Below are 57,042 nucleotides of genomic sequence, written 5' to 3'. Positions count from 1 at the left end.
CGCTGTACCGGGACTCGACCGGGTCGCCCTGGTCGACATCGGACTCGAACTGTGGCGCTCCCGGCCGGCGCTCGGTCACGTTCTTCAGCGCGGCAGCGCCACCACATAGGCCGCGGGCTCCCGGTCCGCCGCCGCCATCAGCGCCGTACGCACCACGACCGCCTGCTGCTCGGGCGCGTCCCGCAGCTTGCGGGGCGTGATGTGGACGACCGTGATGCCGAGGCGTTCGAGGACGTCCCGCTTGTGGGCGTACTCCGACCGCAGGGCGTCCTCGTCGTGCCGGGGCGCGCGCGTGTCCAGCTCGACAGCCACGGCCTGATCGGGCCAGTACGCGTCGACGCCGCCGAGGTGGGGGCCGCCGGGCAGCCGCAGATCCACGTTCCACAGCGGCTCGGGCAGGCCGCTTGCGCGCACCAGCGCGTAGAGCCGGCCCTCGGCCAGCGCCCGGCCCTCGGCGAGCAGCAAGTCGACGGCGTCCATGACGTGGGGCTGGTCGAGCAGCCGGGCGTCGCTCAACTCCCTGACGACCGCGGCTGGTTCGCAGCCGCCGCGGACGGCCTCCGTCAGCAGCAGCCGGACCCGCTGGGGGGCGTCGGTCAGCCCGGCGACGGCGTCGGCGAGGGCGCGCGCCACCGGGGCGACCGGCACGCCGCCGGCCTCCTCCGCGATCGGCAGCACCTGCCCGCGCACCAGCCGGACGCACCCGGTGGACCGCAGACGCCGCGTACGGGGCACGAGCACGTCGATCACGTCGAGCGTGCTCAGCGGGGGAACGCCGGAGAACCCGTGCAGCGCGAGCGCGGCGAGCCCGGTGACCATCGCCTGGCCGTACGGCGCCGAGTCATTCCGCTGGGCGGGGACCGCGGGCCGCCCGGCGTACAGGAGCGCGGCGCGCAGCCGTTCCTCGCCGGTCACCGGCCCGGACCGCAGGAGGTACACCCCGGGCAACAGCACCTGCCAGGGCCCACCGGCCCTGCACTGCTGCGCGGCCCGCCCCGGCGTGACACCGCGTGCGCGCAACTCGGCGCCGGACACGACGAGCTCGGGGATGTGGTGGGGGTGGAGGGGGAGAGGGAGGGGAGTGTCGCACTGTTCCATGCGGAGGGAATGCCCGGGGGTGAGCGGGTCCCTAACCCCTGTTACACGCTCGTCGGAATTTCGGGACAAGACCGCACTAAAGTACGCGCGTTCGAGTGCCGATGGGGGTGCCGGTGGGGGGCCGCTGCGCGGGGCTGTTCCCCACCCCCTTCCCGTAACCGGGGGCTCCGCCCCCGGACCCCCGCGCCTCAATCGCCGGCGGGGCTGGATTTCGCTGCGCGAAATCAGCCCGTCCGGCGTTTGAGGCGGGTAGGGGGAACAGCCCCGCGCAGCGCATCCCGCCCCCCTACGACCCGTCCCGCTCCTGCGCGCGCAGCGCCCTCGCCAGGTCGTCGCGGGCCTCCAGGACCAGTCGGCGCAGCGCCGGCGCCGCCGACTCGTGCGCGGCGAGCCACTCGTCCGTCGCCGCCAGCGTGCCCGGCGAGTCCTGGAGCGACGGGTACAGGCCCCGCACCACGTCCATCCCGATCTGGATCGACCGCTCCGACCAGACCCGCTCGATCGCCTCGAAGTACTTCGAGGCGTACGGCGCCACCAGGTCACGCTGCGAGGGCTGGGCGAAGCCCGCGATCGTCGCCTCCACCAGCGCGTTGGACAGCCGGTCCGACTCCACCACCGCGGCCCACGCCTGGGCCTTCACCGCAGCGGACGGCCGCGCCGCCAGGCAGCGCACCTCGTGCCGCTTGCCCGACGCCGTGTCGTCGCGCGCGAGCTCCGCCGCGATCACCGACTCGTCCGCCCGGCCGTGCGCGGCCAGCGGCCCCAGGAACGCCCAGCGCAGCTCCTGGTCCACGTCCAGACCGTCGATCTTCTCCGTGCCGTCCAGCAGACCGGACAGCAGCCGGAAGTCCTCGTCCCGCGCCGCCACCGACGCGAAGAACCGCGCCCACGTCAGCTGGTGCTCCGTGCCCGGCTCCGCGCGCCGCAGCTCACCCAGCGCGCCCTCGGCCAGCAGCCGGGAGCCCTCCTCGCGCCACGCGGGGGCCGCGTAGTGCACCAGGGCCGCACGGGTCCACGCGTGCAGCATCTGCAGTACGCCGATGTCCGACTCCCGCCCGGCGAACCGCAGCACCAGGTCCACGAAGTCCCGCGCCGGCATCAGCGCGTCACGCGTCATGTTCCACAGCGCCGACCAGGCGAGCGCCCGGGCCAGGGGGTCCTCGATGTCGCCCAGGTGCGCCCGCAGCGTCGCCAGCGAGTCCTCGTCGAAGCGGACCTTGCAGTACGTCAGGTCCTCGTCGTTGACGAGGACCAGCTCTGGCCGCTCCGTGCCCGCGAGTTCGGACACCACCGTGCGCGCCCCGACAACGTCCACGCCGGCGCTCGCGTACCGCACGAGCTTCCCGTCCTCGGTCCGGTACAGCCCGACCACCACGCGGTGGGGCCGGAGCGTGTCGCCGTCCTGGGCGATCGCGAGCTCGGTGATCCGGCCGTCCTCGCCGTACAGGACCTCCGGCGTCAGCGAGTCGACCCCGGACGTCTCCAGCCAGGCGCGCGACCACTCCTTCATGTCCCGTCCGGAGGTCTCCTCCAGCACGGACAGCAGATCGTCGAGGCGCGTGTTCCCGTACGCGTGTCGCTTGAAGTAGCGCCGCGCCCCCTCCAGGAACGCCTCCCGCCCCACGTACGCCACCAGCTGCTTGAGCACCGAGGCGCCCTTGGCGTACGTGATGCCGTCGAAGTTGAGCTTGGCGTCCTCCAGGTCACGGATGTCGGCCGTGATCGGGTGGGTCGACGGCAGCTGGTCCGCGCGGTAGGCCCACGCCTTGCGGTTGTTGGCGAAGGTGACCCAGCCGTTGGTGAAGCGGGTCGCCTCCACCATGGAGAACGAGCCCATGAAGTCGGCGAACGACTCCTTGAGCCACAGGTCGTCCCACCAGCGCATGGTGACCAGGTCGCCGAACCACATGTGCGCCATCTCGTGCAGGATCACGTTCGCCCGGCGCTCGTACGACGCCTGCGTCACCTTGCCGCGGAAGACGAACTCCTCGCGGAAGGTCACACAGCCGGGGTTCTCCATGGCGCCCAGGTTGTACTCGGGCACGAACGCCTGGTCGTACTTCCCGAACGGGTACGGGTAGTCGAAGTGGTCGTGGAAGAAGTCGAGACCCTGCTTGGTGACGAGGAAGATGGCGTCGGCGTCGAAGTGCCTGGCCAGAGCCTTGCGGCACATCGCGCCCAGCGGGATCCGCAGCACCGTGCCTGCCCCGGCGCCTTCGGCCCGGGAGGTGCCCCCGGGGATCTCCCGCTCGTACACATCCGTCTCGCAGTGGTACGGGCCGGCGACGACCGCCGTGATGTACGTCGAGATCGGCCGCGTCTCGGCGAAGTGCCACACTCCGTCCTCGGCGCGGGCCCCCTCCCCGTTGCTCCACACGGTCCAGCCCTCGGGCGCGGTCACCTCGAAACGGAACGGCGCCTTGAGGTCGGGCTGTTCGAAGTTCGCGAAGACACGGCGCGCGTCGGCCGGCTCGTACTGCGTGTAGAGGTAGACCTCGCCGTCCTCCGGGTCGACGAAGCGGTGCAGGCCCTCGCCGGTGCGGCTGTAGGCGCACTGCGCGTCCACGACGAGCACGTTCTCGGCGGCCAGGGAGTCGAGCGCGATCCGGGAGCCGTCGAAGGCGGCGGCGGGGTCCAGTTCGCGGCCGTTGAGTGTGATGCTGCTCACGGACGGGGCGATCAGGTCCACGAAGGTCGGCGCACCCGGCTCGGCGGCACGGAAGCGGATCGTCGTCACCGAGCGGAACGTGCGCGGCCCGGCCCCCTCCTCGGCGTCCCCGACCGCGGACCGTACGTCGAGGGCGACTTCGTACCCGTCGACGGTCAGCAGCTCGGCCCGGGTGCGGGCCTCGTCGCGGGACAGATTCTCACCGGGCACGGGCACTCCTTCGTGTCTCGTTCGAACAGGAGCGATCCTCCCATGTGCTCCTGGCAGCCGGTACGGGGGAATCCCCCGCGGGCGGGTCGCGTTGCCCCTAGGCAGGCACGGCGCCGCACCTTCACGAGGAGTGACATGTCCGACAACGGCAAGACGCCAGTCGACTTCTGGTTCGATCCCCTGTGCCCCTGGGCCTGGATGACCTCCCGCTGGATGCTGGAGGTCGAGAAGGTCCGCGACGTCGAGGTCCGCTGGCATGTGATGAGCCTCGCCGTGCTGAACGAGAACAAGCTGGACGAGCTCCCGGAGGAGTACCGGGAGATGCTCGCCACCAAGGCATGGGGCCCGGTGCGGGTCGTCGTCGCCGCCGCGCAGGAGCACGGCGAGGAGGTGCTCGGCAAGCTGTACACCGCGCTCGGCACCCGCTTCCACAACAAGGGAGAGGGGCCGACCACGGCGGCCGTCCGCGAGGCGCTGGAGGACGTCGGCCTGCCCGTCTCGCTCGCCGAGTACGCCGACAAGGACACGTACGACGCCGAGCTGCGCGCCTCCCACGACGAGGGGATCAGCAAGGTCGGCCAGGAGGTCGGCACACCGGTCATCGCGGTCCCTGGCGCCGACGGCGAGCAGATCGCCTTCTTCGGCCCGGTCGTCACCCCCGCCCCCAAGGGCGAGGAGGCGGCGAAGCTGTGGGACGGCACGCTGCTCGTGGCGTCGATCCCGGGCTTCTACGAGATCAAGCGCACCCGCACGCAGGGGCCGATCTTCGACTGAGACCGGACACCGGAGGACGGCCCCCGCGCGTCACGTCCTCGCGGGGGCCGTCCTCCTTCCGCCTGTCCGGTGAGGGGCGGCCGTGATCAGCCCCGGGTCCTAGGACCCGGCGGTGAACTCCTCGCGCGCGGCGACCGCGAGGTCCGGGAAGTCGGTGACGACGGCGTCGACGCCGAGCCCGTAGTGCAGGGCGTACTCGGCGAACGCGTCGCCGAAGCCGTTCGGGTCCGTCCCCCGCCGCAGCTGCGCGGGCAGGAACTGGTTCTCCGCGCGGAACGTGTACGCGCCGACGCGCAGCCCGGCCGCGTGCGCGTCCGCCAGCAGCGTCGACGGCGCGACGACGGACGACTTGTCCGGGCCGATCCAGTCGGCGTATCCGGCGATCTCGCGCAGCCCCTCGGGCGTCATCATCTGCGCGTAGGTTTTGTCGTGCCCGAACGGGCCGCCCCGGGTGCCGAGCGCCTGCCACAGCGGGACGCGCAGCTCTGCCTCGGCGACACGCAGCAGGCTGGACGGTTCGAAGGACTGGACGACGCACTCGCGCCCGTCCAGCCGGTTGCGCCGCACCAGGCGCACCAGCTCCTCCTCCAGCGGCAGCCCGACGGAGCGGAAGTAGCTCGGGTGCTTGGTCTCCGGGAACACGGCGATCGTGCGGCCGTGCTCCTTGGACAGGGCGCGGGCGAGGTCGACGACCTCCTGGAACGTCATGACGGTCTCCCGGCCGTCGAAGACGGTGTTGCGGTTGCGCACCAGCGGCAGCCGCTCGACCGCCCGCAGTGTCTTGAGCTCGGCGAGCGTGAAGTCCTCGGTGAACCAGCCGGTCACCGCGCGCCCGTCGACGGTCTTCGTGGTGCGGCGGTCCGCGAACTCGGGGTGCTGTGCGACGTCCGTCGTCCCCGATATCTCGTTCTCGTGCCGCACGACGAGCACATGGTCCCTGGTCGGTACCAGATCGGGCTCGATCCAGTCGGCTCCGGCCCGGACGGCCGCGGTGTACGAGGCGGCGGTGTGCTCGGGACGCCAGCCCGCGGAGCCGCGGTGGCCGATGACGAGCGGGCCCTTCGGCCGCTTCTCCGTCTGCGTCGCAGCGGCGGGCGTGGCGGCGAAGGCGGTGGCGGCGGCCGCCCCGGCGGCGAACAGTACCGAACGGCGTCCTGGAGTTGCGGACATACGGGTCTCCCTGTGAGAACTGCTCGGGCACGAGTGGGGGGCGCTGTGCACACGCTGGTCACACGAGGTTGCGGCGGGGCGGCGGCGAGGTGGCCCCCTGATGGCCGGTCAGGTCCGGCGGGCACGGGCCCGGGCCGCCGCCAGCCGGTCCAGGTGCTCCTCGTACGCCTTGGCGTAGTACGCGGCCCGTTCCGCATCCGGCGCGACCACGGACGTCGGGGCCGTCCAGGACGCCACGTCCAGCTCCACGCCGTGCCGTGCCGCCGAGGCCAGGACCGCGCCCCTCGCGCCCACCTCACCCTCCACGATGCGCAGTTCGCGTCCGAGGGCGTCCGCGAACAGGCGCATCCACGCGGGGGAGCGGGTGCCGCCGCCGCAGATCGCGAGCGTGCCGGTCAGCCCGGCGGCGTCCAGACAGTGACGGGCGGCGAAGGCGATCCCCTCGCAGGTGGCGCGGATCAGATCGGCCTTCGTCGACTCCAGGCTGACACCGGACAGTTCGGCGCGCAGCCGGGGCTCGACGAAGGGCGCGCGCTCACCGGAGGGCGCGAAGTAGGGCAGGACGTGCACCCCGTGCGCGCCGGGCGGGGTGGCGGCCAGCAGGGCGTCCACCTCGGTGTGGCGCACGCCGGTGGTGGCGAGCACCCAGTCGAGAGCGGCCGTGCCCACCATCGCCGGCATGGCGCGCAGGAAGTCGCCGGGCCGGTCGGTCGAGATGTACAGGCCGGCGGGCTCGCCGGCGAGGTCGACGTCGCGGGTGGCGACGAGCGACGCCAGACAGGTGCCGACGATCAGCAGACCGTCGCCGGGCGCCGTGACGCCCGCCCCGAGGGCGCACGCCGGGAGGTCGTAGGGACCGTTGGCGATGGGGGTCCCGGAGGGCAGCATGCCGGTGGCGAGGGGGTCGGCGACCGGCGGGAGCAGGCCGCTGCGGTGCGACAGCCCGAGCGCGTCGACGACGTCCGGCGCGTAACTGCGGGTGTGCGGGTCGAGGAAGGGCATCGACGCGTCCGACACGTCGGTCGCCCGCAGCCCGGTCAGCCGCTGGAAGACCATGTCCTTGCAGTACAGGGCGGTGGCCGCGGCGTCCAGCGACTGCGGCTCGTGCTGCTCCAGCCAGGCCAGCACCGGGCCTGGGCAGCCGGGGAACATGGCGCTGCCCGTGCGCCGGAACACCGACTCGAAGACGCCCGAGGCCAGCCATTCGCCGACCAGCTCGTGGGCTCGGCCGTCCATCCAGGAAATGGCGGGCCGCACGGGCCGGCCGCTCTCGTCGACCAGCCACACGCCGTCGCCCTGCCCGGTGAGCCCGACGAGGGCCACCTCCTCGCCCTGGGCCCTCAGCGCGCCGAGGACGTCGACGACCGCGTCGTACACCTCGTCCATGTCCTGTTCGACATGGCCGCCGCGGATGTCCAGGGCCACCGGGCGTGACTCGACGGCCAGCGCCGCCCCGCTCGCGTCGAAGGCAGCGGCCTTCACCACGGACGTGCCCACATCGATGCCGATGAACATCGCCATTGCCGCAGCCTCCTCGGCTCGGGTGTCAGGTCAGTGCGTGAGCGAGCGGTTCACCGCGGACGTGGCGCGCCACCTCCGCCGCCGCGATCGCCGCCGCCTTGTGCGCCACGGCCCGGCTCGCTCCGCCCAGATGCGGGGTGAGCACCAGGTTCGGGGTGGTGAGCAGCCGTGATCCCGGCGCGGGCGGCTCCTGTTCGTAGGTGTCCAGCGCGGCCGCGGCGATATGGCCGCGCTCCAGCGCGTCGCACAGCGCCTCCGTGTCGAGGAGGCCGCCGCGGGCCGCGTTCACCAGGACCGAGCCCTGCGGCATCAGCGCCAGTTCCCGGGCGCCGATCAGGTGCCGGGTCTCGGGCGTGAGCCGGGCGTGCAGCGTCACCACGCGCGAGCGGGTGAGCAACGCGTCCAGCGACGAGGCGCGCATCCCGTGCACGTCGCCGCGCACGTACGGGTCGTACACCTCCACCTCGGCGCCGAAGGCGCACAGCACCCGGGCGACGCGGCTGCCCACCGCGCCGTAGCCGACCAGACCCACCGGGGTGTCCTCCAGCTCGGGACCGCACCGCTCGTACGTGTAGTACGAGGCGTCCCAGCGGCCCTCGCGGGCGAGGGAGTCGTGGGCCTCGGGGATGCGGCGCAGCGCGGAGATCATCAGCCCGATCGTGAACTCGGCCGTGGCCGCCGCGTTGCGGCCCGGTGCGAAGCAGACGCGCACCCCGCGGGCGCGCGCGGCCTCGGCGTTCACGTTCACCGGCCCGCCGCGGCAGACGGCGATCAGACGCAGGGCGGGCGCCGCGGCGAGCACCCGCTCGGTGAACGGCGCCATCTGGGTCACGCAGACCTCGACGCCGTCGAGCGCCTCGATCAGGGCGTCCTCGGCGTCGCTCGCCTCGTCGACCTCGCCCACCTTGCCGAACGGCTCCAGCGGCCAGGGCAGGGCCAGTTCCGTCAGTTCGAAGGGATGGCCCTCGAGGTCGTGGCGCAGCGCCGCCGTGATGAGGGCGTTGCGTACGAACAGGTCACCGGCGGCCAGGATCTTCATCGCAGGGTGTCTCCCGTATCGGCGTCGAAGACATGGGTGAGCTCGGCGTCGGCGGCGACGTGGACGGTCGCGCCGCGTTCCGGGCGCACATCGGGTGCGGTCTGCACGACCAGCGGGCGGTCCACGCCCTCCAGGGCGAGCGTGGCGATCCCCGCCTCCAGGAGCGGTTCATGGGCGCTGACGGTGGCCCGTACGCCGACGTCCGTCAGCCTCAGGTCCTCCGGCCGCACGCCGAGCACCACCCGGCGGCCCGGCGGGAGCGGCCGGGGCAGCGGCACGCGCACGGTGGGGGACAGCCGCAGCAGGCCGCCGTCCTCGACGGTGCCCGGGAGCAGGTTCATCGCGGGCTCGCCCACGAAGTCGGCGACGAAGAGGTTCGCGGGCGCGTCGTAGATCTCGTGCGGGGTGCCGAGCTGCTGGATCACCCCGTCCTTCATCACCGCGATCCGGTCTGCCAACGACAGCGCCTCCTCCTGGTCGTGTGTGACCAGGATCGTGGTGTGGCCCAGATCCCGCTGGATCCGCTTGAGCTCACGGCGCGTCGTGTCGCGCTGGGCCGCGTCCAGGTGGGACAGGGGCTCGTCCAGCAGCAGGACGTCGGGCTCGCGGATGAGGGCCCGGGCGAGCGCGACCCGCTGCTTCTGGCCGCTGGAGAGCCCGGCGGGACGGGCACCGAGCAGCCCCGAGATCCCGATGCGCTCGGCCATCTCCGCGACCCGCCGCGCGATCTCGGCCCGGCCGGCGCTGCGCCGGGCCGCCAGCCCGAAGGCCAGGTTCTCGGCGACCGTGAGCGGCGGGTAGAGCGCGTAGTTCTCGAAGGCGACACCGATGTTGCGGCGCTGGGCGGGCAGGCCCACCACGGAGGTGCCGTCGACGAGGATGTCGCCGCCCGTCACCTGCTCCAGCCCCGCGATCATCCGCAGCGTCGTGGACTTCCCGCAGCCGGACGGGCCGAGCAGCCCGAGCAGCTCGCCGGACTCCAGCCGCAGATCGATCCCGCGGACCGCCTCCACGGCCGGCCGCCCCCGGGCGGCGTACGTCTTGCGCAGCTCGCGCAGGGCCAGTTCGGTCACCCGCTCACCTCCCGTTCAGTCACCGGCGGCCTCGCAGACCTGGTAGGCGACCTTGTGCTCGTCCAGTTCGCGCAGCGCCTCGGCCGGCGCCCCGTCGTCGACGAGCACCAGGTCGAATCGGGAGAGCGGGGCGAGGCGGTGCAGTGCCACCCGCCCCAGCTTGGAGTGGTCGAGAAGCAGGACGTTGCGGGCCGCCGAGTCGAGCATCGCCCGCTTCACGGACACGATGTGCTGCTCCTGGTGGTAGGCGAAGCCCCCGGAGGCGGCCGACGTGGAGGTGAAGCAGATGTCGACCTGGAGCGACTGGACGGCCTCCACGCACGACACGCCCAGGAACGAGGAGTGCAGCGGGTCGTAGTCGCCGCCGAGCGCCATCAGGTGGATGCCGCGCTCGGCCGACAGCAGGGTCAGGGCCTCGAGGAAGTTGGTGACGACCGTCAGCGGGGTGATCGGGGAGAGCCGGCGGGCGATCTCCAGTGTGGAGGTGGAGTCGTCGAGCATGACGGCCATGCCCGGTTCGATCAGGGTCAGCGCGTGGGCCGCGACGGCCGCCTTCTCACGGCGCATGGTCTTGAGCCGGTAGGCGACGTTCGACTCGAACACCCCCGAGGGCTGGGCGGTCACCCCGCCGCGGAACTTGCGCACGATGCCCTGCCTCTCCAGCTCGTCGAGGTCGCGGTGGATGGTCATCAGACTGACGTCGAACCTCTCGGCGAGTTCGGCCGCCGTCCCTTCGCCCTGGGCGAGGACGTACTCGGCTATCGCCGCCTGGCGGAGTGCGGGGCCGCGCTGCGCTGGGGTGCTCATGAGGTGTTTCCTTCGATCCTTCGTCCTGGTCCCTGCGGCCCGTCGGCCTCGAACAGCAGCAGGGTCTCAGGCCGGGCGGTCAGCCGGACGGGATCGTCGGGACGCAAGCAGGCGGCCTCGGCGCGCGGCACGACGAGCGAGACGTGCCGGCTGCCGACGCGGACGGTCACCTCGACGGACCGGCCCAGTGTCTCGGTGACGTAGACCGTCCCGGTCAGCACGCAGCCCGCGCCGCCGCCGAGGGTGAGGTCACGCGGCCGCACGCCGAGCTGCACCGGGGTGCCGGGCGCGGCGGCCACCCGGGGAGCCCGCTCACAGTCGCCCTCCAGCAGCCGGAACGTGCCGTCCTCGCCCGCGGTCCCCGGCAGCAGGTTGATCCGCGGCCGCCCGAACGACCGTGCCACGAACGTGTCGTACGGCCGGTGCCACAGCTCCTCGCGGGTGCCCGTCTGCACGATGCGACCGTCCCGGATCACCCCGATCCGGTCGCCCAGCGCGAGCGCCTCCACCGAGTCGTGCGTGACGTACAGCGTGGTTGTGCGCCGGACCGCGCCGATGGCCTTGAGCTCGGCGCGCATCGCCTGGCGCAGCTTGGCGTCCAGGTGGGACAACGGCTCGTCGAGCAGGAACGCCCGCGCCGGCCGCACCAGCACCCGTCCGAGCGCCACCCGCTGGCGCTGCCCGTTGGACAGCTCGCCCACGGGCCGCTCCAGCAGGGCCTCGATGCCGAGCAGGCCGGCGATCTCACCGATCCGCTCGCGCGCCTGGTGTGCGGGGAGGCGGTGGCGCGGCGAGCGGAGCGGGGAGGCGAGATTGTCATATGCCGAGCGGTGTGGATAGAGGGCGTACGACTCGAAACACATGGCGACCCCCCGGTCGTACGGCTCCACTCCCGTCATGTCCTCGCCGTCGAGTTCGATCGTGCCCGCGGTGGGCTCCTCCAGGCCCGCGATCGTCTTGAGGGTGGTCGTCTTGCCCGCCCCGGACGGCCCGAGCAGACAGAAGAACTCGCCCTCGGCCACCTCCAGTTCGATCCCGTCGAGCGCGGTCGTCCGCCCGAACGTCTTGGTGACGCCCCTCAGCGCGATGGCGGCCGTCATGACTTCACCGCCCCGAAGGACAGGCCGCGCACCAGGTACCGCTGGATCGTCAGGGCCAGCAGCAGGGGCGGGACGACGGAGACGAGGGCCGCGGCCGCGGTCAGGTTGTACTTGGGCCGGTCGCCGCCGAGGAAGGACAGCGCGCCCACCGTCACGGTCTGCGCGTCGGAGGAGGTGAGGATGAGCGGGAAGACGAAGTTGTTCCAGGCGAAGATGAACGCGAGCAGCGACACGGCCGCGACGCCGGGCTTCACCAGCGGCAGCGCCACCGTGAGATACGCCTGCTTGCGGGAGTAGCCGTCCAGCAGCGCCGCCTGCTCCAGCTCCGGCGACAGGTCGGAGAAGTACGAGCGCATGATCCACACGATCAGCGGCAGGGTGACGAGCTGGAGCACCCACACCATGCCGAGATACGTGTCGAAGAGCCCGAGCTGCTGGTAGAGCACGAACAGCGGGATGATCACGGTCAGTTCGGGGGCGAAGCGGAACGACAGCAGCGTGAACATGAGGTTCTCGGAGCCCTTGAAGCGCCAGCGGGCGGCGGCGTAGGCGGCGGGCAGTCCGATCGCCAGCGACAGCAGGACCGCGCCCAGCGACACGACCAGGCTGTTGAGGAAGAAGCGTACGAAGGGCACGCCCTGGTCGTCGCCCGCGCCCAGGACCGTGCGGTACGAGTCGAGCGTCGGCGTGAAGGAGAAGTACGTGCTGAACAGCTGCTCGGCCGGCTTCAGCGACAGGATCGCCATCCAGGCGACCGGGAACAGCGCGAAGAGGAAGTAGAGGACCAGCGCGCCGTCCGCCGCGACGGCGATCACCCGGCGTTTCACGGTCCCCGGGCCGGTGGTCCCCTTGCCGGTGGTCATCGGGGCACCTCCGCGGCGCGGTTGTTGATACGGCCGAGATAGCGCACGAGCACCATGGCGGCCAGGTAGACCACGGCCCACAGCACGATCGTGTAGCTGATGCCGAACGAGTAGCGCTGGAAGCGGATGGCCTCCAGATAGGCACGGATCTGCAGCACCACGGTCGAGTCGCCCGGTCCGCCCTCGGTGAGCGCGTAGATGATGTCGAAGACCTTCAGCGAGTCCATGAACCGGAAGATCACCGCGACCAGGACGTACGGCCACAGCATCGGCAGGGTCAGCTTGCGGAAGGTGAACCACCAGTTCGCCCCGTCCACGGCGGCCGCCTCGAACGGCGAACTCGGCAGCGAGCGCAGTCCCGCCAGGGCCAGGATCGCCACGAACGGCGTGTACACCCAGGCGTCCACGGCGATCGAGGTGAGCAGCGCGCCGGTGGGCGTGTCCGTCCACTGCACGCCGCCGAGCCCGAACGGCTTCAGCAGGTGGTTGACGACGCCCACGGACGGCTGGAGCATCAGCTTCCACATGATCGCCGCGATCACGGGCGCGATCATCAGCGGCAGGATCAGGATCTTCTCCAGGACCCGGCCCACCAGGGTGGAGCGGTGCAGCAGCAGGGCGACGCCGACCCCGAGCACGGTCTCGACGGCCGCGGCCCCCACCGCGTACAGCAGGGTGACCCGCGCCGAGTCCCAGAACGCGGGCTGGGTGAAGATGCGCCGGTAGTTCTCCAGGCCCACGACATCGGGCACGGGCTTGCTCGCGGCGAAGTCGAACAGCGTGTAGTACAGGCCCAGTCCGAAGGGGTAGAGGATGCCGCCGGTCAGCAGCAGGGCGGGCACGATCAGCAGATAGGGACGCAGCGAGCGGCGCCAGGGGGGCACGCCGCGCGCCGCTCGCCCCGCGTCCTCGCGTGGTGAGGCCGCCCCGTGGTCGGTCTCCGTCTGCGAGGTCACCCTCAGCCCACCTTGGAGGCCAGGTCGCCCGCGAGGCCGTTCAGGACGGACGAGGCGTTCCTGCCGCCGTAGATCTCCTGGAGGGCCGCCGCCCAGCTCGTCGTGGCGTCGAAGAACTGCTCCTGCGGGGTGAACTGGATCTTCGTCTGGTCGACGACGGCCTCGAAGGTATCGATGAAGCCGGGGATCGCCTTCATCTTGTCCTTGTACGCCGCGTCCTGGCTGACCGACTGCCGCACCGGGTCGATGTGGTTGTACCGCACCGCGCTCTTGAGCAGGTGCTCCTTGCCGGTGGCCCACTGGAGGAACAGCCAGGCGGGCAGCTTGTTCCTCGACTTGGCGTTCATCCCGAGAGACCAGATCCACATGTTGGTGGCCAGTGAGCCGCCGGGGCCCTTGGGGCCGGGGTGGAAGGCGATCTTCCCGGAGGCGGGCGACGCGCCCTCGACCGCCTGGAAGTACGCGGCCGTGTCGGCGTCGAAGAGCATCCCCGCCTTCTTCGCACCGAGGTCGCTGGAGCACTGGTACCAGGTGTACGAGGTCCAGGACGGCGGGCCGCCCTTCTTCACCATGTCGGCCCAGTCGCGGGTGAAGGCGATCGCCTCGGGCGAGTTCATCGCGGGCTTCACCGTGCCGCCCTCGACGGTGAAGTCCTTGAGACCGTTGCGGGCGTACATCGTCATGAAGCCCGGGTGGATGGTGGCCCAACTGCGCGAGCCGCGCACCGCGACCCCGTACATCCCGTCGAAGCCGGCGCCCGGCGCCTTGCGCTTGATGGTCCCGGCCAGTTCGCGCAGTTCGTCGAAGGACTCGGCGGGCTTCAGGCCGAGCTTGTCGAACACCTCGGTGTTGTAGGCGACGACGTTCGTCTCCCAGCCCCACGGCAGCGCGTACTGCCCGCCCTGGCCGAGCGGGGCGCCGGGCTTCAGCGACCACTGGTCGGCCTGGAGCAGGTTGGGGAAGAAGTCGGCCTGGTCCCATTCGGCACCCGTGGCGGCCGCGTTGCGCATCCAGGGGCCGAGGTCCTCCAGCCAGCCCGGCGGGCCGTACTGCCACACCATGTAGGCGCCGAGCATGAACACGTCGTACGAGGCGCGGCCGCTGGACAGGTCGACGGTGAGCTTGTCGAAGTAGTTGTCCTCGGGGAAGACGTCGTACTCGACCTTGATGCCGGTCTTCTCGGTGAACGACTTCAGGTCCGCGATCAGCGCGTCCGTGTACGGGTGCTTGTTCAGCAGCGCCTTGACCGTCCTGCCGTCCGCCCGCTTCCAGTCGAAGGAGCCGGTGACGTCGTCGGCCGCCGAGCCCCCGCCCTCCTTCGCGCCGTCGCCGAAGCCCGAGCCGCAGGCGGTGAGCAGCGGGGCCGCGGACGCCGCCGCCGTGAGGGCGAGGAATCGCCGCCGGTCGTATCCGCGCATGTCCATCCCGACCTCCGCTGTGTCCTTGGGGGCTCGCCCCCGGCCCCGCGGGGGGCCACGGTTCTCACACGTTCAGCCGACTGGTTAACAGAGCTTGGAACAGGGCCAGTTGGGCGTCAATCCCTCGCGCGAGGGAAATTCTCGGTGCACAGTGAGAAGTTCACAGAAGGAGCCGGTATGTGGATGGGAATCGATCTCGGCACGCAGGGCGCCCGCGCGGTGCTCGCCACCGACGACGGCGACGTCATCGGCAGCGGCTCGGCCCCGCTGACCGGCAGACGCGACGGCGTGCGCCACGAGCAGTCGCCCGAGGACTGGTGGACCGCCGTGTGCGCCGCCGTCCGCCAGGCGCTGCGCGGCCGGCCGGGCCCCCGCGCGCTGGCCGTCTGCTCCACGTCCGGGACCGTGCTGCTCGCCGACGCGGCGGGGGTCCCGCTGACGCCGGCGCTGATGTACGACGACGGCCGCGCGCCGGGACGCGGCCCCGGCCGGGCGCTGTGGCTGCTGGAGGAGTACGGCCGCGGGGGCGGCGCGCGCGTGATGCACCAGGCCGATCTGATCGTCGCCCGGCTGGCCGGCCGGCCGCTGCCCACGGACTCCAGCCACGCGCTCAAGACCGGCTACGACCCCGAGAGCGGCGCCTTCGGCGAACAGAGCCTTCCGGACGGGATGTTGCCGGACGTGGTGCTGCCCGGCAGCGGCCTCGGCCAGGTGTGCCGGACGGCGCAGGAGGCAACAGGCATCCCCGAGGGCACTCTGATCGTGGCCGGCATGACCGACGGCTGCGCCGCGCAGATCGCCTCCGGCTCGCTGACCACCGGCTCCTGGAACTCGGTGCTCGGGACCACCCTCGTCCTCAAGGGAGTCGCCGCCGAACCTCTCCACGACCCCGCCGGGGTCGTCTACAACCACCTGTCGGCGGACGGCAGCTGGCTTCCGGGCGGCGCCTCCGGCGTCGGCGGCGGGGCCCTGCGCGCCGCGTTCCCGGGCGCGGACCCGGGGGCGCTCGACCGCCGGGCGCAGCGCTACGACCCGGCCGGGGCGATCGCGTACCCCCTCGCGTCCCGCGGCGAGCGCTTCCCCTTCCTCGCCCCCGACGCCACCGCCTTCCTCCTCGGCACCCCGGCCTCCGACGCCGACCACTGGGCCGCACTCCTGCAGGGCGTGGGCCTGGCCGAGCGGCTGTGCCTGGACTACCTCGACCATCTCGGCGCCCCGCTGCACGGACCGCTCACCTTCACCGGCGGCGCGGTGCGCAGCGACCACTGGAACCAGCTGCGCGCGGACATCCTCGGCCGCGAGGTCCGCATCCCGCGCGCCGCGGAGCCGGCCCTCGGCATGGCCGTGCTCGCGGCGTACGGAGCGGGCGGCGCGGCCACCCTGAGCGGGGCCGCCGCGCGCATGGTGCGCCTGCGCGGGACGGTACGGCCGCGCCGCGGCGAGCGCTTCACCGAGCCGTACCTGACGATGGTGGGCGAACTGGAGCGGCGCGGCTGGCTCCCGGAGCCGGTCGCCGCGCACGCACGCGCCCGTACGGAGGAGACCCGATGACCGCCACCCTGCTGCTCGCCCGCCACGGGCAGACCGTCTGGCACGAGGAGAACCGCTACGCGGGCGTCAGCGACATCGCCCTGACCCACGAGGGCCGCCGCCAGGCGGAGGCGCTCGGCTCCTGGGCGAAGGTGCACCCCGTCGACGCCGTCTGGACCTCCACCGTCTCCCGGGCGATCGAGACCGCGGAGCCGGCGTGCCGGGCCCTCGGGCTCGTACCGCGGACCGAACACGCCCTGCGCGAATGCGACTTCGGTGCGGTCGAGGGCCGCACGCTCGCCGAGTTCGCGGCCGCGGACCCGGCCGGCGCGGACGCCTTCCGCGCCGATCCGGTGGCCCACCCGTTCCCGGACGCGGAGGACCCCCGGGCCGTGGCGGTCCGGGGGTCCGAAGCGCTGCGCCGGATCGCCGGCGCGCACGAGGGGGAGCGGGTGCTGGTGGTCGCCCACAACACCCTGCTGCGGCTGGTGCTCTGCGAGCTGCTCGGCATCCCGCTCGCCGACTACCGCAGGGTCTTCCCGCACCTGCGGAACGCGGCGATCAGCGAACTGCGCCTCGCGCCGGACGCCGAGCGGGCCGCGCTGATCAGCCTCAATCTGCCGTGCTGACCCCGGCGGCCCGGTCCTCGGCGCTCTCGGTCCCGGTCGCCGCGACGCCGGCACCGGTCGTCGCGGCACGCGACGCGCGCACCTTCTGGAGCGTGAAGCCGGCCGCGGCGAGCACCAGGGTCAGGACGCCGGTCCCGAGCAGCTGGAGCCGGGTCTCCTCCTGGCGCAGCATCAGCACGAAGACCGCCGCCATGCCCAGCAGGGCGATCCAGGTCAGCACCGGGAACAGCCACATCTTCACCACCAGCTTCTCGGGCGCCTCGCGCTCGGTGCGGCGGCGCAGGATCAGCTGGGAGACGGCGATGAAGATCCAGACGACGAGGATGATCGCGCCGATGGTGTTCAGCAGCCACATGAACACGTCGTCCGGCCGCCAGTAGCTCAGCAGCACGCACAGGAAGCCGAAGACCGAGGAGACGAGCACCGCGACGCGCGGCACGCCGCCGAAGAGCCGGCCGAGCGCCTTCGGGCCCTCGCCGCGCGCCACCAGCGAGCAGGCCATGCGGGAGGCGCCGTAGATGTTGGCGTTCATCGCCGAGAGCAGCGCGACCAGCACGACCACGTTCATGATCTGCCCGGCCGCGGGGATGCCGAGGTGGTTCAGGGTCGCGACGTACGGGCCGACCTCGACGACCTTCGGGTCGTTCCACGGCACGAGCGTGACGATGACCGCCATCGACCCGATGTAGAAGACCGCGATGCGCCACATCGCCGTGCGCACGGCCTTGGCGACACCCTGCACGGGGTGCTCGGACTCGGCGGCCGCGATGGTCACCGTCTCCAGGCCGCCATAGGCGAAGACGGAGGCGAGCAGACCGACGACGAGCCCCTCGGAGCCGTTCGGCATGAAGCCGCCGTCACCGGTGAGGTTGCCCGTGCCGGGCGCCTCGGTGCCGGGCAGGACACCGGCGATGGCGAGCACGCCGATGCCGAGGAACAGGACGATCGCGCCGACCTTGAGCGCGGCGAACCAGAACTCGAACTCGCCGAAGTTCTTCACGGCGGCCAGGTTCGTGCCGCAGAACACCAGCATGAACAGGGCGACCCAGGCCCACTCCGGGGTGCCCGGCAGCCAGCCCGTCATGATCTTGGCCGCGCCGATTCCCTCCAGGCCCACCGCCACGCAGAGCAGGAACCAGAACGCCCAGCCCGCGGTGAAGCCGGCCCAGGGGCCGATGGCGCGCTCGGCGTGCACGGAGAAGGAGCCGGAGGCCGGGTTGGCCGCCGACATCTCGCCGAGCATGCGCATCACCAGCATGACGAGCAGGCCGGAGAGCGCGTAGGCGATGACGATGGACGGGCCGGCCGCGGCGATGCCGGCACCCGAGCCGACGAACAGCCCGGCGCCGATGACGCCGCCGAGGGCGATCATCGACAGATGGCGTTGTTTGAGCCCGTGCGTGAGGGAGACGTCGGCCTGCTGGTCGACGGGCGCGGGCGCGGAGGTCCGGGACATGGGCGGCCCTGTTCATGAGCTGAGACGGGGGAGCAGCCGACAGTCTGGGTGCGTGCCCTCTCACAGGGAACGCTTGTCCGCTATACGGTCACGATGTTCACGGAAAGTCCACGCCTGCGCACAGCCTGTCCGGTGGTCATCCCCGCCGGGAACGCACTTCGCGGACGGCCGCCACGACCAGCACGGCGGCGGTCGCCCCGCCCGACCACAGCACCTGGGGACGGGCCGCGTCGTCGTTCAGCATCAGCACCAGGACCGCGGCCATAGCCGCCAGCGCGGCCCAGGTGAGCCAGGGGAACGCCCACATCCGCAGGGTCAGCCTCCCCCAGACTTCGTCCGGGGGGACCTCCACCGGCGCCTCCGCCTCGATGCGGCGGCGCAGCCGCAGTTGGGAGACGGCGATCAGGCCCCAGACGAACAGCAGCACCGCCCCGACCGCGTTGAGCATGTAGAGGAACACGGAATCGGGCCACTTGAGGTTGAGCAGCACGGACGCGAAGCCGAACGCCACCGAAGCCAGCACGGCCCGGCGCGGCACTCCGGAGCCCGTCACCTTCAGCAGCCCCCTGGGCGCCTCGCCGCGTTCGGCGAGCGAGAAGACCATGCGGGAGGCGCCGTACAGGTTGGCGTTGAGCGCGGACAGCAGCGCGACGAAGACGACGATCTCCATGATCCGCCCGGCGCTCGGCACGCCGATCGAGTCCAGCACCGTGACGTACGGGCTGACCCCCGCCTTCTGCGCGGTCCACGGCAGCACGGTCACGATGACGAGCATCGAGCCGACGTAGAAGAAGAGGATGCGCACCACGGCGCTGCGCACGGCGCGCCCCACCGCGCGGGCCGGGTCGTCCGTCTCCGCCGCCGCGATGGTGACGACCTCCAGACCGCCGAAGGCGAACACGACGGCCAGCACACCCGAGACGACGCCGGACCAGCCGTTCGGCAGGAAGCCGCCGTCGCCCGTGAGATGGGTCAGGCCGACCGGCTCCGTGTCCGGCAGGAGGCCGAAGACGGCGAGCGTGCCGAGCAGGAGGAACAGCACGAGCGCGGCGACCTTGAGCGCGGCGAACCAGAACTCGAACTCGCCGAAGTTCTTCACCGCCGCGAGGTTGGCGGCGGTGAACACCAGCATGAAGACGAGGACCCAGCCCCACTGGGGCGCGGCGGGCAGCCAGCCGTGCGCGATGGAGGCGGCGGCCGTCGCCTCGGCGGCCAGCACGACCACGAGCAGGAACCAGTACAGCCAGCCCACGCTGAAGCCGGCCCAGCGGCCGAGCGCCCGCTCCGCGTGCACGGAGAAGGAGCCGGAGGCCGGCATCGCGGAGGACATCTCGCCGAGCATCCGCATCACCAGCGTCGCGAGCGCGCCCGCGATCAGATACGACAGGACGATGCCGGGTCCGGCGACGGCGACACCCGCGCCAGAGCCCACGAAGAGCCCCGCGCCGATCACCCCGCCCAGCCCCAGCATCGTCAGATGACGCTGTTTGAGCCCGTGTTCGAGAGGTTCGGCCTCGGCGGTCAGGGGCGTGGGCGACGCGTCGTGCATGGCGGGCGGTGCTCTCGTCTCACTCCGTGCGAGTTATGGGGAACCTACAGTCTCCCCGAGCACCGGCCCGGGACGCAAAACGGCCCGTGTGCCCCCCGACCTCAGTGACGAGCATCACGCGGCGACATGCATGCTGTCGGCTCTTTGTCCACACTCCACCAATGGGTCAACCGCCGCTTTGTGGGCGGCAGCTGGTGATACGGGCGATTGCCCTGGGCTACCGTCACCGTGTCCCCCGCTGCCCTCACCCCCGTGGAGCCCCGATGAGCACCGCCGTCGCCCCTGTCCGACCCGGAGCCGTACTGGCCGACCTGCTGCCGGTGTCCCGTGTCCGCGACATCGCCCTCGTCGCCGGCGGCGCAGCCCTCACCGGCATCGCGGCCCAGATCTCCGTCCCGGTCCCCGGCTCCCCGGTCCCGGTGTCCGGCCAGACCTTCGCCGCCCTGCTCGTCGGCACGGCGCTCGGCGCCCGCCGCGGCTTCCTCGCCCTCGGCCTCTACACGGTCGCCGGCGTGGCCGGCATGCCGTGGTTCGCGCAGGGGGCCTCGGGCTACGCGATGCCGTCCTTCGGCTACATCCTCGGCATGCTGCTGGCCGCGACCGTCGTGGGCGGCCTCGCGCGCCGTGGCGCCGACCGGACCGTGCTGCGCACGGCGGGCGCGATGGCCGCCGGTTCCGCGATCATCTACGCGGTCGGCGTTCCGTACCTGGCGCTGGCCACCGGCATGTCCCTCGGCGAGGCGGTCGCCGCGGGCCTGGTCCCGTTCCTGATCGGCGACGCGCTGAAGGCGGCCCTCGCGATGGGCGCGCTGCCCACCGCCTGGAAGCTGATCGGCCGCCGGGGCTGAGTCCGCCCGTACGAACGCCGCAGCCCCGGTCGCTTCGCGCGGACCGGGGCTGCGGCGTTGTGGCGTGTCAGCCGGAGACGGGAGCGGCGGCCGCCTTGCGCTTGCGCACGACGTCGAGCACCACGCCGATGGACACGACGATCGCGGCGACGAGCACCGACAGGAGCGCGACCTCACGGTTGGCGTCGTCGTAGAGCATGTAGCCCAGCACGAACACGATCATCGCGGCGGTCGCCCAGGTCAGGTACGGGAAGAGCCACATCTTCACCGTCACCTTCTCGGGCGCCTCGCGCAGCAGGATCCCGCGCATGCGCAGCTGCGTGAAGCAGATGACCAGCCAGACGAACAGGGCCACGGCGCCCGAGGAGTTGAGCAGGAAGAGGAAGACCGTGTCCTTCCACATGTAGTTGAAGAAGACGGCGACGAATCCGAAGACGACGGAACCGAGGATCGCGGCGGTCGGCACGCCCTTCGCGTTGACCTTGGCGAAGGCCTTCGGCGCGTCACCGCGCTCGCCCAGCGAGAAGGCCATGCGGGATGCGGTGTACAGGCCCGAGTTGAGACAGGACAGCACGGCCGTCAGGACGATGACGTTCATGATCTGGCCCGCGGCCGGGATGCCGATCGAGTCCAGGGCGGCGACGTACGAGCCCTTCTCCGTGATCGACTTGTCGTTCCACGGCAGCAGCGTCAGGACGACGAAGATCGAGCCCAGGTAGAAGACCGCGATCCGCCAGATCACGCTGTTGGTGGCCTTGGTGACCGCGCGCCGGGGGTCCTCCGACTCGCCGGCGGCCAGCGTGACGATCTCGCTGCCCATGAAGGAGAAGACCACCATCAGCACACCGGTGAGGATGGCGCCCGCGCCGTTGGGCAGGAAGCCGCCGGCGTCGGTCAGGTGCGCGAAGCCCGCGCCCGGGTTGTCGGAGCCCGGCAGCACGCCGAAGACGGCCAGCAGGCCGATGACGACGAAGGCGCCGATGGCGACGACCTTGATGCCGGCGAACCAGAACTCGAACTCGCCGTAGGAGGCCACCGAGGCCAGGTTGGTGGCGGTCAGCACGACCATGACGATCAGCGCCCAGGCCCACTGGGGAACGGCCGGCATCCAGCTCTCCAGGATCACGGCGCCCGCCGTGGCCTCCACGGCGAGGACCACCACCCAGAAGAACCAGTACAGCCAGCCGATCGAGAACCCGGCCCAGCGGCCGAGCGCGCGGTCCGCGTACGCCGAGAAGGACCCGGAGTTCGGGCTGGCGGCGGCCATCTCTCCCAGCATCCGCATCACGAAGACGACCAGCAGGCCGACGAGCGCGTACGACACGAGGATGGCGGGCCCCGCGGCAGCGATACCGGAAGCGGAGCCGACGAAGAGGCCGGCTCCGATGACTCCACCAATGGCGATCATGGACAGGTGGCGGTTCTTGAGACCGGCCTTGAGACCGTCGGAGGAAGGCGGCTGCCCCGGGGTGAGGGACTCGCCGCCTTCCTTTGTGAGGGTCGTCTGCGACGTCATGGACGGATCCTTATGTTTTGGTGCCGCTCGGGTTACGAACTTGGGAATTGAAACCCAGTACCCCGCAGTACGGAAGAGCCGATTCCGATTCGTTGCTTTCGTCACGTGGCCCCCACCCGAGTCGGGCCCCCGGGCCGGTGCGCGCCTGCCCCGCATGCCACACTCGAACCATGCGCGTGTACCTCGGCTCCGACCATGCCGGCTTCGAACTCAAGAACCACCTCGTCGAGTGGCTCAAGGCCCACGGCCACGAGCCCGTGGACTGCGGGCCCCACATCTACGACGCCCAGGACGACTACCCGCCGTTCTGTCTGCGTGCCGCCGAGCGGACGGCAGCGGACGAGGGCAGCCTCGGCATCGTGATCGGCGGCTCCGGCAACGGCGAGCAGATTGCCGCCAACAAGGTCAAGGGCGTCCGTGCGGCCCTCGCCTGGAGCGAGCAGACCGCCGCGCTCGGCCGCGAGCACAACAACGCCAACGTCGTCGCCATCGGCGGCCGCATGCACTCCCTGGAGGAGTCGACGAAGTTCGTCGAGATCTTCCTGAACACCCCGTACTCGGGTGAGGAGCGTCACACGCGCCGCATCGAGATGCTCTCCGCGTACGAGACCACCGGCGAACTCCCCCCGATCCCGGCGCACCACCCGCAGGAGCCGACCGCCTGATGCCTGAAGGGCACACCATCCACCGACTGGCCGCCGACCACTTCGAGAGGTTCGGCGGCCGGTCCGTGCGCGCCACCAGCCCCCAGGGCAAGTTCTCCGACTCGGCCGCCCTCGTGGACGGTCAGGTCCTCGAGACCACCGAGGCCCACGGCAAGCACCTCTTCCTCGGTTTCGGTCCGCTCGGCTGGGTCCACATCCACCTCGGCCTGTTCGGCAAGGTGCACTTCGGGGACACAGCCGGCGCCCCCGCGCCGCCGCCCACCGACACGGTGCGGCTGCGCCTCGCCAACCCGGACTCGTACGTCGATCTGCGCGGCCCGACCGCCTGCGCGCTGCTCACCGACGGAGAGAAGCAGGCGATCCACGACCGCCTCGGCCCCGATCCGCTGCGTCCGGACGACGGGCCGGAGCGGGCCTGGGCCCGGATCTCCCGCTCCCGGACGACGATCGCCGCCCTGCTCATGGACCAGAAGATCGTCGCGGGCGTCGGCAACGTCTACCGTGCCGAGGTCCTGTTCCGCCACGGCATCGACCCGTACCGCGCGGGCAGGGACCTCACCCGGCGCGAATGGGCCGCGATCTGGGACGATCTGGTGGCCCTGATGCGTGAGGGTGTGCGCAACAACCGCATCGACACGGTCCGTCCCGAGCACACCCCCGAGGCGATGGGCCGCCCGCCGCGCGTCGACGACCACGGCGGCGAGGTCTACGTGTACCGCCGGGCGAACCTGCCGTGCCACATCTGTGGCGGCGAGATCCGCACCGCCGGTCTCGCCGCCCGCAATCTCTTCTGGTGCCCGTCCTGCCAGGGGGCTTCAAGCCCCGCTGGGGGCACCTCCCACGCTCGCAGGGCGTAGGGGGGAGGAGCCGCCGGTTACGGGTAGGGGCGGCCCCGCCCCGACGCTCGCCTCCTAGAACCCGTGCGGCAGCCACGGCGCGACGTCGGAGCCGAACGCCGACGACGTCTGAGCCAGCGCCCCCTCCCGCAGCTCCCGCACCCGCCCCGCTCCCGCGAGCGACGACAGCGACACGCCGCCCAGGTACGCCGCGCCCAACTCACGCACGGACAGCGACAGTTCGGCGGCGTCCTCGGTCCGCTCGCAGGACGCGCCCTTCGCGTCGCCCGACAGCCGCCAACGGCCGCTGTTCCACGGGCAGAAGGCGTCCTCGACGTCGAGCACCACATCGACCGGCACCGCGTACGTACGCGCCTCCAGCGCGGCGCCCACGTCCACCAGCCGCACATGCAGCGAGTCCCGCAGCCGCACGTTGCACCGCCGGATGTCCGAGACCAGGTGCAGCAGCGGGTCGTCCACCGGCCGGTTGCGGGCCTGCACGGTCGAGGTCAGGTCGATCTCGCACAGGAACCGCCACAGCGCCGCGTACGCCGCCGGGTCCAGCGCGTCGATGTGCCGCACGGAGACCGAACCCTCCGGTCCCGCCGGCGACCACTGCGGCTTGTTGTGGAAGCGGACGTATCCCACGGCCTCGCCGTCCCGCTCGGCGAGGACGCACTGCATCTCCGACGCCCCCTCGCGCTCAGCGGGCGGATCGAGCAGCGCCAGGCCCTCCCACCCCGGGGTGCGGGCGAGCATGCCCGGCCGTGAACCGATGGTGCGCACATAGACACGTTCGCAGGCCTCCGCGCCCTCCTCGACCGTCACGAAGCGCAGGCGTACGTCCTCCGCGCCCGGCGGCACGGCGATCCGCACCCGCGAGGAGTCGACCTCCACGGACATCTGGTGGGTGGCCGTGCCGTACCCGAAGCGTCCGTAGATGGCGGGCTCGGAGGCGGTGAGGACGGCGAGCGGCTCGCCCAGGGCACGCACGTCGTCGAGCTGACGGCGCATCATCGAGGTGAGGACGCCGCGCCGCCGGTGCGTCGCCGCGACGCTCACCATCGTCACGCCCGCCGCGGGCGCCATGGCGCCGCCGGGAACCGAGACCTGGAATGTGAACGCGCCCGCCGTGCCGACGCATTCGTCACCGTCCCAGGCGGCGAGCGACCGGTCGATCTCGGTCAGCGACTCGAACAGTCTGCGCTCCTGCCGGGAGTCCGGGACACCGCCGAAGGCGCGTTCCAGCTTCCCGTACCACTCGTCCCACTCGGACCGCTGCAACACCCGCAGTTGAGTCGTCATATGCCATGCCTACCAGCCGCGAGCGGACCGTCGCGACCCGATTTCGAACGCAATGTCGCGGGGTCCCCCTGCACGCCGGGCGGGCGGGTGGATAGGGTCCTGCGCAATGGCCCGCGGCGCAGCAGCAGACTCGTTCACGGCCCGGCAGCGGAAAGCCGTGTACCGGGCCCGTACCGCCATGCGCCGGTCCGCCGTCGACTACTTCCGCGGAGGCGGCTCCGACCGGCTCGCGCTCGCCGGCCTGCTGCTGACGATCCCGGCCATCACCTGGGGCACGATCGTCTCCGCGGTGTGGTTCTCGCCGACCGCCCTGGTGCTGCCGATCGTCGCCGGCGGCCTCCTGTTGCGGCCCGCCAGCCTCCTCTGCCTGTACGCGGTGGCGGCGGCCGCGCTGATCGTGGAGTCCGTGGCGCTCGGGCCGTACGCCGACGGTCCGGCGAGGGTCACTCCCGGCACGGTCCTGGTCGTGGCGGCGTGCGGCTTCTTCGGACTGCTCATCGCGCAGTTCCGGGCCCGTGTCGGCGTGCCGTGGCGGCGCGGCGGCACCATGCTCTTCGACCTGCGCGAACGCATCCGGGTCCAGAGCGCCCTGCCCCGGCTGCCGCAGGGCTGGCACCGCGAGATGGCCCTGCGCCCGGCCGGGGGCCAGTCCTTCTCCGGCGACTTCGTGGTCGCCGCCCGTACGAACGGCGGCCGCACGCTGGAGGTCGTCCTGACCGACGTCTCCGGCAAGGGCATGGACGCCGCGTCCAGGGCGCTGCTGCTGTCCGGCGCGTTCGGCGGACTGCTCGGCTCGCTGCCGCCGCACGGCTTCCTGCCCGCGGCCAACGGCTACCTGCTGCGCCAGGACTGGGACGAGGGCTTCGCCACCTCGATCCATCTGGTCCTCGACCTGGACTCCGGCGACTACGAGCTGCTGTCGGCGGGCCATCTGCCCGCACTCCAGCTGAACGCGGGCTCCGGCCGCTGGGAGGAGAAGGCAGCCGAGGGCCCGCTCCTCGGGGTCTACGACGCGGCGCAGTTCGACCCGGTCAAGGGCACCCTGCGCCCCGGCGACGTACTGATGCTGTTCACCGACGGCCTGGTGGAGGCGTCGGGCCGCGACATCAGCGAGGGCATCGACCGCCTGACCGGCGAGGCGGACCGCTATGTCGCCCTCGGTTTCGAGGGCGCGGCGTGGCACCTGATCGAGGCAGTCGCCAAGGACGTCAACGACGACCGGGCGCTGCTCCTGCTCTGCCGCCGGCCCTGAGCGCCGGACCCGCTGCCGTACCGTCGGCGTCCCCCGCCGCCCGGCAGGAAGCGGGCCGGCCAGGGGGAGCGTCCCGCCGCGGGCGAGGACGCGAGGAGATTGCCGAGGTACGGCGGTCCCAGGAGCCGTAGAGTCGAGCCATGCCGCAGCAGAATCTGAGCCTGGCCGAGATCGAGGCCGTCGCCCGCGAGGCCCACGCCGGCCAGACCGACAAGGCCGGGCGCCCCTACGCCGAGCACATCGCCGCCGTGGCCAAGGGCGTACGCGCACGGGGCGGGAGCGACGAACAGGTCGCCGCCGGCTGGCTGCACGACGCGGTCGAGGACGACGTCCTGAGCCGCGAGTGGCTGGAGGGCGCGGCGCTGCCGCAGCCCGTGAAGGACATGGTCCTCGCCCTCACCAAGGGCGAGGGCGAGGAGCTGGAGTCCTACACGCGGCGCATCCTCGCCACGCCCGGCGCGCTCCTGATCAAAGAGGCCGACCTGGCGCACAACTCCGATCCCGCGCGCCTCGCCCTTCTGGACGAGGAGACACGCGACAGGCTGACCGAGAAGTACGCGAAGACGCGGCGCCTGCTGGGCGTCGAGGACGCCGGCGACTAGGTCACGTCAGCGGCGCGCGCCGAGTTCGGTGGCGTCCGTGCGGAACGCCCATGTCATCTCGGGCTCGGTCACGGGCCGCAGGGCCCGCCGGACCGGCGGCGTGCACAGCAGCGTGACGGCGCCCGCCGCGAAGAGCGAGACGAAGACCAGGCCGAGCGGGCTGCCGAGCCAGGAGTTCTCCTCGAAGACGCCGAAGTAGTCGCCGGCCTTGACCAGGAAGCCGTGCAGCAGATAGCCGCAGATGGTCCCCGCGCCCAGCGCCGTCATCCAGCTCCTGCGGCCGGGCACCCACGCGAGGAAGGCGGCCGACAGGACCAGCGCGCACACGAACAGGCCGAGGAAGACCACGACTCCCGACCACCACGGCGCGCCGAGCTCCTGCACACTGCTGGACCGGTAGAACCAGTTGAGCCTCATCCGCGGCGCGGCCCAGTACGCGAACAGCGCCGTGCCGGCGAGCAGCGGCAGCGTCAGCAGGCGCACCTCGCGCCGCCGCACCAGTTGGAAGTGCTCCGGCCGCAGGCACAGGCCGAGCACGAAGAACGGCAGGAACTGCATCACGCGCTGGAGGTTGAGGTCCGCCCCGATGTTCGGCGTGAGTGCCGCGAGCGTGGCGATCCCCAGCGCGATCGGCAGCGGCCGGCGCACGATCCGCCACAGCGGCGTGGTCAGCCGCCAGACGAACAGCGCGGCGAGGAACCAGGTCAGGTAGAAGGGGTCGAGCAGGCTGACCGGATGCCCGGGGTCGTCGTTCGCGTACCGGGCGAACAGGGAGTACGCCACCTCGAAGACGACGTACGGCAGCGCGATCCCGGTAAGCAGCCTGCGCAGCTGGTGGGGCTTGCCCCGGTAGCTGCGCGAGAAGTAGCCGGAGACGATGATGAACGCCGGCATGTGGAACGTGTAGATGATCATGTACAGCGCCCGCGCGGCCCGGCTGCCGTCCATCACCGGCTCCCAGGCGTGCGCCACGGCCACCAGCACGATCGCCAGGTACTTCGCGTTGTCGAAGTAGGCGTCGCGGCCGGCGGGCTTCTTGGGCTCCGGGGCCGGTCCCGGGGCGGACTTCCGGCCGGTCGCCGCGGGGGCGGCAGCGGTCGCCGTCCGCGTGGCGGGGGTGGGTCCCGACTCCGGAGCCTCGGGGAGCGGAGCCCTCTGATATCCGTGCGCAGCGTGGAACATTCAGGCACCTTAGCCGCGCGGATTCGATTTCGTAAAACACCGGGGGTTGCGGTCCATTCGAATCTGAAACCGCCACCAACCGCCCACTATGCCCCAATTAATCCCCCTTAAACAGGGCATATTGCGGCACCGGGAAGGTGACATGAATTACGTCGCCGACGGCCTTCGAATTTCGTGTGACCAAGATGTGGGGGCATGGAAACGATCACGTCGTATTCCTTCTCCTATTTCACTCCGCCGGCCTAGCGGCCCCGCCGCACCGCCCCGCCGGGCCGCGCGGGGACGGTCCGGCTTGGCGTGATCTTGACGGCGACGATTCGTCACCCGGCAGCAGGGGCAGGGAGGTTGGTGGCACGATGGTGCAGGCGGGGGTGTGCTGGGCCGCACGTCCCCGGGCCGGCAAGGCGGACCGACCGAGGGTGTGATCAGTTGTGGCCATTTCACTGTCTGTGGTGCTGCTGTTGGCGATCGTCCTCGTGGTACTGATCCGCAGCGGCTCCATCAAGCCGGGGCCCGCCATCGTGGCGGCGCTGTTCGGGTTCTTCCTCGCGTCGACGGGCATGGCCCCGTCGATCAACAGATTCATGAACTCGATAGCGGAGACGATCAATCAGATCAGCTTCTGACCGGCTTCCGCGCCCGGCCGCCGGGCGCACGAAAAGACTTCGGGCCCTGCCCGGTGGGAATCCACCGGGCAGGGCCCGAAGTGCTGCAGAGCGGGCGACGGGAATCGAACCCGCGTAGCTAGTTTGGAAGACGCCGTATGCGGATGCCCGCTGAGCTGCGACGATGCTGACCTGCGGGGTAGCCATGGAAGAACCGCGATTGCCCTTGGTTCCCCGCTCGTCCCCGACCGGTCGGGCACGCAAGGGGCACGCGTGCCAGGATCATGCGATGGCTACTGCGTGCGCGGAGTTGGGGCAGGGCGTATGAGTCCTGGCTGAGCCTGTCATGGGGGCACTGTGTGGGATGGACCGTTCTACCGGGTGAAGCGGGACGGGTACGAGATCTGTTTCGTGCCGGGAGCTGGTGAAGACCTCGACCAGGTGTGCAATGTCGACATGTGGGTGACCTTCGTCACTGGCGACCGATGGTCCGGGACGGTGTCCACTCTCGACGAGGTGCGTCGCGTGATGGACCGCTGGCAAGGTACGGGCGAGTGCCTGAACGGCAGCTACTACTACTGCTGGGACGGACTCATCGTCCGGGATGCCGGTATCCCCGCCATGGTCCGGGCCGTCGATGACCTCGTGGCCACCGGCGATTACGAAGCCGCCCTTCGCCCACTAGGACCGGAGACGGACCCGGACGCTTGAATCTGCCCGCTTGCCGCACGGCACCACGCGGTCGGTGTAGCGGCTTTGGGCGGGAGCTGCCATGGGGCGAGAGATCATGGCCCCGTAAGCTTCCGGCGAGTCGGGCAGTCTGTGGACCTGCCCGGTAAAGCACGACGTTGGGGCCATGATCTTCGAGGCTCGCCCCATGGTGGCTGCCTAAAGCCGTGGAGCCGACCGGCCCCAGCCACCGCGGGCTACCGTCCACGGCATCAGGTGTGCTCGCTCTAGCCGCGCGGCCGGCGGAGCCGGGGCCCGGAGCGGGGCGGAGACAGGAGCGTCGGGGCCCGGCGCTGGAGCCGGGGCCGCGCGCGGCGAGCGGAGCGAGCCGCCTTGATCGAGGTAGAGAAACCTGTAACAGGCCCCTAGCTGGCGCGACTGAGCGCGGTCAGGTGATCCAGGTACTCCCGGCCCGTCGACTCGTTGGCGAAGTCCCGGTTGACGATGGCCGCCAGCTCGCGGCTGACCATGAGCAGAGACGGCAGGGACTGTCGGTCGCCCTTCAGCGCCCACTCGCCGTAGTTCACGGCCTGGTCCAAGTCGCCCTGCCTGGCTGCGACCACGCCCAGCGTGATCCTCGCCTCCGCCATGCGCATCGGCGATCGCTCGGACCCGTCGAAGTCGGTGCCCGCCCGGATCACCTCGTGGGCCAGGTTCTCGGCGAAGCGGTCCTCTCCGAGCAGCCGGTAGCAGTCCATCGCGTAGAAGTCGAACTTCGCCGGGTCCACCACAAAGTGGTGATCCAGGTTCTCGGGGTACGGCATCCCCTCGAGGAGCTTGCGCCCCCGGTCCAACGCCACCTCGGTCTGTCGCCGGTCACCCAGCCGCGCCCAACCCTTCGCCTCCTGGGCGGCGAGCTGCACGGCCACGCCATGCGAGGGAGCCGACTCCGTCCCGGCCTGGGACGCCGCGAGGATTCCGCGGTAGTCGCCGGTGGTCAGCGCGAACCAGGCTCGCATCTCGTGGGCCCAACCGGAGATCTCCGCGTTCCCGGACTCGCGAGCTAAAGACAGGGCCGCCTTCCGCGTGCTCTCGGCTGCGGCCCGGTCTCCCATGTCGTACTCGACGCATCCGATCAGGAGTGCGAGCCAGCCGGACAGGGTGAGCACTTCGCGGTGCTGGGCGAGCGTGAGCCGCTGGGACTGAAGCGCTGCGACACGCTTGAGCCACTGCCTGCCCTCGGCGGCGAGCTGCCCGCTCGGCAGATACGGGTACTCGGAGCACAGTCGGTCGGTGGTGATCCGGAGAGCGTCAAGCGTGGCGTTGTCGACGTCGGACGCCTGAAGCCTGCTGATGATGTCCAGCGTTTCCATGCCGCTGACGGCGGCGATTTCCGCGTTCCCGTCCCGTTGCCCGGCTACCGGGAAGATCGCATGGGTGACGGTTCCGAAGGTGGCCGCGATGATCGGTTGGTAGAAGTCGCTCGGCATCACCTCGCCGGACTCCCACCGCTTCCACTGGCGGACCATGCTGGATCCCTCGGGCAGTGGCTTCGGAGCATGGGCGCGCAGGGCGGCAACCACTTCGGCTTGTGACCACTGTCGGGCTTCTCGCTCTGAGGCGATCCGTCGCGCCCATGCCGGCCGTTCGTCGCTCATGTGCTGCCCTCCCGTCGGGGTGCTTGCCTTCGAGTCTGGCACTCGGGGAGCTGGTGACACGGGGGTGACAGGGGGTTGGCACCAAGGCTGTCCCCCAGTGACACCACGCCTGTCCCTAGTTAGCCAGTCGCGCCGCCCGCATGGTGGATCACTGTCAGGCACTGCTCGGGGACTGGGCGCGCTTCTCCAACTCGGCCACTCGGGCGGCAAGTTGCTGAATCTCGGAGTGGATAGCGTTGATCTCGTCTCGGTTAACTGGCCCGCTGGCGTCCTGCCCGGCCTCTCCCGTGCCCTTTGGGGACTGTACGAAGTACCCCCGCGTCGGCACCGAGACAATCACGCCTTCATCGGCAAGCACCTTGAGCGCGTTGCCCACGGTCACGGTGGTGACCTTGAACCGCTCCGCCAGCTCCCGCAGTGAAGCGAGCCGGTACCCCGCTGGGAGTGCCGCGACCTCCTCGCGCAAGGCGTCGGCGATCTGGACCTTCTTCGGCCTGGGGTCGTGGGCTTCAACCGTCATGCGGCGAGCGTACCGACTGGCGCGACATAGCACAGCCTATGGCGCGCTACGTCTTGTGCTCTACTCTGCTCTATAGCAAGCTAGGTCATGCGGCTTCCATCGGCCGCAAAACCCGGAGGGCGACGCATCTACCGCCAAGCAGTCCGCCGCCCTCCTTCGTCCCTTGAAGGGAGCTTCCATCATGCCCGCGACGCTCGTTGCTGCGCACCCCGTGTCCGCGCTGCCGCCGGTCGAGACCGTTTCTGTCTCGGAGCTGTCGAACCAGGAACGTGCTGTGGCGCTCTACGCCTCCGACATGCCCACGGCCTTCCGGATGCGTCGGGACGACGACGCGATGGTGCACGGCTGGATTATCCAGGGGGCCGCCCGTCTGGGCCTCCGTGAGGTGCACCGCCTGGCCGCCGTCGCCTTCGGCTACCGGCTCCTGTGGCTGGCCGACCTCGCCACCGCCGACCAGAGCCGTGCGCAGAAGCGACGGTTCCCCAGCGCCCGCCGCTTCTCCAAGGCTGAGACGACCGCGACGCTGTTCACGGTCAAGACGGACATCCCCATGTCGCAGGCCGCGAAGGACCGGGGTCCTCAGGTCGAGGGCGGTTGCCTGTGCGCCGGTACCGGTTGGATCGCGGACAGCTGCGACCCGGAGGACCCGACCATGGCGGGCTACATCAGCTGCCCGGTCGACAACCCGCGTGGCGCCGGTTTGCCGCAGCGTCCGGCGGTGATCGCGTGACCCACTTCCCCGTTCCCTCGGCCGCCGTCGCTGACGTGGCTGCGGCCGTGGGTCAAAGCCCGATCACTGTGGCCGACCTGCTCCGCGTCGCCAACACCCCCGGCTTCGACCGCTGGCGCGAGCAGATCCGGCGCACGGGCGGCTGCTCGGATCCGATCCACCTCCAGGGCTGGACGATCACCAAGGACCGCAAGACCTCGGAGACCCTGTACTCCTACTCCACTCAGGCCGAGCCGGGTGGACGGTTACGGGTTGCCTGCGGCAACCGCCGTGCGTCGCGCTGCCCGTCGTGCGCCTGGACGTATGCGGGGGACACCTACCACCTGATCCGCGCCGGGATCACCGGGGATGAGCGCAAGGACGTGCCCGCCACCGTGCGGGACCACCCCCGTGTCTTCGCCACCCTCACCGCCCCGTCGTTCGGCCCAGTCCACAACCGCCCGGCCTCCGGGCGCTGCCGCTGCGGCCTCGTCCATCAGGACGACGACCCCGCCCTGGGCGCGGCGCTGAACCCGGACCGCTACGACTACGCCGCCGCCGTGCTGTGGAACAACCACGCCGGGCAGCTCTGGCAGCGGTTCACCATCTACCTGCGCCGGGAGATCGCCGCCCGCGCGGGCCTCTCCCAGCGTGCGCTGTCGGATGCCTGCCGGGTTTCGTTCGGCAAGGTCGCCGAGTTCCAAAAGCGCGGTGCCGTGCACTTCCACGCCGTCGTACGCCTCGACGGTCCGGATGGGCCCGACTCGCCGCCCCCGGCCTGGGCCACCGTCCCGCTCGTGGACGACGCGATCCGGGTCGCTGCCGCCCGTGTCGTGGTCGTGGTCCCGCCCGCCGGCACTTCTCCGGAACGGGAACTGCGCTGGGGAACCCAGGTCGACGTCCAGCCCATCGGCGCGCTCGGACACGAGGACCTGACCGAACAGGCCGTTGCCGCCTACGTGGCCAAGTACGCCACCAAAGCCGCCGAGACCACCGGAACGGTCGACCGCCGGATCGTCGAACTCGGCGAGCTGGACCGCCTCGGCCTGCCCGCTCACACCAGGCGGCTCATCGAAGCCTGCTGGGCCCTGGACAGCGACTATCCCGATCGGCTGCTGGCCCGCTGGTCGCACATGCTCGGCTTCCGCGGCCACTTCTCCACCAAGTCCCGCCGCTACTCCACCACCCTCGGCGCACTCCGCCAGGTCCGCGCCGACTACCGCGCCCGACAGGAACGCCAAGCCCGCGGACTCCCCGAAGACCTCGACGACACGGAGGGCTCCACGCTCGTGCTCGCCCACTGGACCTACGCCGGGCACGGCCACACCCCCGGCGAATCCTGGCTCGCCCAATCCATCGCCAACGACATCAAGCAAGACCGACAACTCGCGCGGGAGCTCCGCCCCGAACTGGACGACTTCGACACCACGGGGGAGTGGTGACCATGGACCGACTGCTCACCGTTGACCAGGTCGCCGAACTCCTCGGCACCACCGTCCGGTTCCCTCGGCGGCTCATCGAGGAACGCCGAATCACCTTCGTCAAGGTCGGCCGACACGTCCGCATCCCCGAACGGGCGATCGTGGCGTACATCGAGGCCAACACGGTTGCGCCGTCCGCCCGACAGCTGCGGAGCGTGGCCTGATGGCAGCCAAGAAGCGGTCCTTCGGCCGTGTCCGCAAGCTGCCTTCCGGGCGCTATCAGGCTCGCTACCTGGCACCTGACGGCATCGACCGCCCGGCGCCGCACACCTTCCGCACGAAGCGCGAAGCGGATGACTGGCTCGCCGATCGCCAAGCCGAGCTGCGCGCCGGGGACTGGACAGACCCTGACGCCTCCAAGGTGCCCTTCGGTTCGTACGCCGCGACCTGGATCACCGAGCGGGGCATCAGCGCGTCGACGGCTGACCTGTACCGGTCGCTCCTGCGGAATCACCTCGCGCCGACCTTCGGCCGCGTCGCCCTGGGCGACATCACCCCGGCGATGGTCCGGGCCTGGCGGGTCGCTCGTCTGGACGCGGGCGCCGGCGCTTCCTCGGTGGCCAAGTCGTACGCGCTCCTGCGCGCCGTGCTCATGACCGCCGTGGAAGACCGGTTGATCCGGCGCAACCCCTGTCGGGTCAAGGGCGCAAGCGTCGCTCCCACTCCCGAGCGACCCACAGCGACCGTCCAGGAGGTTTACGAGCTCGCCGGGGCCATCCAGCCCCGGTATCGCGCTCTCGTCCTCCTGGCGGCCTTCACAGGGCTTCGCTGGGGTGAGCTAATCGGGCTGTCCCGTCGTGACATCGACCTCGACTCGGGAACCTTAAGGGTGCGCCGGAACGTGGCTGAACTCCACAGCGGCAAACGGCTGGTGAAGGAACCCAAGAGCGTGGCGGGCAAGCGCACGGTGGCGATCCCGGCCGTGATCGTGACCGATCTTGCTACGCATCTCGCTGTATACGCCGAGCCTGGGCCGGACGGCCGAGTCTTCATCGGAGCGAAGAAAGCCACGCCGCGCCGGAACCACTTCGGCAAGCTGTGGCGCAAGGCGTGCGATCAGGTCGGGATCAAGGGCCTGCACTTTCATGATCTCCGCCACACGGGGAACACCCTCGCTGCCGCGACCGGCGCCAGCACGCGTGAGCTGATGACCAGGATGGGCCACAGCACCGCCCGTGCCGCGCTGATCTACCAGCACGCGACGGCCGAGCGGGAACGGCTGATCGGCCAGGCCGTGAGCGCGGTCGTGGAGCAGGCCCGGAAGCAAGATCCCGATCCGAACGGGCACGCAGCGGGCACGTAGGCGGAAACGAAGATCCGAAACGCATCAGGGCCAGGCTGGAGGACGAACCTCCGACCTGGCCCTGAGCCGTTGAGAGCGGGCGACGGGAATCGAACCCGCGTAGCTAGTTTGGAAGACTAGGGCTCTACCATTGAGCTACGCCCGCACGGACCGCGCCGCAGGTCACGACCGTGCGGCACGTAGAGCATCGTAGCGGGTCCCTGCCGCCGGGTGCACACCCCATTCCGCGCACCGCCGAAGACGCCCCGGAAACGGACCGGCCCACCGGCCCCGGGGCATGTACCCTACGGTTCGCACCGACGGGGTGTGGCGCAGCTTGGTAGCGCGTCCGCTTTGGGAGCGGAAGGTCGTCGGTTCGAATCCGGCCACCCCGACCAGCAAGATCACGTTGTGAGGCTCCTCCTGCTTGCCGTTACTATGCAAGCTGCGTGCCCGTGTGTCTGATGTACCGGGCCCGATGCGCTGAACCGCTGAATCGCAGCGTCAGCGAACCCCAAGAAGTCAGCCACCAAGGAGACCGAACCGTGAAGAGCGCCGTGGAGACCCTGAACCCGACCCGGGTTCGGCTCACTGTCGAGGTGCCCTTCGAGGAGCTCAAGGCCAGCCTCGACGCGGCGTACAAGAAGATCAACCAGCAGGTCACGGTCAAGGGCTTCCGCAAGGGCAAGATCCCGGCCCGGGTCATCGACCAGCGGTTCGGCCGGGGTGCGGTGCTGGAGGAGGCCGTCAACGACGCCCTCCCGAAGTTCTACACCGAGGCGGTCAACGAGGCCGAGATCAACCCGCTCGGCCAGCCCGAGGTCGACATCACGGAGCTGAAGGACGGCGAGACGCTGAACTTCACCGCCGAGGTGGACGTCCGCCCGACCATCGAGATCCCGGACTACTCCGGCATCGAGGTCACCGTCGACGCCGTCGAGGTCACCGACGAGGACGTCGAGAAGTCGGTGGAGCAGCTGCGCGAGCGCTTCGCCTCCACCAACTCGGTCGAGCGCGCCGCCGCCGAGGGCGACGTCGTCACGATCGACCTCGAGGCCAAGGTCGACGGCGAGGTGCTTCCCGACGGTGTCGCGAACGGCGTGTCGTACACCATCGGTTCCGGCGAGCTCCTCGACGGCATCGACGAGGCCGTCACCGGCCTGGAGGCCGGCGGCGAGGCCACCTTCACCTCGCAGCTGAAGGGCGGCTCCGCCGAGGGCAAGGACGCCGAGGTCACCGTGAAGGTCACCGCCGTCGCCGCCCGTGAGCTCCCCGAGCTCGACGACGACTTCGCGCAGATGGCGAGCGAGTTCGACACCCTCGAGGAGCTGAAGGCGGACAGCCGCAAGCGCCTCGAGAACATGAAGCAGTACGACCAGGCCACGCAGGCTCAGGAGCGCGTCCTGGAGAAGCTGCTCGAGCTGGTCGAGGTCCCGGTCCCCGAGAAGCTGCTCGAGGACGAGATCAACACCCGTAAGCACAACCTCGAGCACCACCAGCTCGGTCAGATGGGTCTGACCCTCGACAAGTACCTGGAGATCCAGGGCAAGACCGCCGAGGAGTTCGACGCCGAGACCAAGGAGCAGGCGGTCAAGGGCATCAAGACGCAGTTCGTCCTGGACGAGCTGGTCAACCGGGAGAAGCTCAACGTCAACCAGGAGGAGCTCACCGAGCACCTCATGCGGCGCGCTGCCTCCTCCGGCATGAGCCCCGACCAGTTCGCCCAGGCCGTCGTCGAGGGCGGCCAGGTGCCGATGCTCGTCGGCGAGGTCGCCCGCGGCAAGGCGCTGGCCGTCGTCGTCGAGGCCGCCACGGTCACCGACACCAACGGTGAGGTCGTCGACCTGGAGGACGAGGACGAGACCGAGGCCGCCGCCGAGACGGTCGAGGCCGTCGTCGAGGGTGACGCCGAGGGCGACGAGAAGTCCGAGGCCTGAGCCTCGCGCCCACTCATGGACGGGCTCCGGACGCCGCAGGGCGCCCGGGGCCCGTCGGCGTAGACGGGCCAGGCCGCGGGCTCCGCCGGGCCCAACTACCTTGCGCTCCGAGCGAACAGTTCGGGAACCGGGATGGCTATGTCCGACCTGCGCGTTAGGGTCCATGAATACGAGGGCAGGGGAGTCCCCGCCCCCGGTACCAAGACGCTGAGACGGCCGAAGCCGTCAGAGACGAGCAGGTGGACACGTGACGAATCTGATGCCTTACGCCGCCGGTGAGCCGTCCATCGGTGGTGGCCTCGGCGACCAGGTCTACAGCCGGCTGCTCGGCGAGCGCATCATCTTCCTCGGCCAGCAGGTCGACGACGACATCGCCAACAAGATCACGGCGCAGATGCTGCTCCTGGCCGCCGACCCCGACAAGGACATCTACCTCTACATCAACAGCCCCGGTGGCTCGGTGACGGCCGGCATGGCGGTCTACGACACCATGCAGTACATCCCGAACGACGTCGTGACCATCGGCATGGGCATGGCGGCGTCCATGGGCCAGTTCCTGCTGACGGGCGGCGCCGCCGGCAAGCGCTTCGCCCTGCCGAACACCGACATCCTCATGCACCAGGGTTCGGCCGGTCTCGGCGGTACCGCCTCGGACATCAAGATCCAGGCCGAGTACCTGCTCCGCACCAAGAAGCGCATGGCGGAGATCACCGCCCAGCACTCCGGTCAGACCGTCGAGACGATCATCCGTGACGGTGACCGGGACCGCTGGTTCACCGCGGAGGAGGCCAAGGACTACGGCCTCATCGACGAGATCATCTCCGCCGCATCGGGCGTCCCGGGCGGCGGCGGCACCGGCGCCTGAGCCGCAGAGCCCCCACCCGAGCCCGCAGAACGCCACCAGGATGGTGAACACCCACATGAGCAACTTCTCCGCGAGCGGTCTCTACACCGGCCCTCAGCCGGACAACCGCTACGTCGTCCCGCGCTTCGTCGAGCGCACCTCGCAGGGCGTGCGCGAGTACGACCCGTACGCGAAGCTCTTCGAGGAGCGTGTGATCTTCCTCGGGGTGCAGATCGACGACGCCTCCGCCAACGACGTGATGGCGCAGCTGCTGTGCCTGGAGTCGATGGACCCGGACCGCGACATCTCGATCTACATCAACAGCCCCGGTGGCTCCTTCACCGCGCTGACCGCCATCTACGACACGATGCAGTTCGTGAAGCCGGACATCCAGACGGTCTGCATGGGCCAGGCGGCGTCCGCCGCGGCCGTGCTGCTGGCCGCCGGCACCCCCGGCAAGCGGATGGCCCTGCCGCACGCGCGCGTGCTGATCCACCAGCCGTCCTCGCAGACCGGCCGGGAGCAGCTGTCGGACCTGGAGATCGCGGCCAACGAGATCCTGCGCATGCGCGAGCAGCTGGAGGAGATGCTGGCGAAGCACTCCACCACGCCGATCGAGAAGGTCCGCGACGACATCGAGCGCGACAAGATCCTGACCGCCGAGGACGCGCTGGCGTACGGCCTCGTCGACCAGATCGTCTCGACCCGTAAGAGCACGGCCGCAGCGGCCGCCTGACGGATCCGGCAGCACCCTTGGTGCGGTACACGACAATGTGAACCGCGCCAAGGGGGGCCCGAACGGGGGGCCAGGCAAGGTACCGTCGGATATGAGGCACCAGGAGCCGGCTGAACCAAGCCGCTCCCAGGCGAAGGGGAAGCACCTCGTGGCACGCATCGGTGATGGCGGCGACCTGCTCAAGTGCTCGTTCTGCGGAAAGAGCCAGAAGCAGGTGAAGAAGCTCATCGCAGGCCCCGGGGTGTACATCTGCGACGAGTGCATCGACCTCTGCAACGAGATCATCGAAGAGGAGCTCGCGGAGACGAGCGAGGTGCGCTGGGAGGAGCTTCCCAAGCCGCGCGAGATCTACGAGTTCCTGGAGAGCTACGTGGTCGGCCAGGAGCCGGCCAAGAAGGCGCTCTCCGTCGCGGTGTACAACCACTACAAGCGCGTCCAGGCCGGCGAGAACGGCGGCGCGCAGGGGCGGGACGACGCGATCGAGCTCGCCAAGTCCAACATCCTGCTGCTCGGTCCCACGGGTTCGGGCAAGACACTGCTCGCGCAGACGCTGGCCCGCATGCTGAACGTGCCGTTCGCGATCGCCGACGCGACCGCGCTGACGGAGGCCGGCTATGTCGGTGAGGACGTCGAGAACATCCTGCTCAAGCTGATCCAGGCGGCCGACTACGACGTCAAGAAGGCCGAGACCGGGATCATTTACATCGACGAGATCGACAAGGTCGCCCGTAAGAGCGAAAACCCGTCGATCACCCGCGACGTCTCGGGCGAGGGCGTCCAGCAGGCACTCCTCAAAATCCTTGAGGGCACCACCGCTTCGGTCCCCCCGCAGGGCGGCCGCAAGCACCCCCACCAGGAGTTCATCCAGATCGACACGACGAACGTGCTCTTCATCGTGGGCGGCGCGTTCGCCGGCCTGGAGAAGATCATCGAGTCGCGTGCGGGGGCGAAGGGGATCGGCTTCGGCGCCACGATCCGCTCGAAGCGGGAGATCGAGGCGAGCGACCAGTTCCAGGAGGTCATGCCGGAGGACCTGGTCAAGTTCGGCATGATCCCGGAGTTCATCGGCCGCCTTCCCGTCATCACCTCGGTCCACAACCTCGACCGCGAGGCGCTGCTCAAGATCCTGGTCGAGCCGCGCAACGCGCTGGTCAAGCAGTACCAGCGTCTGTTCGAACTCGACGGCGTGGAACTGGACTTCGACCTCCCGGCCCTGGAGGCCATCGCCGACCAGGCGATCCTGCGCGGCACGGGCGCGCGTGGCCTGCGGGCCATCATGGAGGAGGTCCTGATGTCGGTGATGTACGAGGTCCCGTCCCGCAAGGACGTGGCCCGCGTGGTGATCACGGAGGACGTGGTCCACAACAACGTGAACCCGACGCTGGTGCCGAGGATCGTGAAGGACGAGGGCAACGGGCGGCACGAGAAGAGCGCGTAGCGCTGTCCGCGTCATACGCGTGAAGGGCAGACCGGTTCCGTGCCGGTCTGCCCTTCACGCGTATCGCACTGGTGCGGATCAGCCGGTCATGTCCGGCTCACTGCAGCACATGGGCCCGCCTGGCCACAGGCATGCAGGCGGCAGCTCCGAGTCCCAACGGCAAAAGGCGCCCGGCCGGTTGTGTTCCGGCCGGGCGCCCCTACCGGGCTGCCCCGTCAGAGCTTGACGCGCACTTCCTTGCGGAACTTCGCGGTGATGGAGGCGGCGTCCTCGGGCGACGTGCCCTTGCCCGTCATCAGGCTCGCCATATCCATCGGGATCACGAAGCCGAGGGTGCTGTGGTCGCCCCACACGCACACCGACATCCTGAACTCCTTGGGGCCGGTGCTCGGCGCGTCGGCGTCGGGCTTGGACTTGATCTGCTGGCACTTCAGCACGGCACCCTCGGCCTCGGCGGGCGTGAAGGCCTGCGGCTCACCCACGAGCTCGGCCTCGTCGTCCTTGTCCTTCTTGGACTCCGCCTCGATGCTTGCGAACACGCCGTCGACGACCTTCTCGGGGTCCTCGATCTCGCCGTAGACACCGCCGAACTGGAGCAGTTTCCCGGCCAGCGGGTTGTTCTCGTCCTTCACCTGGTAGCTGGCCTCGACCTGCTTCGCGTTCTTGACGCCGTTCTTCTCCGCGTCCTTGAGGAAGTCGTCGCCGTCGCCGCTGCCGCTGTCGGGCGACTTCTTGTACTCGGTGAGCACGGTCTCCGGCGTCGTCAGCTTGTGCGGGCCGTCGTCGGCGACGCCGGCGCCGCTCCCGCCGAAGACGAAGTACGCACCCACACCCAGCGCCGCCACAACCGCCACCGCGCCGATGATCAGACCCGTCTTCTTTCCTCCGCCGCCCTGGGCCGGCGGAGGCGGCGGGTAGGCGCCGTACTGAGGCTGCTGGCCGTACTGGGGCTGCTGGCCGTACGGGCCCGGCTGCTGCGGCTGGCCCCACTGGCCCGGCTGCTGCTGCGGCGGCACGCCCTGCGGGGCCTGCTGCGGATACCCGTAACCGGGCTGCGGGGCCTGCGGCTGCTGGCCGTAGGGGCCAGGCTGCCCCTGCGGCTGGCCGTAGGGTCCCGGCTGGCCGTACGGGCCCGGCTGCTGCGGCTGGCCGCCGTACGGACCCGGTTGGTTGTAGCTCATTACGGGTGTTCCCCTCGTGATGTTTATGTGTTCCCGACATCCTGGCGCAAGCGGCCCACCCCCGGGGCGGCGGGGGTCACACCGTTACCGAACAATCGCGTTTCAGGACCGCCCCGTGACACCCCTAAACTGGCCCCGTGACCGAGAACACTCAGCATCAGCCAGCCAGCACCCCCGAACTGCCGACCCAGTACGCGCCGGCCGACGTAGAGGGGGCGCTGTACGAGCGCTGGGTAGAGCGCGGGTACTTCGAGGCGGACGCGAAGAGCGAGAAGCCGCCCTTCACCGTCGTCATCCCGCCGCCGAACGTCACGGGCAGCCTCCACCTCGGCCATGCCTTCGAGCACACGCTGATCGACGCCCTGACCCGCCGCAAGCGGATGCAGGGTTACGAGACGCTGTGGCAGCCCGGCATGGACCACGCCGGCATCGCCACGCAGAACGTCGTCGAGCGGGAGCTCGCCAAGGAGGGCAAGTCCCGTCACGACCTCGGTCGTGAGACCTTCATCGAGCGTGTCTGGCAGTGGAAGAGCGAGTCCGGAGGCCAGATCTCCGGGCAGATGCGCCGCCTGGGCGACGGCGTCGCCTGGTCCCGCGAGCGCTTCACGATGGACGAGGGGCTCTCGCAGGCCGTTCAGACCATCTTCAAGAGGCTGTACGACGACGAGCTCATCTACCGCGCCGAGCGCATCATCAACTGGTGCCCGCGCTGCCTGACGGCCATCTCGGACATCGAGGTCGAGTACCAGGACGACGACGGCGAACTCGTCTCCATGAAGTACGGAGACGGCGACGACACCATCGTCGTCGCCACAACTCGCGCCGAGACGATGCTCGGTGACACCGCCGTCGCCGTCCACCCCGACGACGAGCGCTACAAGCACCTGGTCGGCAAGCAGATCAGGCTGCCGCTGACGGACCGTACGATCCCCGTCGTCGCGGACGAGCACGTCGACCCTCAGTTCGGCACCGGTGCCGTCAAGGTGACGCCGGCGCATGACCCGAACGACTTCGAGATCGGCCAGCGGCACAACCTGCCGTCGCTCGCCGTCATGGACGAGCGCGCGGTCATCACCGCGCACGGCCCCTTCCAGGGCCTGGACCGCCTGGAGGCCCGTTCCGCCATCGTCGCCGCGCTGCGCGCCGATGGCCGGATCGTGGCCGAGAAGCGCCCGTACGTCCACTCCGTCGGCCACTGCTCGCGTTGCAAGACCACCATCGAGCCGCGCCTGTCCATGCAGTGGTGGGTCAAGGTCGGCCCGCTGGCGAAGGCGGCCGGCGACGCCGTGCGCGACGGCAAGGTCAAGATCCACCCGCAGGAGATGGAGAAGCGGTACTTCGACTGGGTCGACAACCTCCACGACTGGTGCATCTCGCGCCAGCTGTGGTGGGGCCACCGCATCCCGGTCTGGTACGGCCCGAACGGCGAGACCGTCTGCGTCGGCCCGGACGAGGAGCCGCCGAGCGGCGAGGGCTGGCACCAGGAGACCGACGTCCTGGACACCTGGTTCTCCTCCGGCCTGTGGCCGTTCTCCACGCTCGGCTGGCCCGATCGAACCGAGAGCCTCGCGAAGTTCTACCCGAACTCGGTCCTGGTCACCGGTTACGACATTCTCTTCTTCTGGGTCGCCCGGATGATGATGTTCGGCATCTACGCGATGGACGGCACCCCGCCGTTCCACACCATCGCCCTGCACGGCATGGTCCGCGACCAGTTCGGCAAGAAGATGTCCAAGTCCTTCGGGAACGCGGTCAACCCGCTGGACTGGATGGACAAGTACGGCTCCGACGCGCTGCGTTTCACGCTCGCCCGCGGCGCCAACCCCGGCGTCGACGTGCCGATCGGCGAGGACTGGGTCCAGGGCTCGCGCAACTTCGCCAACAAGATCTGGAACGCGACCCGCTTCGCGCTGATGAACGGCGCGACGGTCGAGGGCCCGCTGCCCGCGCCCGAGCAGATGTCCTCCACCGACCGGTGGATCCTGTCGCGGCTGAACAAGACGGTCGCCGAAGTCGACGCGTACTACGAGGACTACCAGTTCGCGAAGCTCTCCGAGTCCCTCTTCCACTTCGCCTGGGACGAGGTCTTCGACTGGTACGTCGAGCTGTCGAAGACGACGTTCTTCGCGGGCGGCGAGCAGGCCGAGGTGTCCGGCCGGGTCCTCGGCGAGGTCCTGGACGTGATGCTGCGCCTGCTGCACCCGGTCGTCCCCTTCGTCACGGACACCCTGTGGACGACGCTGACCGGCGGGGAGTCGCTCGTCGTCGCCGACTGGCCGAGTGACAGCGGCTTCCGCGACGAGGCCGCCGAGCGGGAGATCGAGCTCGTCCAGCGGGTCGTCACCGAGGTCCGCCGCTTCCGCAGCGACCAGGGGCTTCAGCCCGGTCAGAAGGTTCCGGCCCGGCTCACCCTGGACGGCACGGCGCTCGCTCCGCACGAGGCCGCGATCCGTCAGCTGCTCCGGCTCCAGCCGGAGGGCGAGGGCTTCCAGGCCACCGCGTCCCTTCCGGTCGCGGGCGCCACGGTCGCGCTGGACCTGTCGGGCACGATCGACGTCGAGGCCGAGCGCAAGCGCCTGACGAAGGACCTGTTGGCGGCCGAGAAGGAGAAGGGGCAGGCCACGGCGAAGCTCGGCAACGAGGCGTTCCTCGCCAAGGCGCCGGACAACGTGGTCGACAAGATCCGTAAGCGTCTGGCCACGGCGGACGAGGACATCGCCCGCATCACGGCCCAGCTGGACCGCCTTCCCGAGGCCCAGTAGGCCCGCGAGTCTCCGCAGGCGCCCGGCATCCCGTTCTCAGGCGATGCCGGGCGCCTGCGCGCATCCTCCGTCACCCCCTGCGGGCCCCGCCGCGGTCCGTACCCTGGCGGCAGGGACGGCGTGACGGGACGGCGTCGCGGTTGCGCGTGCGCCGAGGGGCGGTGGCCGGGCCGGGGCGGCCGGCAGGGCTCCGTAGACTGGACCCCGTGAGTGAGCACCCCGATCCCTTCGACGAGTCCGACGCCTTCGACGAGATCGTCGATGCCGAGACCGACCGTGACCCCGACCTGGCGGTGATCGAGGCCGGCAGCCGCACCCTGCGCGCGCAGGCCGGGACGCCGCAGAGCGACGCCGTGCCGGCCCGGCCCGCGGACCCGGAGGTGGACAAGGCGCTGCGCGAGGTCGAGGCCGACCTGGCGACGCGCTGGGGCGAGACCAAGCTGGAGCCCTCGGTCTCCCGGATCTCCGCCCTGATGGACGTGCTGGGCGAGCCCCAGCGGGCGTACCCCTCGATCCACATCACGGGGACCAACGGCAAGACGTCAACCGCCCGCATGATCGAGGCGCTGCTCGGCGCGTTCGATCTGCGCACCGGGCGGTACACCTCGCCCCACGTCCAGTCGATCACGGAGCGGATCAGCCTGGACGGCGCCCCCATCGAGGCCGAGCGCTTCATCGAGACGTACCGCGACATCAAGCCGTACGTGGAGATGGTCGACGCCGGCCAGGACTACCGGCTCTCCTTCTTCGAGGTGCTCACCGGGATGGCGTACGCGGCGTTCGCCGACGCGCCGGTGGACGTCGCCGTCGTCGAGGTCGGCATGGGCGGCAGCTGGGACGCGACGAACGTGATCGACGGCTCGGTGGCCGTGGTCACGCCCATCGACCTGGACCACACCGACCGGCTCGGCGCCACGCACGCCGAGATCGCCGGCGAGAAGGCCGGGATCATCAAGCAGGGCGCGACGGTCATCCTGGCGCAGCAGCCGGTGGACGCCGCCCAGGTGATGCTGAAGAAGGCCGTGGAGGCCGACGCGACCGTCGCCCGCGAGGGCATGGAGTTCGGCGTGGTCTCCCGGGAGATCGCGGTCGGCGGCCAGCTCCTGACGCTGCGCGGGCTCGGCGGCGAGTACGACCAGATCTTCCTCCCGCTCTACGGAGCCCACCAGGCGCACAACGCGGCGGTCGCGCTCGCCGCGGTCGAGGCCTTCTTCGGCGTGGGCGCCGAGCAGGCGCGCGCGCTGGACATGGACACCATCCGCAAGGCGTTCGCCTCGGTCTCCTCCCCGGGCCGTCTCGAGGTCGTGCGCCGCAGCCCCACCGTCGTGCTGGACGCCGCGCACAATCCGGCGGGCGCGCGGGCGACCGCCGCCGGCATCACGGAGTCGTTCGGCTTCTCCCGCCTCATCGGCGTGGTCGGCACGAGCGACGACAAGGATGTGCGGGGCCTGCTGGAGGCGTTCGAGCCGATCTTCGCCGAGATCGTCGTCACGCAGAACTCCACGCCGCGCGCCATGGGTGCGGACGAGCTCGCGGCGATCGCCGTCGAGGTGTTCGGCGACGAGAGGGTGGTCGTCGAGCCGCGTCTGGACGACGCGCTGGAGGCGGCGATCACGCTGGCGGAGGAGGAGTCGGAGTTCGCCGGCGCGGGCGTGCTGGTGACCGGCTCCGTGATCACGGTCGGCGAGGCCCGGCTGCTCCTGGGGAGGGGCTGACACCCGATGCGTACGCTCTGTGCATCCACCTTGATCGGCGAGTTCTTCGTGATCGGCTTCGCCGGTCTCGTCGCGATGAAGTCGGACGGCGCGTCGATGGCCGCGGTGTGGACGGTCTGCGGGATCGCGATGCTGCTCTCGGTGCTGCTGTGCGGCATGATCACCCGGCCCGGTGGGATCCAGCTGGGCTGGGCGCTCCAGATCGCGCTGATCGCGAGCGGTTTCGTCGTGCCGGCCATGTTCTTCCTCGGCGCGCTGTTCGCCGGCCTGTGGTGGGCCTCGGTTTTCTACGGTCGCAGGATCGACGAGGCGAAGGCCCGGTGGGAGGAGCAGGCCTCGGCAGGGCCTGACGCTGCGTAATCGCGGGCGGCTTTCGCCCTGTAGCCTCGTCAGTGCCTGCTGCCCGGTTGGGACGCGGCAGGCCCTGAATCCGCACCTGAAGGAGCCCGTACCGTGAGTCAGCGCACGCTCGTCCTGCTCAAGCCCGACGCCGTACGACGCGGCCTGATCGGCGAGATCATCGGCCGCATCGAGGCCAAGGCGGGCTGGACCATCAGCGCGCTGGAGCTGCGCACGCTGGACCAGGACACCCTGGAGCAGCACTACGGAGAGCACAAGGGCAAGCCGTTCTACGAGCCGCTGGTCGCTTTCATGTCCTCCGGCCCGGTCGTCGCACTCGTCGTCGAGGGCGAGCGCGTCATCGAGGGTGTACGCCAGCTGGCGGGACCGACCGACCCGATCGCGGCGGCTCCGGGCTCCATTCGTGGCGACTTCGGCACCATCGTCCGGGAGAATCTCATCCACGCCTCGGACTCCGAGGAGTCCGCCATTCGGGAGCTGAAGATTTTCTTTCCCGGACTTTCCTGACGCGACGTCAGCCGAACAGCGCTCATGACCTGGGGCGACCGAAGGAATTTCGGTCGCCCCTTGGCATAGGCCGCGCCATTGCGGGAACGCATCGCTCCGACACATCGTCACGATAAACAGAGGTGGACCAGCGCGCGGTGTCCGTGGGGGCGGCACTACGATGTAAGCCTCACGTCACATCACCCACCTCGCCGTCCTGAAAAGCCATCAACGCTCGATTTGGGAAGGCCAGACGAATCCTCATGGGGAACAACATGTCGTTCATCGGCCGTGACATGGCTGTCGACCTCGGGACCGCCAACACGCTGGTGTACGTCAGAGGCCGGGGGATCGTTCTCAACGAGCCGTCCGTCGTCGCGATCAACACCAACACGGGCGGCATTCTCGCGGTCGGCGCCGAGGCGAAGAAGATGATCGGCCGGACGCCGGGCAACATCGTTGCCGTCCGGCCGCTGAAGGACGGCGTCATCGCCGACTTCGAGATCACCGAGCGGATGCTCCGCTACTTCATCCTGAAGATCCACAAACGCCGGTACCTCGCCCGTCCGCGCGTGGTCGTCTGTGTCCCCTCCGGTATCACCGGCGTCGAGCGCCGTGCGGTGATCGAGGCGTCGACGCAAGCCGGCGCCCGCCAGGTGCACATCATCGAGGAGCCGCTGGCCCCGGCCATCGGCTCCGGACTCCCCGTCCACGAGGCCACCGGCAACATGGTCGTCGACATCGGCGGCGGCACCACCGAGGTCGCCGTGATCTCGCTCGGCGGAATCGTCACGGCACAGTCCATCCGCGTCGCCGGCGACGAACTGGACAACGCGATCATCCAGCACATCAAGAAGGAGTACTCGCTCCTGCTCGGTGAGCGCACCGCCGAGAGCATCAAGATCACCATCGGCTCCGCGTACGAGATGGACAAGGAAGAGCACACCGAGATCCGCGGCCGCGACCTCGTCTCCGGTCTGCCCAAGACCGTCGTCATCTCCGCCGCGGAGGTCCGCAAGGCCATCGAGGAACCGGTCAACGCGATCGTCGACGCCGTCAAGACGACGCTCGACAAGTGCCCGCCGGAGCTGTCCGGCGACGTCATGGACCGCGGCATCGTCCTCACCGGCGGTGGCGCCCTGCTGCGCGGCCTCGACGAGCGGCTGCGCCGCGAGACGGGCATGCCGATCCACATCGCCGAGGACCCGCTGGACTCGGTGGCGCTCGGATCCGGCAAGTGCGTCGAGGAGTTCGAGGCGCTCCAGCAGGTGCTGGACGCCCAGCCGCGTCGTTGACCGGGAGGCGGCGCCCGGCAGCGGCCGGGCCCGCATCCGCCGTTCGGGGGCCCGCGGGGCCCCCACAAGGGGGTCCTTTCGCCTCCGCGCCAGGCGAAGGACCGTCGCTCCACCGACATCACCATTCCGACGAGGAAGGCACGGCCGCCGCACGTGAGGGACACACGAGAGAGCCGGCTGCTCCTGGTGCTGCTGATCGCCATCGCGTTCGCCTTGATCACGGTGGACATCCGCGGCGGTGAGGAGTCACCGGTCGACGGAGCCCGGCAGGCCGCGGCCACGGTTTTCGGCCCGGTCGAGAGCGGTGTCGCGGCGGCCGTCGCACCGATCGGCAACGCCATCGGCGCCGTTCGCGACTCCGGCGAGCGTCACGACCGCATCAGCGAGCTGGAGCGGGAGAACGCCGCACTCAAGCAGCGGCTCGGCAGCGACGACCGCAACCGCAGCCGGCTGCGCGAGCTCGACGGCCTGATCAGGACCGCGGCGGCCGGACAGTACGGGATCAAGGGCGCCGAGGTCATCGCCATAGGAGCGGCCCAGGGCTTCTCCTGGACGGTCACGATCGACATCGGCGCCCAGGACGGCATCAGGCGCGACATGACCGTCGTCAACGGCGACGGACTCGTCGGCCGCGTCACCACCGTCGGACCCAGTACCTCCACGGTCCTGCTCGCCAACGACCCCGATTTCACCGTCGGCACGCGGATGGAGAAGACCAGCGAGCTGGGCTTCGCGACCGGTCAGGGCGACCGGCCGCTCCTGGTCCAGCTGCTCAACGGCAAGTCCAAGGTCAAGAAGGGCGACCGGCTGGTCACCTTCGGCTCGCAGGGCAACAAGCCGTTCGTGCCGGGCGTCCCGGTCGGTGAGGTCATCCGCGTCGACCCGTCGGGCGGCGACCTCACCCGGAACATCTACGTCCGCCCGTACGCCGCCTTCAGCAGGCTCGACATCGTCGGCGTCGTCGTCCAGGCGCCGAGCAGCGACCCGCGCGACATGGTGCTGCCGCCGAGGCCCGCGAAGCCCAAGCCGACGCCCACCGTCACGGTGACCGTCACGCCCGGCGCCGACGGAGAGACGGAGGACGGCCAGGCCGCGGACGAGCAGACGCAGGACGACGGGCAGGCGCAGGACACCGGACAGGATCCACCGGACGAGACCGCCGCCGATGTCCCGGACGACGAGTAACAGGAGCTGATCCGCCCATGCGCTTCAACCGGATGCTGCTCTCCACGACCCTGGTCGTGGTCGCCCTCGTCATCCAGGTCACCGTCCTCGCCCGCCTCCAGCTGCCCGGCGCGGTCCCGGACCTGATGCTGCTGACCGTCCTCGGACTCGCCATGGTCTACGGCCATGTCGCGGGCGCCTTCATCGGCTTCGGCGCCGGCCTCCTCGCCGACATCGCGCCGCCCGCCGACCACGCGGCCGGCCGCTACGCGCTCGTCCTGTGCGTCATCGGCTACCTCGCCGGCCTCATCCGGCCCGACAACGGGCAGCAACTGCGCTCCGCCACCGGCCCGATGGTCGTGGTCGTCGCCGCCGCGATCGGATCCACCCTGCTGTACGCGGGAGTGGGCGCCCTCGTCGGTGACACCGCGGCCCGCCATGTCGGCCTCGGCAGCCTGCTGTTCACCGCAGCCGTCTACGACCTGATCCTCGCGCCCTTCACCGTGCCGCTGATCATGTGGCTCGCCAGACGCAGCGACAACGACCCGCTCGCCGAGAGCCAGAGCAGCCACGGCGCCGACGTCGCCTCCGGCTGGCTGACGTCGGGCACCGGTCTGCGGCTCGGCGCCCAGCGCAGCGGACTGCGGATCAGGGCGGCGAGGACGCGGGCGGCACGAGCCGGACGCATCAAGGGCGTGAAGCGACTGTGACCGAGGGGGCAGCAGCGTGAGCAACATTCCGGAGACCGGGCGGACCCCCCGGGTCCAGGTCCGGCTCGTCATCATCCAGGTACTCGTCTTCTCCCTCCTGCTCACCCTCGGCGGCCGGCTCTGGTACCTCCAGATCCGCAATGGCGACGAGTACGCCGACGAGGCCAGCGGCAACCACGTGCAGCGGGTCGTCTCACCCGCCGTACGCGGCTCGATCCTCGACGCCCGCGGCGTCCCGCTCGCCGACAACGAGACCCGCCTCGTGGTCTCCGCGTCGCGCACCGAGCTGATGAAGATGAAGGACGACGGGAAGGCCGTCCTGACCCGGCTCGCCGGTGTCCTCGGCATGAAGCCGAAGGAGGTCATGGACAAGGTCAGGCTCTGCGACTCCAAGACGCCGCAGCCCTGCTGGAACGGCTCCCCGTACCAGCCGATCCCGGTCACCGACGAGGCCACCACGCAGCAGGCGCTGCGGATCCGGGAGAGTTCCGAGGACTTCCCCGGCATCACCGCCGAACCCACCGCCGTGCGCCGGTACCCCGCACCCGGCAAGGCCCGCACGTCGCAGGTGCTCGGCTACCTCTCGCCGGTCACCGACGAGGAGATCCAGAAGGCCAAGGACACCGACTCGCCGCACCTGCGCTCCGACCAGGTCGGCCGCTCGGGTCTGGAGCGCACTTACGACAAGCAGTTGCGCGGCAAGGCAGGCGTCACGTCGTACGAGGTCGACAAGCTCGGCCGGGTCATGGGCCAGACGGAGTCCGACCCGGGCGTCCCCGGCTCCAACGTGGTCACCAGCATCGACGCCCGCGTCCAGGGCGTCGCCGAGCACGAGCTGCACCAGGCGATGAAGACCGTCCGGCAGGAGACCGACAAGGTCACCGGTCGCAGGTACGAGGCCGACGCGGGCGCCGTGGTCGTCATGGAGTCCAAGACCGGCCGCGTCATCGCGATGGCCTCCCAGCCCGACTACGACCCCAACGCCTGGGTCGGCGGCATCTCCGCCAAGGACTACGCCAAGCTCACCGGCAAGGGCTCCAACTACCCGCTGCTCAACCGGGCCATCCAGGGCCAGTCACCCGCCGGCTCCGTCTTCAAGGTGGTGTCGGCGAGCGCGGCCGTGCGGGCGGGCTACGCCTTCGACGACCGTTACAACTGCACCAGCTCCTACAGCATGGGCAACCGGAGCTTCGCGAACTTCGAGTCCAAGGGGCACGGCCCCATCACCCTCGGCGACGCCCTCAAGTTCTCCTGCAACACCGTCTTCTACCGTCTCGGCCACCAGGAGTGGCAGCGCGACGGCGGCCTCCAGCCCAAGAAGAACGCCCACGACTGGTTCTACCGGACCGCCCATGACTTCGGGTTCGGCTCCGAGACCGGCATCGACCTGCCGAACGAGGTCGTCGGCCGTATCCCGGACCGGCAGTGGAAGAAGAGCTTCTGGCAGGCCAACAAGGACGCCTGGTGCAAGCAGGGCAAGAAGGGCGGCACCTACGTCCAGCAGATCGCCTATGAGAGCTGCCTCGAAGGCAACCAGCTGAAGGCCTTCGACAGCATCAACTTCGCCATCGGCCAGGGCGACGTCCTCATCACGCCCATCCAGCTGGCCACCGCCTACTCCGCCATCAGCAACGGCGGCACCCTCTACAACCCCACCATCGGCAAGGCCGTCGTCAGCCCCGACGGCAAGAAGGTCGAGGAGATCAAGCCCAAGCCCCACGGCAGGCTGCCGGTGGACGCCGAGACCATCAGCGACCTCGACAAGGGACTGCGCTCCGTCGTCGAGCCCGGCGGCACCGCCGCCTGGCGATTCGGCGGCTGGCCGCAGGACAAGATCCCGATGCGCGCCAAGACCGGCACCGCCCAGGTCTACGGCAAGCAGACCACCTCGTGGTTCGCGACCTACACCGACGACTACACGATCGTCATGACGATCTCCCAGGGCGGTACGGGCTCCGGCGCGTCGGGTCCCGCGGTGCGCAACATCTACGACGCGATGTACGGCCTGGACAAGGAGGGCAACCAGGACCTGAAGAGGGCCCTGCTTCCCCAGCCGCAGGAGGGCCTGCCCAAGATCTTCCCGGACGGCTCGATCGACGCCCCGGAGATCAGGCCCTACGTTCCTCCGAAGCCGAAGGACCCGGAACCAGCGCTCGCGGGCTCGCCCGCACGGAGGGACTGAGAGATGACAGGCGCAGGCGGTTTCTCCGTCTCCGGATACGGCCCCGAGCGCGGTGGTCTGTGGACCCGCCTGAGCGCGCGCGACTCGATGGCGCGCAGGCTCGACTGGCCGCTGATGTGCTCGGCGATCGCCCTGTCCGTCGTCGGCACCCTGCTGGTGTGGTCGGCGACCCGAGGGCGCACCGAGCTCAACAACGGCGACCCGTACCACTTCCTGGTCCGGCACAGCCTGAACATCGGCATCGGCTTCGCACTGATGGTGGGCACGATCTGGCTGGGCCACCGCATGCTGCGCGGCGCGGTGCCCGTGCTCTACGGACTGTCCGTGGTGCTCGTGCTGCTGGTGCTCACCCCGCTCGGCGCCACGATCAACGGCGCCCACGCCTGGCTCGTCATCGGCGGCCTGTCGCTCCAGCCGTCCGAGTTCGTGAAGATCACGATCATCCTCGTGATGGCGATGATGCTCGCCGCCCGTGTGGACGCGGGCGACCAGCTCCATCCCGACCACCGCACGGTGGCCAAGTCGCTCGGCCTCGCGGTCGTGCCGATGGCGATCACCATGCTGATGCCGGACCTCGGCTCCGTGATGGTCATGGTCGTGATCGTGCTCGGCGTCCTGCTCGCCTCGGGCGCCTCCAACCGCTGGATCCTCGGCCTCATCGGCGCGGGCGCCGCGGGCGCGGCCCTGGTGGCCGCGCTCGGACTGCTCGACGAGTACCAGATCAACCGCTTCGCCGCCTTCGCCAACCCCGAACTCGACCCCGCCGGCGTCGGCTACAACACCAACCAGGCGCGGATCGCGATCGGTTCCGGCGGACTGTACGGAGCCGGTCTGTTCAAGGGCCACCAGACCACGGGGCAGTTCGTGCCCGAGCAGCAGACCGACTTCATCTTCACGGTCGCCGGCGAGGAACTCGGCTTCCTCGGCGCCGGCCTGATCCTGGCGCTGCTCGGCGTCGTGCTGTGGCGTGCCTGCCGCATCGCGCGGGAGACGACCGAGCTGTACGGCACGATCGTCGCGGCCGGGATCATCGCCTGGTTCGCCTTCCAGTCCTTCGAGAACATCGGCATGGCGATGGGCATCATGCCGGTGGCCGGCCTGCCGCTGCCGTTCGTGTCGTACGGAGGCACGTCCATGTTCGCGGTCTGGATCGCGGTGGGCCTGCTCCAGTCGATCCGGGTCCAGCGCCCGATAAGCGCGTAGCCGATGAGGCGAGGAGCCGGCCCCCCGGTCCTTCCCGACCCGGCAGGTCCGCGGAGGGGCCGGGGAGGCGCGTTCACCGGCGGTCTGCCGCCGCGGGGCGCGGGCGACTAGATTCGGGGCATGGCGGACACCAAGCGCGAGATCGAGCGGAAGTACGACGCCAGCCCCGACACCCGGCTGCCGGATCTGACACAGGTCGCCGGAGTCGCCGGCGTCCGGGACCGAGGCGTCGACGAGCTCGACGCCGTCTACTACGACACCGGTGACCTGCGGCTCGCGGCCGCCTCCGTCACCCTGCGGCGCAGGACCGGCGGAGCCGACGCCGGCTGGCACCTGAAACTGCCCGTCGCCCCCGGCGTCCGCGACGAGATCAGCGCGCCCCTCTCCGACGACGTCCCGGCCGAACTCGCCGCGCTCGTCCGCGTGTACACGCGCGAGGCCGCGCTCGATCCGGTCGTCCGCCTGCGCTCCGTCCGCGCCGTGCGCCATCTGCTCGACGCCGACGGCGCCCTCCTCGCCGAGCTCAGCAGGGACGAGGTGCACGCCGAACGGCCGCCGGGCGGCGACGGCGTCGTCCGCTGGGACGAGATCGAGGTCGAACTCGCCGACGGCGGCGACCCCGCGTTCCTCGACGCCGTCGACAAGAAGCTCCGCAAAGCCGGACTGCGCAGGTCCACGGCGCCGTCCAAGCTCGCCAGGGCCCTCGCCGACACCGGCGCCGCCCCCGCGCCCCGCCCCGAAGCACCCACCCCGCGCACCGCCGGCGACCACATCCTGCGCTACCTGCGGGAACAGAGCGACGCACTCGTCGCCCACGACCCAGGCGTCCGCCGGGACGTGCCCGACGCGGTGCACCAGATGCGCGTCGCCACCCGGCGGCTGCGCAGCGCCCTGCGCACGTACCGGAAGATTCTCGACCGCGATGCCACCGGGCCCGTGATCGACGAGCTCACGTGGCTCGCCGGGGAACTCGGCGTCGCACGCGACCAGGAAGTCCTCGCCGAGCGGCTCCGGTCCGGCGTCGGCGCGCTGCCCGACACCCTGGTGCTCGGCCCGGTCGCCGCGCGCCTGAAGGCATGGTCGGTCGCCGGGGAGGCCGACGCCCGCGGCACGGCGGTCGCCGCCCTCGACAGCGCGCGCTACCTGGCCCTCCTCTCCTCCCTCGATGCCCTGTTCGCGAGCCCTCCGCTGCTGAAGGCCGCCGGCAAGGCGGCCGACGCCGCGCTGCCGGACGCGGTGCTGAAGGAGTACGACCGGCTGTCCCGCCGCGTCGAGCACGCCCTCGCTCTCCCCGCCGGCCAGGAGAGGGACGTGGCCCTGCACGACGCGCGCAAGGCCGCCAAGCGGGCCCGGTACGCGGCCGAGGCGGCGACGCAGGCGCTGGGCCGCCCGGCGCGGCGGTTCGCCAAGCGGATGAAGGCCGTGCAGAAGGTCCTCGGCGACCACCAGGACAGCGTCGTGGCCCGCGGGGCGCTGCGCGACCTGGCGATCGCGGCGAACGCGGCGGGCGAGCCGTCGTTCACCTGGGGCCTGTTGTACGGCCAGGAGTCGGCCGGCGCCGCGGAGCGCGAGGCCGAGCTGCCGCAGGTGTGGGAGCGGGCGACGGCCCCCGGACTGCGGGCGGATCTGACCGGCTGAGCGTCGGGGTACGCTTGATGGTCACCCCCTGTCCGCTCACGAGAGACACCACGATGCCTGTCGAGTCGGTCTTCCCACGCCTGGAAGCGCTTCTCCCGCATGTCCAGAAGCCGATCCAGTACGTCGGCGGAGAACTCAACTCCACCGTCAAGGACTGGGACGCCTGCGACGTCCGCTGGGCGCTCATGTACCCCGACGCGTACGAGGTCGGGCTCCCCAACCAGGGCGTCATGATCCTCTACGAGGTACTGAACGAGCGCGAGGGCGTGCTCGCCGAGCGCACCTACAGCGTGTGGCCGGACCTCGAGGAGCTGATGCGCGAGCACCGGGTCCCGCAGTTCACCGTGGACAGCCACCGCCCGGTCAAGGCGTTCGACGTCTTCGGGCTCAGCTTCTCCACCGAACTCGGCTACACCAACATGCTCACGGCGCTCGATCTCGCGGGCATCCCGCTGGAGTCGAAGGACCGCACGATCGACGACCCGATCGTGCTCGCCGGCGGACACGCCGCGTTCAACCCCGAGCCGATCGCGGACTTCATCGACGCGGCGATCGTCGGCGACGGCGAGCAGGCCGTGCTCGACATGACCGAGATCATCCGTGCCTGGAAGGCGGAGGGCCGGCCCGGCGGCCGCGAGGAGGTCCTGCTCCGCCTCGCGAAGACGGGCAGCGTCTACATCCCCGCGTTCTACGACGTCGAGTACCTGCCCGACGGCCGCATCGGCCGTGTCGTGCCGAACAGGTCGGGCGTGCCGTGGCGGGTGTCCAAGCACACCGTCATGGACCTCGACGAGTGGCCCTACCCCAAGCAGCCGCTGGTCCCGCTCGCGGAGACCGTCCACGAGCGGATGTCCGTCGAGATCTTCCGCGGCTGCACCCGCGGCTGCCGCTTCTGCCAGGCCGGCATGATCACGCGCCCCGTGAGGGAGCGAAGCATCACCGGCATTGGCGAGATGGTGGACAAGGGCCTCAAGGCGACGGGCTTCGAGGAGGTCGGCCTGCTCTCCCTGTCCTCCGCGGACCACAGCGAGATCGGCGACATCGCCAAGGGTCTCGCCGACCGGTACGAGGACGACAAGATCGGCCTGTCCCTCCCCTCGACCCGTGTCGACGCGTTCAACGTGGACCTGGCCAACGAGCTGACGCGCAACGGCCGTCGGTCCGGCCTCACCTTCGCCCCCGAGGGCGGCTCCGAGCGCATGCGCAAGGTCATCAACAAGATGGTCTCGGAGGAGGACCTGATCCGGACCGTCGCCACGGCGTACGGCAACGGCTGGCGTCAGGTGAAGCTGTACTTCATGTGCGGCCTGCCGACCGAGACCGACGACGACGTGCTCCAGATCGCCGACATGGCGGCGAACGTCATCGCCAAGGGCCGCGAGGTCTCGAAGTCCAACGACATCCGCTGCACGGTGTCGATCGGCGGCTTCGTGCCCAAGCCGCACACCCCCTTCCAGTGGGCGCCGCAGCTGTCCGCCGAGGAGACGGACGCGCGGCTGGAGAAGCTGCGCGACAAGATCCGCGGCGACAAGAAGTACGGCCGCTCGATCGGCTTCCGCTACCACGACGGCAAGCCGGGCATCGTCGAGGGCCTGCTTTCCCGCGGTGACCGCCGCGTCGGCGCCGTCATCCGGGCCGTCTACGAGGACGGCGGCCGCTTCGACGGCTGGCGCGAGCACTTCTCGTACGACCGCTGGATGGCCTGCGCCGAGAAGACGCTGCCGGAGTTCGGCGTCGACGTCGACTGGTACACGACGCGTGAGCGCACGTACGAGGAGGTCCTGCCCTGGGACCACCTGGACTCCGGTCTCGACAAGGACTGGCTCTGGGAGGACTGGCAGGACGCGCTCGACGAGACCGAGGTCGAGGACTGCCGCTGGACGCCGTGCTTCGACTGCGGTGTGTGCCCGCAGATGGACACGCACATCCAGGTCGGTCCGACGGGCAAGAAGCTGCTGCCGCTGACCGTCGTCAAGTAGTGCTCGCTCCCCCCACTCGGGGGAGGGCCCGGCCACAGGGGAGACCCTGCGGCCGGGCCCTCGTTCGTTCCGGGCGGGAAGTGGGGTCCGGTGGACCGGATCCGGACGGGGCCGTGCTGCGTCCTGTCCTGCATGGAGTACGAGAAGCCGCCGACGGCGGATGTGCAGCAGCGGTACGGCGCGGTCGAGGAGTACGAGCCCGGGGACGGCTGCCTCGCGCAGGTCATCCGGATTCCGCTGCGGATCGTCGTCGTGCTCCTGGTCGTCCCCGTCCGCATGGTCTGGGACGTCCTCGCCGTCTGCGGGCGGGCGCTGCACCGGACCCTGCTGCGACCGGCCGGCCGCGCGCTCGCCCGGCTCGGCAGCGCCGTCCTGCGCCATGTGCTGATCCCGGTCGGCAAGGCGCTGTTCGTGTGGCCGT

49 protein-coding genes, 3 tRNA genes and 1 pseudogene (1 of these 53 only partly in view) are annotated in these 57,042 nt (G+C 70.6%); 32 read left to right on the top strand and 21 right to left on the bottom strand.

Going from position 1 to position 57,042, the window contains the following annotated elements; genetic code table 11:
• A protein-coding gene (locus HW130_RS19165; RefSeq protein WP_177150857.1) for an NUDIX hydrolase crosses the window boundary here: on the top strand, positions 1–109 show its 3' portion. Its footprint begins 359 nt before the window's first position; the window shows 109 of its 468 coding nt (coding positions 360–468); the start codon falls outside the window, past its left edge; it ends in the stop codon at positions 107–109.
• On the opposite strand, the gene HW130_RS19160 is transcribed toward HW130_RS19165, so the two are convergent.
• Positions 85–1,098 (bottom strand): hypothetical protein, encoded by a 1,014-nt coding sequence (locus HW130_RS19160; RefSeq protein ID WP_177150856.1) that lies wholly within the window; start codon positions 1,096–1,098, stop codon positions 85–87. The genes HW130_RS19165 and HW130_RS19160 overlap by 25 nt on opposite strands.
• A 286-nt stretch (positions 1,099–1,384) precedes the next feature.
• On the bottom strand, positions 1,385–3,976 hold the full coding sequence (gene pepN / locus HW130_RS19155) for an aminopeptidase N (protein WP_177150855.1): 2,592 nt from the start codon (positions 3,974–3,976) through the stop codon (positions 1,385–1,387).
• 135 nt (positions 3,977–4,111) lie between these two features.
• Here pepN and HW130_RS19150 point away from each other — a divergent pair, with 135 nt between their 5' ends.
• On the top strand, positions 4,112–4,750 hold the full coding sequence (locus HW130_RS19150) for a DsbA family protein (protein WP_177150854.1): 639 nt from the start codon (positions 4,112–4,114) through the stop codon (positions 4,748–4,750).
• A 99-nt stretch (positions 4,751–4,849) separates the two neighbouring features.
• Here the strand turns inward: HW130_RS19150 and HW130_RS19145 are convergent, their stop codons facing one another.
• From HW130_RS19145 to HW130_RS19105, 9 genes are all read right to left on the bottom strand, one after another.
• The gene (locus HW130_RS19145) at positions 4,850–5,920 is read right to left on the bottom strand and encodes a glycerophosphodiester phosphodiesterase family protein (protein ID WP_177150853.1); all 1,071 of its coding nucleotides are present in this window, start codon (positions 5,918–5,920) and stop codon (positions 4,850–4,852) included.
• Positions 5,921–6,028: 108 nt separating this feature from the next.
• Positions 6,029–7,435 carry an FGGY-family carbohydrate kinase gene (locus HW130_RS19140; protein WP_177150950.1) on the bottom strand — a complete coding sequence of 469 codons (1,407 nt, stop codon included), beginning with the start codon at positions 7,433–7,435 and terminating at the stop codon, positions 6,029–6,031.
• 31 nt (positions 7,436–7,466) lie between these two features.
• Positions 7,467–8,480, bottom strand: a complete 1,014-nt coding sequence (locus HW130_RS19135) for a 2-hydroxyacid dehydrogenase (protein ID WP_177150852.1) — start codon at positions 8,478–8,480, stop codon at positions 7,467–7,469.
• Positions 8,477–9,553, bottom strand: coding sequence for an ABC transporter ATP-binding protein (locus HW130_RS19130; RefSeq protein WP_177150851.1), 1,077 nt, complete (start codon positions 9,551–9,553; stop codon positions 8,477–8,479). Before HW130_RS19130 ends, HW130_RS19135 begins: the two co-directional genes overlap by 4 nt.
• Before the next feature lie 15 nt (positions 9,554–9,568).
• Positions 9,569–10,360 (bottom strand): DeoR/GlpR family DNA-binding transcription regulator, encoded by a 792-nt coding sequence (locus HW130_RS19125; RefSeq protein ID WP_177150850.1) that lies wholly within the window; start codon positions 10,358–10,360, stop codon positions 9,569–9,571.
• Positions 10,357–11,460: an ABC transporter ATP-binding protein gene (locus HW130_RS19120; protein WP_177150849.1), complete on the bottom strand. Its 1,104-nt coding sequence runs from the start codon at positions 11,458–11,460 to the stop codon at positions 10,357–10,359. The genes HW130_RS19125 and HW130_RS19120 overlap by 4 nt, the downstream gene beginning before the upstream one ends.
• Positions 11,457–12,323, bottom strand: coding sequence for a carbohydrate ABC transporter permease (locus HW130_RS19115; RefSeq protein ID WP_177150848.1), 867 nt, complete (start codon positions 12,321–12,323; stop codon positions 11,457–11,459). Before HW130_RS19115 ends, HW130_RS19120 begins: the two co-directional genes overlap by 4 nt.
• Positions 12,320–13,279, bottom strand: a complete 960-nt coding sequence (locus HW130_RS19110; RefSeq protein WP_177150847.1) for a carbohydrate ABC transporter permease — start codon at positions 13,277–13,279, stop codon at positions 12,320–12,322. The genes HW130_RS19115 and HW130_RS19110 overlap by 4 nt, the downstream gene beginning before the upstream one ends.
• Positions 13,280–13,281: 2 nt before the next feature.
• Positions 13,282–14,703, bottom strand: a complete 1,422-nt coding sequence (locus tag HW130_RS19105) for a sugar ABC transporter substrate-binding protein (RefSeq protein WP_177150846.1) — start codon at positions 14,701–14,703, stop codon at positions 13,282–13,284.
• A 171-nt stretch (positions 14,704–14,874) separates the two neighbouring features.
• On the opposite strand from HW130_RS19105, the gene HW130_RS19100 reads away from it, so the two are divergent.
• Positions 14,875–16,248, top strand: coding sequence for an FGGY-family carbohydrate kinase (locus tag HW130_RS19100; protein ID WP_177150845.1), 1,374 nt, complete (start codon positions 14,875–14,877; stop codon positions 16,246–16,248).
• On the top strand, positions 16,245–16,856 hold the full coding sequence (locus HW130_RS19095; protein ID WP_177150844.1) for a histidine phosphatase family protein: 612 nt from the start codon (positions 16,245–16,247) through the stop codon (positions 16,854–16,856). Before HW130_RS19100 ends, HW130_RS19095 begins: the two co-directional genes overlap by 4 nt.
• On the opposite strand, the gene HW130_RS19090 is transcribed toward HW130_RS19095, so the two are convergent.
• Both HW130_RS19090 and HW130_RS19085 read right to left on the bottom strand, forming a co-directional pair.
• Positions 16,840–18,312 carry an amino acid permease gene (locus HW130_RS19090; protein ID WP_177150843.1) on the bottom strand — a complete coding sequence of 491 codons (1,473 nt, stop codon included), beginning with the start codon at positions 18,310–18,312 and terminating at the stop codon, positions 16,840–16,842. The genes HW130_RS19095 and HW130_RS19090 overlap by 17 nt on opposite strands.
• Before the next feature lie 136 nt (positions 18,313–18,448).
• On the bottom strand, positions 18,449–19,861 hold the full coding sequence (locus HW130_RS19085; RefSeq protein WP_177150842.1) for an amino acid permease: 1,413 nt from the start codon (positions 19,859–19,861) through the stop codon (positions 18,449–18,451).
• Between the two features lie 263 nt (positions 19,862–20,124).
• On the opposite strand from HW130_RS19085, the gene HW130_RS19080 reads away from it, so the two are divergent.
• Positions 20,125–20,709 carry a biotin transporter BioY gene (locus HW130_RS19080; RefSeq protein WP_177150841.1) on the top strand — a complete coding sequence of 195 codons (585 nt, stop codon included), beginning with the start codon at positions 20,125–20,127 and terminating at the stop codon, positions 20,707–20,709.
• A 67-nt stretch (positions 20,710–20,776) separates the two neighbouring features.
• On the opposite strand, the gene HW130_RS19075 is transcribed toward HW130_RS19080, so the two are convergent.
• Positions 20,777–22,225, bottom strand: a complete 1,449-nt coding sequence (locus HW130_RS19075) for an amino acid permease (protein ID WP_177150840.1) — start codon at positions 22,223–22,225, stop codon at positions 20,777–20,779.
• Between the two features lie 170 nt (positions 22,226–22,395).
• On the opposite strand from HW130_RS19075, the gene HW130_RS19070 reads away from it, so the two are divergent.
• Together HW130_RS19070 and HW130_RS19065 are read left to right on the top strand one after the other, a co-directional pair.
• The gene (locus tag HW130_RS19070) at positions 22,396–22,890 is read left to right on the top strand and encodes a ribose-5-phosphate isomerase (protein WP_177150839.1); all 495 of its coding nucleotides are present in this window, start codon (positions 22,396–22,398) and stop codon (positions 22,888–22,890) included.
• A complete protein-coding gene (locus HW130_RS19065; protein WP_177150838.1) occupies positions 22,890–23,747 on the top strand; it encodes an Fpg/Nei family DNA glycosylase in 858 nt (285 codons plus the stop codon). The genes HW130_RS19070 and HW130_RS19065 overlap by 1 nt, the downstream gene beginning before the upstream one ends.
• A gap of 54 nt (positions 23,748–23,801) precedes the next feature.
• On the opposite strand, the gene HW130_RS19060 is transcribed toward HW130_RS19065, so the two are convergent.
• The gene (locus tag HW130_RS19060; RefSeq protein ID WP_177150837.1) at positions 23,802–25,031 is read right to left on the bottom strand and encodes a GNAT family N-acetyltransferase; all 1,230 of its coding nucleotides are present in this window, start codon (positions 25,029–25,031) and stop codon (positions 23,802–23,804) included.
• A gap of 106 nt (positions 25,032–25,137) precedes the next feature.
• Between HW130_RS19060 and HW130_RS19055 the strand changes: the two genes are divergently transcribed.
• Both HW130_RS19055 and HW130_RS19050 read left to right on the top strand, forming a co-directional pair.
• The gene (locus HW130_RS19055) at positions 25,138–26,283 is read left to right on the top strand and encodes a PP2C family protein-serine/threonine phosphatase (protein ID WP_177150836.1); all 1,146 of its coding nucleotides are present in this window, start codon (positions 25,138–25,140) and stop codon (positions 26,281–26,283) included.
• Between the two features lie 140 nt (positions 26,284–26,423).
• On the top strand, positions 26,424–26,885 hold the full coding sequence (locus HW130_RS19050; RefSeq protein WP_177150835.1) for an HD domain-containing protein: 462 nt from the start codon (positions 26,424–26,426) through the stop codon (positions 26,883–26,885).
• A gap of 6 nt (positions 26,886–26,891) precedes the next feature.
• Here HW130_RS19050 and HW130_RS19045 read toward each other — a convergent pair whose 3' ends face one another.
• Entirely contained in the window at positions 26,892–28,067 is a 1,176-nt protein-coding gene (locus HW130_RS19045) for an acyltransferase family protein (RefSeq protein WP_177150834.1), read from the bottom strand.
• A gap of 431 nt (positions 28,068–28,498) precedes the next feature.
• Between HW130_RS19045 and HW130_RS19040 the strand changes: the two genes are divergently transcribed.
• Positions 28,499–28,693 carry a hypothetical protein gene (locus HW130_RS19040; RefSeq protein WP_177150833.1) on the top strand — a complete coding sequence of 65 codons (195 nt, stop codon included), beginning with the start codon at positions 28,499–28,501 and terminating at the stop codon, positions 28,691–28,693.
• Positions 28,694–28,782: 89 nt separating this feature from the next.
• Here the strand turns inward: HW130_RS19040 and HW130_RS19035 are convergent.
• Positions 28,783–28,844 (bottom strand) — tRNA-Gly (locus HW130_RS19035).
• Positions 28,845–29,029: 185 nt separating this feature from the next.
• On the opposite strand from HW130_RS19035, the gene HW130_RS19030 reads away from it, so the two are divergent.
• Positions 29,030–29,383 carry a hypothetical protein gene (locus HW130_RS19030; RefSeq protein WP_177150832.1) on the top strand — a complete coding sequence of 118 codons (354 nt, stop codon included), beginning with the start codon at positions 29,030–29,032 and terminating at the stop codon, positions 29,381–29,383.
• A 383-nt stretch (positions 29,384–29,766) separates the two neighbouring features.
• On the opposite strand, the gene HW130_RS19025 is transcribed toward HW130_RS19030, so the two are convergent.
• Both HW130_RS19025 and HW130_RS19020 read right to left on the bottom strand, forming a co-directional pair.
• A complete protein-coding gene (locus HW130_RS19025; RefSeq protein WP_256356179.1) occupies positions 29,767–30,870 on the bottom strand; it encodes an XRE family transcriptional regulator in 1,104 nt (367 codons plus the stop codon).
• A 283-nt stretch (positions 30,871–31,153) separates the two neighbouring features.
• The gene (locus HW130_RS19020) at positions 31,154–31,519 is read right to left on the bottom strand and encodes a GntR family transcriptional regulator (protein WP_177150830.1); all 366 of its coding nucleotides are present in this window, start codon (positions 31,517–31,519) and stop codon (positions 31,154–31,156) included.
• 181 nt (positions 31,520–31,700) lie between these two features.
• Between HW130_RS19020 and HW130_RS19015 the strand changes: the two genes are divergently transcribed.
• The 4 genes from HW130_RS19015 to HW130_RS19000 are packed head-to-tail and all read left to right on the top strand — an operon-like array spanning position 31,701 to position 35,012.
• Positions 31,701–32,249, top strand: coding sequence for a hypothetical protein (locus tag HW130_RS19015; protein ID WP_177150829.1), 549 nt, complete (start codon positions 31,701–31,703; stop codon positions 32,247–32,249).
• Entirely contained in the window at positions 32,246–33,670 is a 1,425-nt protein-coding gene (gene repSA / locus HW130_RS19010) for a replication initiator protein RepSA (RefSeq protein WP_375256549.1), read from the top strand. The genes HW130_RS19015 and repSA overlap by 4 nt, the downstream gene beginning before the upstream one ends.
• 2 nt (positions 33,671–33,672) lie before the next feature.
• Positions 33,673–33,873, top strand: a complete 201-nt coding sequence (locus HW130_RS19005; RefSeq protein ID WP_177150828.1) for an excisionase family DNA-binding protein — start codon at positions 33,673–33,675, stop codon at positions 33,871–33,873.
• Complete coding sequence (locus tag HW130_RS19000; RefSeq protein ID WP_177150827.1) at positions 33,873–35,012, top strand: site-specific integrase; 1,140 nt, start codon at positions 33,873–33,875, stop codon at positions 35,010–35,012. The genes HW130_RS19005 and HW130_RS19000 overlap by 1 nt, the downstream gene beginning before the upstream one ends.
• 74 nt (positions 35,013–35,086) lie before the next feature.
• Here the strand turns inward: HW130_RS19000 and HW130_RS18995 are convergent.
• Positions 35,087–35,157, bottom strand: a tRNA-Gly gene (locus HW130_RS18995).
• Between the two features lie 155 nt (positions 35,158–35,312).
• Here HW130_RS18995 and HW130_RS18990 point away from each other — a divergent pair.
• The 5 genes from HW130_RS18990 to clpX all read left to right on the top strand — a co-directional run bounded on the left by HW130_RS18990 (position 35,313) and on the right by clpX (position 39,946).
• A tRNA-Pro gene (locus HW130_RS18990) sits at positions 35,313–35,389 on the top strand.
• Between the two features lie 147 nt (positions 35,390–35,536).
• Positions 35,537–36,928, top strand: a complete 1,392-nt coding sequence (tig, locus tag HW130_RS18985; protein WP_177150826.1) for a trigger factor — start codon at positions 35,537–35,539, stop codon at positions 36,926–36,928.
• A gap of 259 nt (positions 36,929–37,187) precedes the next feature.
• Positions 37,188–37,793 carry an ATP-dependent Clp protease proteolytic subunit gene (locus HW130_RS18980; RefSeq protein WP_159695205.1) on the top strand — a complete coding sequence of 202 codons (606 nt, stop codon included), beginning with the start codon at positions 37,188–37,190 and terminating at the stop codon, positions 37,791–37,793.
• A 40-nt stretch (positions 37,794–37,833) separates the two neighbouring features.
• On the top strand, positions 37,834–38,508 hold the full coding sequence (locus HW130_RS18975; protein ID WP_177150825.1) for an ATP-dependent Clp protease proteolytic subunit: 675 nt from the start codon (positions 37,834–37,836) through the stop codon (positions 38,506–38,508).
• Positions 38,509–38,656: 148 nt separating this feature from the next.
• The gene (clpX, locus tag HW130_RS18970; protein ID WP_177150824.1) at positions 38,657–39,946 is read left to right on the top strand and encodes an ATP-dependent Clp protease ATP-binding subunit ClpX; all 1,290 of its coding nucleotides are present in this window, start codon (positions 38,657–38,659) and stop codon (positions 39,944–39,946) included.
• A gap of 215 nt (positions 39,947–40,161) precedes the next feature.
• Here clpX and HW130_RS18965 read toward each other — a convergent pair whose 3' ends face one another.
• Positions 40,162–41,127, bottom strand: a complete 966-nt coding sequence (locus HW130_RS18965; RefSeq protein WP_177150823.1) for a hypothetical protein — start codon at positions 41,125–41,127, stop codon at positions 40,162–40,164.
• A gap of 137 nt (positions 41,128–41,264) precedes the next feature.
• On the opposite strand from HW130_RS18965, the gene HW130_RS18960 reads away from it, so the two are divergent.
• The 12 genes and pseudogenes from HW130_RS18960 to HW130_RS18905 all read left to right on the top strand — a co-directional run.
• The gene (locus tag HW130_RS18960; RefSeq protein WP_177150822.1) at positions 41,265–43,889 is read left to right on the top strand and encodes a valine--tRNA ligase; all 2,625 of its coding nucleotides are present in this window, start codon (positions 41,265–41,267) and stop codon (positions 43,887–43,889) included.
• Between the two features lie 206 nt (positions 43,890–44,095).
• Positions 44,096–45,604 (top strand): folylpolyglutamate synthase/dihydrofolate synthase family protein, encoded by a 1,509-nt coding sequence (locus HW130_RS18955; protein WP_177150821.1) that lies wholly within the window; start codon positions 44,096–44,098, stop codon positions 45,602–45,604.
• 6 nt (positions 45,605–45,610) lie between these two features.
• A complete protein-coding gene (locus tag HW130_RS18950; protein ID WP_177150820.1) occupies positions 45,611–45,964 on the top strand; it encodes a DUF4233 domain-containing protein in 354 nt (117 codons plus the stop codon).
• 93 nt (positions 45,965–46,057) lie between these two features.
• The gene (gene ndk / locus HW130_RS18945; protein WP_177150819.1) at positions 46,058–46,471 is read left to right on the top strand and encodes a nucleoside-diphosphate kinase; all 414 of its coding nucleotides are present in this window, start codon (positions 46,058–46,060) and stop codon (positions 46,469–46,471) included.
• Between the two features lie 254 nt (positions 46,472–46,725).
• Positions 46,726–47,745: a rod shape-determining protein gene (locus HW130_RS18940; protein ID WP_177150948.1), complete on the top strand. Its 1,020-nt coding sequence runs from the start codon at positions 46,726–46,728 to the stop codon at positions 47,743–47,745.
• A gap of 153 nt (positions 47,746–47,898) precedes the next feature.
• Entirely contained in the window at positions 47,899–48,930 is a 1,032-nt protein-coding gene (gene mreC, locus HW130_RS18935; RefSeq protein ID WP_177150818.1) for a rod shape-determining protein MreC, read from the top strand.
• Between the two features lie 17 nt (positions 48,931–48,947).
• Positions 48,948–49,619, top strand: coding sequence for a rod shape-determining protein MreD (mreD, locus tag HW130_RS18930; RefSeq protein ID WP_177150817.1), 672 nt, complete (start codon positions 48,948–48,950; stop codon positions 49,617–49,619).
• Between the two features lie 16 nt (positions 49,620–49,635).
• On the top strand, positions 49,636–51,801 hold the full coding sequence (gene mrdA / locus HW130_RS18925) for a penicillin-binding protein 2 (protein ID WP_177150816.1): 2,166 nt from the start codon (positions 49,636–49,638) through the stop codon (positions 51,799–51,801).
• Positions 51,802–51,804: 3 nt separating this feature from the next.
• Positions 51,805–53,004 (top strand): rod shape-determining protein RodA, encoded by a 1,200-nt coding sequence (rodA, locus tag HW130_RS18920; RefSeq protein ID WP_177150815.1) that lies wholly within the window; start codon positions 51,805–51,807, stop codon positions 53,002–53,004.
• A gap of 120 nt (positions 53,005–53,124) precedes the next feature.
• Complete coding sequence (locus HW130_RS18915; RefSeq protein ID WP_177150814.1) at positions 53,125–54,642, top strand: CYTH and CHAD domain-containing protein; 1,518 nt, start codon at positions 53,125–53,127, stop codon at positions 54,640–54,642.
• 53 nt (positions 54,643–54,695) lie between these two features.
• Positions 54,696–56,621, top strand: coding sequence for a TIGR03960 family B12-binding radical SAM protein (locus HW130_RS18910; RefSeq protein ID WP_177150813.1), 1,926 nt, complete (start codon positions 54,696–54,698; stop codon positions 56,619–56,621).
• Positions 56,622–56,753: 132 nt separating this feature from the next.
• A pseudogene (locus tag HW130_RS18905) lies at positions 56,754–57,042 on the top strand (hypothetical protein); the annotation flags it as partial.

It is taken from the genome of Streptomyces sp. PKU-EA00015 (assembly GCF_013387495.1).
Classification (GTDB): Bacteria; Actinomycetota; Actinomycetes; order Streptomycetales; family Streptomycetaceae; genus Streptomyces.
Note: the sequence above shows the minus strand (reverse complement) of the source record. Positions and strands in the feature narration are given on the sequence as shown.

Bases quoted from the DNA above. Each gene is read 5' to 3' on its own strand.
- HW130_RS18940 (WP_177150948.1), top strand. From the start codon at position 46,726: ATGTCGTTCATCGGCCGTGACATGGCTGTCGACCTCGGGACCGCCAAC.
- HW130_RS19075 (WP_177150840.1), bottom strand. From the start codon at position 22,225: ATGACGTCGCAGACGACCCTCACAAAGGAAGGCGGCGAGTCCCTCACC.
- HW130_RS19005 (WP_177150828.1), top strand. From the start codon at position 33,673: ATGGACCGACTGCTCACCGTTGACCAGGTCGCCGAACTCCTCGGCACC.
- HW130_RS19025 (WP_256356179.1), bottom strand. From the start codon at position 30,870: ATGGTCCGCCAGTGGAAGCGGTGGGAGTCCGGCGAGGTGATGCCGAGC.
- HW130_RS19125 (WP_177150850.1), bottom strand. From the start codon at position 10,360: ATGAGCACCCCAGCGCAGCGCGGCCCCGCACTCCGCCAGGCGGCGATA.
- HW130_RS19115 (WP_177150848.1), bottom strand. From the start codon at position 12,323: ATGACCACCGGCAAGGGGACCACCGGCCCGGGGACCGTGAAACGCCGG.
- HW130_RS19095 (WP_177150844.1), top strand. From the start codon at position 16,245: ATGACCGCCACCCTGCTGCTCGCCCGCCACGGGCAGACCGTCTGGCAC.
- HW130_RS19000 (WP_177150827.1), top strand. From the start codon at position 33,873: ATGGCAGCCAAGAAGCGGTCCTTCGGCCGTGTCCGCAAGCTGCCTTCC.
- HW130_RS19160 (WP_177150856.1), bottom strand. From the start codon at position 1,098: ATGGAACAGTGCGACACTCCCCTCCCTCTCCCCCTCCACCCCCACCAC.
- HW130_RS19070 (WP_177150839.1), top strand. From the start codon at position 22,396: ATGCGCGTGTACCTCGGCTCCGACCATGCCGGCTTCGAACTCAAGAAC.
- HW130_RS19145 (WP_177150853.1), bottom strand. From the start codon at position 5,920: ATGTCCGCAACTCCAGGACGCCGTTCGGTACTGTTCGCCGCCGGGGCG.
- HW130_RS19065 (WP_177150838.1), top strand. From the start codon at position 22,890: ATGCCTGAAGGGCACACCATCCACCGACTGGCCGCCGACCACTTCGAG.
- HW130_RS19120 (WP_177150849.1), bottom strand. From the start codon at position 11,460: ATGACGGCCGCCATCGCGCTGAGGGGCGTCACCAAGACGTTCGGGCGG.
- HW130_RS19050 (WP_177150835.1), top strand. From the start codon at position 26,424: ATGCCGCAGCAGAATCTGAGCCTGGCCGAGATCGAGGCCGTCGCCCGC.
- HW130_RS19055 (WP_177150836.1), top strand. From the start codon at position 25,138: ATGGCCCGCGGCGCAGCAGCAGACTCGTTCACGGCCCGGCAGCGGAAA.
- HW130_RS18965 (WP_177150823.1), bottom strand. From the start codon at position 41,127: ATGAGCTACAACCAACCGGGTCCGTACGGCGGCCAGCCGCAGCAGCCG.
- HW130_RS19015 (WP_177150829.1), top strand. From the start codon at position 31,701: ATGCCCGCGACGCTCGTTGCTGCGCACCCCGTGTCCGCGCTGCCGCCG.
- mreD (WP_177150817.1), top strand. From the start codon at position 48,948: ATGCGCTTCAACCGGATGCTGCTCTCCACGACCCTGGTCGTGGTCGCC.
- HW130_RS18975 (WP_177150825.1), top strand. From the start codon at position 37,834: ATGGTGAACACCCACATGAGCAACTTCTCCGCGAGCGGTCTCTACACC.
- HW130_RS19135 (WP_177150852.1), bottom strand. From the start codon at position 8,480: ATGAAGATCCTGGCCGCCGGTGACCTGTTCGTACGCAACGCCCTCATC.
- HW130_RS19140 (WP_177150950.1), bottom strand. From the start codon at position 7,435: ATGTTCATCGGCATCGATGTGGGCACGTCCGTGGTGAAGGCCGCTGCC.
- HW130_RS19060 (WP_177150837.1), bottom strand. From the start codon at position 25,031: ATGACGACTCAACTGCGGGTGTTGCAGCGGTCCGAGTGGGACGAGTGG.
- HW130_RS19045 (WP_177150834.1), bottom strand. From the start codon at position 28,067: ATGTTCCACGCTGCGCACGGATATCAGAGGGCTCCGCTCCCCGAGGCT.
- HW130_RS19020 (WP_177150830.1), bottom strand. From the start codon at position 31,519: ATGACGGTTGAAGCCCACGACCCCAGGCCGAAGAAGGTCCAGATCGCC.
- HW130_RS18980 (WP_159695205.1), top strand. From the start codon at position 37,188: ATGCCTTACGCCGCCGGTGAGCCGTCCATCGGTGGTGGCCTCGGCGAC.
- HW130_RS18915 (WP_177150814.1), top strand. From the start codon at position 53,125: ATGGCGGACACCAAGCGCGAGATCGAGCGGAAGTACGACGCCAGCCCC.
- HW130_RS19085 (WP_177150842.1), bottom strand. From the start codon at position 19,861: ATGCACGACGCGTCGCCCACGCCCCTGACCGCCGAGGCCGAACCTCTC.
- HW130_RS19080 (WP_177150841.1), top strand. From the start codon at position 20,125: ATGAGCACCGCCGTCGCCCCTGTCCGACCCGGAGCCGTACTGGCCGAC.
- HW130_RS19150 (WP_177150854.1), top strand. From the start codon at position 4,112: ATGTCCGACAACGGCAAGACGCCAGTCGACTTCTGGTTCGATCCCCTG.
- HW130_RS19100 (WP_177150845.1), top strand. From the start codon at position 14,875: ATGTGGATGGGAATCGATCTCGGCACGCAGGGCGCCCGCGCGGTGCTC.
- rodA (WP_177150815.1), top strand. From the start codon at position 51,805: ATGACAGGCGCAGGCGGTTTCTCCGTCTCCGGATACGGCCCCGAGCGC.
- HW130_RS19090 (WP_177150843.1), bottom strand. From the start codon at position 18,312: ATGTCCCGGACCTCCGCGCCCGCGCCCGTCGACCAGCAGGCCGACGTC.
- HW130_RS19105 (WP_177150846.1), bottom strand. From the start codon at position 14,703: ATGGACATGCGCGGATACGACCGGCGGCGATTCCTCGCCCTCACGGCG.
- HW130_RS18910 (WP_177150813.1), top strand. From the start codon at position 54,696: ATGCCTGTCGAGTCGGTCTTCCCACGCCTGGAAGCGCTTCTCCCGCAT.
- HW130_RS18950 (WP_177150820.1), top strand. From the start codon at position 45,611: ATGCGTACGCTCTGTGCATCCACCTTGATCGGCGAGTTCTTCGTGATC.